This is a genomic window from Streptomyces sp. NPDC004134, assembly GCF_042874195.1.
Taxonomy (GTDB): Bacteria; Actinomycetota; Actinomycetes; order Streptomycetales; family Streptomycetaceae; genus Streptomyces.
On sequence record NZ_JBIAMS010000024.1, the window covers coordinates 1 to 57,671 of the forward strand.

The 57,671-nt window shown below is 74.4% G+C and carries 26 protein-coding genes and 2 pseudogenes (1 of these 28 running past the window's edge); 17 read left to right on the forward strand and 11 right to left on the reverse strand.

What is annotated here, in order from left to right; translation table 11 throughout:
• The coding region (locus tag ACFYVJ_RS26230) for an SDR family NAD(P)-dependent oxidoreductase (protein ID WP_388896072.1) at positions 1-15,508 on the forward strand (15,508 nt) is incomplete at its 5' end.
• Positions 15,509-15,624: 116 nt separating this feature from the next.
• Here ACFYVJ_RS26230 and ACFYVJ_RS26235 read toward each other — a convergent pair.
• Together ACFYVJ_RS26235 and ACFYVJ_RS26240 are read right to left on the reverse strand one after the other, a co-directional pair.
• Positions 15,625-16,479 carry an alpha/beta fold hydrolase gene (locus ACFYVJ_RS26235; protein ID WP_388896075.1) on the reverse strand — a complete coding sequence of 285 codons (855 nt, stop codon included), beginning with the start codon at positions 16,477-16,479 and terminating at the stop codon, positions 15,625-15,627.
• A 194-nt stretch (positions 16,480-16,673) separates the two neighbouring features.
• The gene (locus ACFYVJ_RS26240) at positions 16,674-18,095 is read right to left on the reverse strand and encodes an NAD(P)/FAD-dependent oxidoreductase (RefSeq protein ID WP_388896078.1); all 1,422 of its coding nucleotides are present in this window, start codon (positions 18,093-18,095) and stop codon (positions 16,674-16,676) included.
• Positions 18,096-18,283: 188 nt separating this feature from the next.
• On the opposite strand from ACFYVJ_RS26240, the gene ACFYVJ_RS26245 reads away from it, so the two are divergent.
• The 6 genes from ACFYVJ_RS26245 to ACFYVJ_RS26270 all read left to right on the forward strand — a co-directional run bounded on the left by ACFYVJ_RS26245 (position 18,284) and on the right by ACFYVJ_RS26270 (position 25,339).
• Complete coding sequence (locus ACFYVJ_RS26245; protein ID WP_388896080.1) at positions 18,284-18,526, forward strand: ferredoxin; 243 nt, start codon at positions 18,284-18,286, stop codon at positions 18,524-18,526.
• A 104-nt stretch (positions 18,527-18,630) separates the two neighbouring features.
• Positions 18,631-19,833: a cytochrome P450 gene (locus ACFYVJ_RS26250; protein ID WP_388896083.1), complete on the forward strand. Its 1,203-nt coding sequence runs from the start codon at positions 18,631-18,633 to the stop codon at positions 19,831-19,833.
• 4 nt (positions 19,834-19,837) lie between these two features.
• A complete protein-coding gene (locus ACFYVJ_RS26255; protein WP_388896086.1) occupies positions 19,838-20,878 on the forward strand; it encodes a 3-oxoacyl-ACP synthase III family protein in 1,041 nt (346 codons plus the stop codon).
• 299 nt (positions 20,879-21,177) lie between these two features.
• Positions 21,178-23,079: an HAD-IIIC family phosphatase gene (locus ACFYVJ_RS26260; RefSeq protein ID WP_388896090.1), complete on the forward strand. Its 1,902-nt coding sequence runs from the start codon at positions 21,178-21,180 to the stop codon at positions 23,077-23,079.
• Positions 23,076-24,113 (forward strand): alpha/beta fold hydrolase, encoded by a 1,038-nt coding sequence (locus tag ACFYVJ_RS26265; RefSeq protein ID WP_388896094.1) that lies wholly within the window; start codon positions 23,076-23,078, stop codon positions 24,111-24,113. The genes ACFYVJ_RS26260 and ACFYVJ_RS26265 overlap by 4 nt, the downstream gene beginning before the upstream one ends.
• Positions 24,114-24,568: 455 nt before the next feature.
• On the forward strand, positions 24,569-25,339 hold the full coding sequence (locus tag ACFYVJ_RS26270; protein ID WP_101426009.1) for an AfsR/SARP family transcriptional regulator: 771 nt from the start codon (positions 24,569-24,571) through the stop codon (positions 25,337-25,339).
• A 117-nt stretch (positions 25,340-25,456) separates the two neighbouring features.
• Here the strand turns inward: ACFYVJ_RS26270 and ACFYVJ_RS26275 are convergent, their stop codons facing one another.
• Both ACFYVJ_RS26275 and fabD read right to left on the reverse strand, forming a co-directional pair.
• The gene (locus ACFYVJ_RS26275; protein ID WP_388896098.1) at positions 25,457-29,962 is read right to left on the reverse strand and encodes a beta-ketoacyl synthase N-terminal-like domain-containing protein; all 4,506 of its coding nucleotides are present in this window, start codon (positions 29,960-29,962) and stop codon (positions 25,457-25,459) included.
• 30 nt (positions 29,963-29,992) lie between these two features.
• Positions 29,993-37,402 (reverse strand): ACP S-malonyltransferase, encoded by a 7,410-nt coding sequence (fabD, locus tag ACFYVJ_RS26280; RefSeq protein ID WP_388896102.1) that lies wholly within the window; start codon positions 37,400-37,402, stop codon positions 29,993-29,995.
• A gap of 259 nt (positions 37,403-37,661) precedes the next feature.
• On the opposite strand from fabD, the gene ACFYVJ_RS26285 reads away from it, so the two are divergent.
• A complete protein-coding gene (locus ACFYVJ_RS26285) occupies positions 37,662-39,416 on the forward strand; it encodes a fatty acyl-AMP ligase (protein WP_388896105.1) in 1,755 nt (584 codons plus the stop codon).
• 76 nt (positions 39,417-39,492) lie between these two features.
• On the opposite strand, the gene ACFYVJ_RS26290 is transcribed toward ACFYVJ_RS26285, so the two are convergent.
• Positions 39,493-40,191, reverse strand: coding sequence for a TetR family transcriptional regulator (locus ACFYVJ_RS26290; RefSeq protein WP_388896108.1), 699 nt, complete (start codon positions 40,189-40,191; stop codon positions 39,493-39,495).
• Positions 40,191-41,309 (reverse strand): hypothetical protein, encoded by a 1,119-nt coding sequence (locus ACFYVJ_RS26295; protein WP_388896111.1) that lies wholly within the window; start codon positions 41,307-41,309, stop codon positions 40,191-40,193. Before ACFYVJ_RS26295 ends, ACFYVJ_RS26290 begins: the two co-directional genes overlap by 1 nt.
• Before the next feature lie 259 nt (positions 41,310-41,568).
• Between ACFYVJ_RS26295 and ACFYVJ_RS26300 the strand changes: the two are divergent.
• The 4 genes and pseudogenes from ACFYVJ_RS26300 to ACFYVJ_RS26315 all read left to right on the forward strand — a co-directional run.
• Positions 41,569-42,417 (forward strand): annotated as a pseudogene (locus ACFYVJ_RS26300) (metallophosphoesterase family protein); the annotation flags it as partial.
• Between the two features lie 78 nt (positions 42,418-42,495).
• Positions 42,496-43,164, forward strand: a complete 669-nt coding sequence (locus tag ACFYVJ_RS26305; RefSeq protein ID WP_388896379.1) for a 4'-phosphopantetheinyl transferase — start codon at positions 42,496-42,498, stop codon at positions 43,162-43,164.
• Between the two features lie 66 nt (positions 43,165-43,230).
• Entirely contained in the window at positions 43,231-44,508 is a 1,278-nt protein-coding gene (locus ACFYVJ_RS26310; RefSeq protein WP_388896114.1) for an acetyl-CoA carboxylase biotin carboxylase subunit family protein, read from the forward strand.
• A 104-nt stretch (positions 44,509-44,612) separates the two neighbouring features.
• Positions 44,613-46,619: a hypothetical protein gene (locus tag ACFYVJ_RS26315; protein WP_388896117.1), complete on the forward strand. Its 2,007-nt coding sequence runs from the start codon at positions 44,613-44,615 to the stop codon at positions 46,617-46,619.
• Between the two features lie 93 nt (positions 46,620-46,712).
• Here ACFYVJ_RS26315 and ACFYVJ_RS26320 read toward each other — a convergent pair whose 3' ends face one another.
• Positions 46,713-46,835, reverse strand: a complete 123-nt coding sequence (locus tag ACFYVJ_RS26320) for a hypothetical protein (protein WP_388896120.1) — start codon at positions 46,833-46,835, stop codon at positions 46,713-46,715.
• A gap of 205 nt (positions 46,836-47,040) precedes the next feature.
• Positions 47,041-48,324: a ricin-type beta-trefoil lectin domain protein gene (locus ACFYVJ_RS26325; RefSeq protein ID WP_388896123.1), complete on the reverse strand. Its 1,284-nt coding sequence runs from the start codon at positions 48,322-48,324 to the stop codon at positions 47,041-47,043.
• A gap of 262 nt (positions 48,325-48,586) precedes the next feature.
• On the opposite strand from ACFYVJ_RS26325, the gene ACFYVJ_RS26330 reads away from it, so the two are divergent.
• The gene (locus ACFYVJ_RS26330) at positions 48,587-49,576 is read left to right on the forward strand and encodes a glycoside hydrolase family 64 protein (protein WP_388896126.1); all 990 of its coding nucleotides are present in this window, start codon (positions 48,587-48,589) and stop codon (positions 49,574-49,576) included.
• A gap of 36 nt (positions 49,577-49,612) precedes the next feature.
• Here the strand turns inward: ACFYVJ_RS26330 and ACFYVJ_RS26335 are convergent, their stop codons facing one another.
• Positions 49,613-50,467, reverse strand: a complete 855-nt coding sequence (locus ACFYVJ_RS26335; protein WP_388896129.1) for an alpha/beta fold hydrolase — start codon at positions 50,465-50,467, stop codon at positions 49,613-49,615.
• A gap of 193 nt (positions 50,468-50,660) precedes the next feature.
• Entirely contained in the window at positions 50,661-51,233 is a 573-nt protein-coding gene (locus tag ACFYVJ_RS26340; RefSeq protein WP_388896132.1) for a snapalysin family zinc-dependent metalloprotease, read from the reverse strand.
• Positions 51,234-51,594: 361 nt separating this feature from the next.
• Here ACFYVJ_RS26340 and ACFYVJ_RS26345 point away from each other — a divergent pair, with 361 nt between their 5' ends.
• The 3 genes and pseudogenes from ACFYVJ_RS26345 (at position 51,595) to ACFYVJ_RS26355 (ending at position 53,389) form a co-directional block, all read left to right on the forward strand.
• Positions 51,595-52,329, forward strand: a complete 735-nt coding sequence (locus tag ACFYVJ_RS26345; protein ID WP_388896135.1) for a response regulator — start codon at positions 51,595-51,597, stop codon at positions 52,327-52,329.
• A gap of 101 nt (positions 52,330-52,430) precedes the next feature.
• A pseudogene (locus ACFYVJ_RS26350) lies at positions 52,431-52,508 on the forward strand (dihydrofolate reductase); the annotation flags it as partial.
• A gap of 38 nt (positions 52,509-52,546) precedes the next feature.
• Positions 52,547-53,389 (forward strand): alpha/beta fold hydrolase, encoded by an 843-nt coding sequence (locus ACFYVJ_RS26355; RefSeq protein WP_388896138.1) that lies wholly within the window; start codon positions 52,547-52,549, stop codon positions 53,387-53,389.
• A gap of 24 nt (positions 53,390-53,413) precedes the next feature.
• On the opposite strand, the gene ACFYVJ_RS26360 is transcribed toward ACFYVJ_RS26355, so the two are convergent.
• Positions 53,414-56,626, reverse strand: coding sequence for a glycosyl hydrolase 115 family protein (locus ACFYVJ_RS26360; RefSeq protein ID WP_388896141.1), 3,213 nt, complete (start codon positions 56,624-56,626; stop codon positions 53,414-53,416).
• 144 nt (positions 56,627-56,770) lie between these two features.
• Here ACFYVJ_RS26360 and ACFYVJ_RS26365 point away from each other — a divergent pair, with 144 nt between their 5' ends.
• Positions 56,771-57,671 carry the 5' portion of a LacI family DNA-binding transcriptional regulator gene (locus ACFYVJ_RS26365; protein WP_388896143.1) on the forward strand. Its footprint extends 161 nt past the window's final position, so only the first 901 of its 1,062 coding nucleotides appear in the window; the start codon lies at positions 56,771-56,773; its stop codon lies beyond the right edge, outside the window.

The window sequence follows — 57,671 nt, forward strand, 5'->3', positions numbered from 1 at the left end:
CCAGCACCACGACCCCGCCTACTGGGCCCAGCACATCCGCCAACCCGTCCGCTTCCACCAAGGCACCACCCACCTCACCGACGCCGACGGCATCACTCTCTTCACCGAACTCGCACCCCACCCCACCCTCACCCCCCACCTCCCGTCCGGTACGAAGCGCACCCCCCACCTGCCCGACGAGACCCGCACCCACCTCGCGGCCCTCACCGCACTCCACACCCACCACCACCCCGCCGACCTCACCCCCCACCTCCCCGAGACCGCGGCCAAGCTCCCCGTCCTGCCCACCTATCCCTTCCAGCACCGCCCCTACTGGCTCGACGCCCCCGTCGCGCTCACCAGCGCGACCGACCTCGGCCAACTCGGCACCGCCCACGCCCTCCTGAGCGCAGCCGTGCAGCTCGCCGACACCACCGGGGGCCGCGCCGGCTCCGCCGGTACGACCGTCTTCACCGGCCGCCTCGGCCTCTCCACCCACCCGTGGCTCGCCGACCACGCCGTCGCCGGTACGGTCCTCCTCCCCGGCACCGCCCTCGTCGACCTCGCCCTGCACACCGGCGACCACACCGGCGCCACCCACCTGCAAGAGCTGACCCTGCACGCGCCCCTCGTCCTGGACGAGGCCGGCACCCACGACGTCCAGGTCACCACGACCCCCCTCGCCGGGGCCGAGGGCGAGGACGCCGGCCGGTGGCAGGTGACGATCCACTCGCGCCGCCACACCGCCGACGACGCCGAGCCGGAGCCCTGGACCTGCCACGCCACCGGCATCCTCAGCTCCGACGCCGACGCCGCCCACCCGGCCCCCGCGCTGACCCAGTGGCCGCCGCCCGGTGCCGAGCCCGTGGAGGTCGCCGGCCTCTACCCCCGCCTGCAGTCCGCGGGCTACGAGTACGGGCCCGCCTTCCAGGGCGTCACCGCCGCCTGGCGCGGCGCCGACGGCACCCTCCACACCGAGATCGCCCTCCCCGAGGACGCCGACGCCGCCGGCCACACCATCCACCCGGCCCTGCTCGACGCCGCCCTCCACCCCCTCGCGGCCGAGAACCTCGGCAAGGACGGCAAGGACAGCTCCGACGGCCGGCTCCGGCTGCCCTTCGCCTGGACCGGCGTCACCGTCCACGCCACCGGCGCCACCCACCTGCGCGCGACCCTCGTCCCGGCCGGCGAGCACGGCCACGACCTGACCCTGCACACCTGGGACCCCTCCGGCGCGCCCGTCGCCACCGTCTCCGCGCTCAACTCCCGCCCGGTCGACGCCTCGGCGCTCACCGGCGGCCCCCACGCCGACACGGCCACCCGCAACAGCCTCTTCCACCTCGCCTGGAACGCGACCGCCGCCGAGCGGCCCGCCCAGGTCGAGGGCGTGGCACCGGAGCTGGTTGACCTCTACGTCGCGGCTCCCGCCGAGGACGACGGCCCCACCGCCGCGCACGCCGCGGCGGAGGCGCTGCTGACCCACGTGCAGAGCTGGCTCGGCGACAACGACCGGACCGACCGCCGCCTCGTCGTCCTCACCCACCGCGCCGTCGCGACCGGCCCCGCGGACGACGTGCACCTCCCGCACGCGCCGCTGTGGGGCATGGTCCGCAGCGCCCAGAACGAGAACCCCGACCGCATCCACCTCGTCGACACCGACACCGCCGTCGAGGCCGTCACCGGCGGCGACCCCGCCGCCGTCCCCCACCTGCTCGACGCGCTGGCCACGGGCGAGCCGCAACTCGCCGTCCGCCACGAGCAGGTCCTCGTCCCCCGGCTGGCCCGCTCCGCCGGGGGGTCCGCCGAGGCGCTGGCGATTCCCACCGGCGAGGAGTCCTGGCGGCTGGACAAGACGGCCTCCGGCACGTTCGACAACCTCGCCTTCCTGCCGAACCCGAACCTCCCCGAGACGCTGGCTCCGCATCAGGTGCGGGTCGCGGTACGGGCCATCGGGCTCAACTTCCGCGACGCCCTGATCACCCTCGGCATGTACCCGGGCGAGGCGCTGCTGGCCAGCGAGGGCGCGGGTGTCGTGACCGAGGTCGGTGCCGACGTCACCAGCGTGGCCGTCGGCGACCGCGTCATGGGCATGTTCCCGAACGGCGTGGGCGCGCAGACGGTCACCGACCACCGCATGGTCACCGCCGTCCCCGAGGGGTGGTCGTTCACCGACGCGGCCGGGGTCCCGGTGGCGTACCTGACCGCGTACTACGGGCTCAGGGACCTCGGCGGCCTGGAGTCCGGCGAGTCGCTGCTGCTGCACGCCGCCACCGGCGGCGTCGGCTCCGCCGCGCTCCAGCTCGCGCGCCACTGGGGCGCCGACGTCTACGCGACGGCCAGCCCGGGCAAGCACCATCTGCTGTACGCACAGGGGCTGGACGAGCAGCACGTCGCGTCCAGCCGGTCCCTCGACTTCGAGGACCACTTCCGCGCCCACACCCCGCACCAGGGTGTCGACGTGGTTCTCAACGCGCTCGCCCACGAGTTCACCGACGCGTCGCTGCGCCTGCTGCGCCCCGGCGGCCGGTTCCTGGAGATGGGCAAGACCGACGTCCGCGACCCGCAGGCCGTCGAGGCCGACCACCGGGTCCGCTACCAGAACTTCGACCTCATCGAGGCCGGACCCGACCGCATCCAGGAGATGCTGGTCGACCTGGCCGCGCTGTTCGCCGCGGGCCACCTCACGGCGCCGCGGACCACCTGCTTCGACGTACGCCACGCCTCCCATGCGCTACGGCATCTCAGCCAGGCCCGGCACACGGGCAAGCTGATCCTCACGCTCCCCCGGCCGCTCGACCCGGACGGCACCGTGCTGATCACGGGGGGCACCGGCGGCCTCGCGAGGCTGACGGCCCGTCACCTCGTCGCCGAGCACGGCGTACGCCACCTCCTGCTGGCCTCGCGCAGCGGCCCGGACCACCGCGACGCCGACGCCCTGCGCGCCGAACTCACCGGACTCGGCGCCCAGGTCACCCTCGCGGCGTGCGACGTCACCGACGCCCACGCCGTCCACACCCTCATCGCCTCCGTCGACGAGCGGCACCCGCTGACCGCGGTCGTCCACACCCCGGGCGTGCTCAACGACACGATCCTGACCCAGCTCACCCCGGAGACGCTGCACCCGGTCCTCGCTCCCAAGGTCGACGCCGCGTACCACCTGCACCAGGCGACCCGGCACCTGGACCTGGCCCACTTCGTCCTCTACTCCTCCGCCGCCGGCACCCTGGGCAACCCCGGCCAGGCCAACTACGCCGCCGCCAACACCTACCTGGACGCCCTCGCCCACCACCGCAACCGGCAGGGTCTGCCCACCACCAGCCTCGCCTGGGGCTACTGGAAGCACACGACCGACCTCACCCGGCACCTCGGCGACAGCGAGGTGGCCCGGAGCGACGCGGCGCTCGGCACCGAGCACGGGCTGAAGCTCCTCGACGCCGCCCTCGCCACCCCGTCCCCGTACCACCTCTGCGTCCCGCTGAACCCGGCGACGCTCGGCACCGGTGACCGCGTCCCCGCCCTCCTGCGCGACCTCGCCCCGCGGGCGCGCCGCCGGGCGGCCGCGGCCGCCGCACCGAGCGAGGTGTCGGGGCTCGCGCAGCAGCTCGCCGGTCTGGCGGCCGCCGAGCAGCAGCGCCTGCTGCTCGACCTCGTGCGCACCAACGCCGCCGCCGTCCTGGGGCACAGCGACGCCGCCGCCGTGGACGCTCAGGCGCCGTTCAACGCCCTCGGGTTCGACTCCCTCACCGCGGTCGAGCTGCGCAACCGGCTCGACGCCGCCACCGGGCTGCGGCTGCCGGCGACCCTGATCTTCGACTACCCGACCGCCCAGGTCCTCGCCGACCACATCGGCTCCGAGGTGCTGGAGTCCGCGCCGCGCGCGGCGGCGCCGCAGCTCGTGAGCGCCGACGCCGCCGACGACCCCGTCGTCATCGTGTCGATGGCGTGCCGCTTCCCGGGTGACGTGCGCTCCGCGGGGGACCTGTGGAAGCTCGTCGCCGAGGGCCGCGAAGGTCTCTCCGGCTTCCCGACGAACCGCGGCTGGGACCTGGAGAACCTCTTCGACCCCGACCCGGCGGCGACGGGCAAGAGCTACACCAGCTACGGCACGTTCCTGCACGAGGCCGACGAGTTCGACGCCGACTTCTTCCGGATGAACCCGCGCGAGGCGCTGGCCACGGACCCGCAGCAGCGGCTGCTGCTGGAGACCTCGTGGGAGGCGTTCGAGCGGGCGGGCATCGATCCGGCCACGCTCAGGGGCAGCAGCACCGCGGTCTACGCCGGCGTGATCTACGGCGACTACGCCTCGCGGCTCATGCAGAACGCCCCGGAGGGCTTCGAGGGCTACCTCGGCAACGGCAGCGCGGCAAGCGTCGCCTCGGGCCGGGTCGCGTACACCTTCGGGCTGGAAGGCCCGGCGGTGACGATCGACACCGCGTGCTCGTCGTCGCTGGTCGCCCTGCACCTCGCGGCGCAGGCCCTGCGCAACGGCGAGTGCGACCTCGCCCTCGCGGGCGGCGCCACCGTCATGTCGAGCCCGGGTGCGTTCATCGAGTTCTCCCGGCAGCGCGTGCTGTCCGTGGACGGCCGGTGCAAGGCGTTCGCCGACGCGGCGGACGGTACGGGCTGGGGCGAGGGCGTCGGCCTGGTCCTGCTGGAGCGGCTGTCGGATGCCCGGCGGAACGGGCACGAGGTGCTGGCGGTGCTGAAGGGCTCCGCCATCAACCAGGACGGCGCGTCGAACGGCCTCACCGCGCCCAACGGCCCGTCGCAGCAGCGCGTCATCGAGCAGGCGCTCGCCGGCGCCGGGCTGACGCCCGGTCAGGTGGACGCCGTGGAGGCGCACGGCACGGGCACGGCGCTGGGCGACCCGATCGAGGCGCAGGCGCTGCTGGCGACGTACGGGCGCGAGCACTCGGCCGAACGGCCGCTGTGGCTGGGCTCCATCAAGTCCAACATCGGCCACACCCAGGCCGCGGCGGGCGTGGCGGGCGTCATGAAGATGGTCGAGGCCATGCGCCACGGCATGCTGCCCCCCACCCTCCACGTCAACGAGCCGTCCCAGCACGTCGACTGGAGCTCCGGCACCATCTCGCTGATCACGGAGTCGAGGCCGTGGCCCGAGAACGACGAGCCGTACCGGGCGGCGGTGTCCTCGTTCGGCATCAGCGGCACGAACGCGCACGTGGTGCTGGAAGCCGCGCCGGTGGAGACCGCCGCGGTGGACGCGCCGTCGGCGGAGCCGGCTCCGGCTGAGGAGGCGGTGGCGGCGCCGGTGCCGGTGGTGGTGTCCGCCCGTACGGCGGGCGCGCTGGCGCAGAGCGCCGAGCAGCTTGCGGCGTACGTGGAGCAGAACCCGCAGGTCGAGGTGGGTGCGCTGGCCGGACGGCTGTGGTCCGGGCGGGCGAAGATGGAGCACCGCGCGGGCATCGTCACAGCCGACCGCGACGAACTCCGCGAGGCACTGACCGCGCTGGCCACGGGTGCCGCGCACCCGGCGCTGGTGACCGGACCCGGATCGGTCAGCGCGGGGAAGACCGCGTTCGTCTTCCCGGGGCAGGGCTCGCAGTGGACCCGCATGGGCTATCAACTCGCCTCGGACGAGCCTGCTTTCGCCGCACATCTGGCCGCGTGCCGGGACGAGCTGGCGCGCTGGTGCGACTGGGACCTCCTGGAAGTCCTCGCCAGCGAGGACGAACACGCCCTCGACCCGGTGGATGTCGTGCAGCCCGCGCTGTTCGCCGTGATGACGGGCATCGCCGAGCTGCTACGCCATCACGGCGTGGAGCCCGACGCCGTGATCGGCCACTCGCAGGGCGAGATCGCCGCCGCGTACGTCGCCGGAGCACTGACCCTGCCCGACGCCATCGCAGTCGTCGCGCTGCGGGCACAAGCCATCACCCGCCTCGCAGGCACCGGCACCATGGCCTCGTTCCCACTCCCGCAGGACGAACTCCAGGACCTCCCCGACGGCGTCCACGTCGCCGCCGTCAACGGCCCGCACACCACCATCCTCGCCGGCGAGACCCAGCCCCTGACGGACCTGGTCAGCTCCTGTCAGGAGCGCGACATCCGCGCCCGCCTCATCCCCGTCGACTACGCCTCGCACACCCCCCACGTCGAGAACCTGCGCGAGACGATCATCACGGACCTCGCCGAACGCGCCGCCATCGAACCGATGGCACCCACCATCCCCTTCTACTCCACCCACACCGGCGGATTGCTCGCCTTCGACCAGGACCTGGATGCCGAGTACTGGTTCAACAACCTCCGCCACCCCGTCCACTTCCACACCACCCTCGAACAACTCCTCGACGACGGCCACCACACCCTCATCGAGTCCAGCCCCCACCCGGTCATGACCGCCGCGCTCGCCGACACCTTCGAGCAGCGGACCACCCCGGCCCGCCACCACGCCACCCTCGTCCGCAACGACGACAGCAAGGTCCGCTTCCTCACGGCCCTCACCGCCCTGCACACCCACCACCACCCCATCGACCTCACCCCCCACTTCCCGCGGCACGACCGGTCCACCGACCAGGTGCCCGAGCTGCCCACGTACCCGTTCCAGCGGGAGAGCTACTGGCTTCACGGCTCCGCCCAGCTCACCAGCGCGTCGGACCTCGGCCTGGGGACCACCACCCATCCGCTGCTGCACGCCGCCGTCCCGCTCGCCGACGAGGCGGGCACCGGCGCCACCGGCACGGTGGTGTTCACCGGCCGCGTCGGCCTCAGCAGCCACCCGTGGCTCGCCGACCACGCCGTCACCGGTACGGTCCTGCTGCCCGGTACCGCGCTGGTCGACCTCGCCCTGCACAGCGGCGACCACACCGGCGCCACCCACCTCGAAGAACTGACGCTCCAGGCACCGCTGGTGCTGGAGGAGACCGGCGCCCGCGACCTCCAGGTCACCGCCGCACCCCAGCCGGACGCTGACGGCTGGCAGGTGACGATCCACTCCAGGCCCCACGCCGACGACGAGGCCGAGCCCGAGCCATGGACCTGCCACGCCACCGGCACCCTCACCGCGGAACCGGCGACCCCAGTCGAGCCGCTGACCCAGTGGCCGCCGGCCGGCGCGCAGGCGCTCGACGTGGCGGAGATCTATCCCCGGCTGGCCGCGGGCGGCTACGCGTACGGGCCCGCCTTCCGCGGCGTCACGGCGGCGTGGGCGCAGCCCGACGGCACGCTGCACGCCGAGATCGCCCTGCCCGAGGACACCGACCCGGACGGGCACACGATCCACCCCGCCCTCCTCGACGCGGCCCTCCACCCGCTGGCGGCCCACGGCGGCGCCAGGACCGGCGGGGAGGCGGAGGCGCAACTGCGGCTGCCGTTCGCGTGGACCGGTGTGTCCGTCCACGCGACCGGCGCCACCCACCTCCGTGCGACGATCACCCCCACCGGCGACCAGGGCCACGACCTCGCGCTCCGCGCCTGGGACCCCACGGGCGCCCCCGTCGCCACCATCGGCGCCCTCAACACCAGGGCCGTCGACGCCTCGGCGCTGACCAGCGGTGCCGACACCGGCGCCGCGACCCGCAACAGCCTCTTCCACCTCTCCTGGAGCCCTGCAGGTACGGAGCAGGGCGAGCCCGCGGAGCTGGATCGGTACGACGTGTACGTCGCCGCGCCCGCGGGCGAGGACACCCCGGCCGCGGCGCACGTCGCGACCGAGGCGCTGCTCGGCCACGTACAGGACTGGCTGGCCGCCAACGACGAGACCGACCGCCTGCTGGCCGTCGTCACGCACCGGGCCGTCGCCACCCACCCGGCGGAGGACGTCCACCTGGCGCACGCCCCGCTCTGGGGCCTGCTCCGCAGCGCCCAGAACGAGAACCCCGACCGCATCCACCTCGTGGACACCGACGCCGCGGGCATCGACGCGCACGCCGGTGCCGCCGGCATCCCGCACCTCGCCGACGCCCTCGCCACCGGTGAGCCCCAGACCGCCGTCCGCGGCGGCCAGGTGCTGACCGCGCGCCTCGCCCGCGCGACGGGCGCGGAGAGCGGCGTGCTGGACGTGCCGGAAGGCACGTGGAAGCTGGCGAGCGACGGCGACGGCACGCTGGAAGCGCTCGCGTGCAAGCCCGCCCCCGAGTGGGACGCGCCGCTGACCGGCAGCCAGGTCCGTGTGCAACTGCACGCGGTCGGGCTGAACTTCCGCGACACGCTCATCGCCCTGGGCATGTACCCGGGTCAGGCGCCCCTCGGCAGCGAGGGCGCGGGCGTCGTGACCGAGGTCGGTGCCGACGTCACCAGCGTGGCCGTCGGCGACCGCGTCATGGGGCTCATGCCCGAGGGCGCCGGCAGCCGGGCGATCACGGACCACCGGCTGCTCACGCCCGTACCGGCGGCGTGGTCGTCCACCCAGGCGGCCGGGATTCCGGTGGCGTTCCTGACCGCGTACTTCGCGCTGAAGGACCTCGGCAGGCTGGAGTCCGGCGAGTCGCTGCTGCTGCACGCCGCCACCGGCGGCGTCGGCTCCGCCGCACTCCAGCTCGCGCGCCACTTCGGCGCCGACGTCTACGCCACCGCCAGCCCGGCCAAGCAGCACCTGCTGTACGCGCAGGGTCTGGACGACACGCACATCGCGTCCAGCCGCACGCTGGACTTCGAGGAGCACTTCCGCGCCCACGGCCCGGACCAGGGCGTGGACGTCGTCCTCAACGCGCTCGCGCACGAGTTCACCGACGCCTCGCTGCGGCTCGTACGGCCCGGCGGCCGGTTCATCGAGATGGGCAAGACCGACATCCGCGACCCGCGGGCGGTAGAGGCCGACCACGGCGCCGAGTACCGGAACTTCGACCTGATCGAGGCGGGCCCCGACCGCATCCAGCAGATCCTGGCGCACCTGACCGAGCTGTTCGCCGCGGGTGTGCTGACGCCGCTGCCCACCACCTCGTTCGACGTACGGCAGGCCCGCCAGGCCCTGCGCTACCTGAGCCAGGCCCGGCACACCGGCAAGCTGATCCTGACCCTGCCCCGTCCGCTCGACCCGAACGGCACCGTGCTGATCACCGGCGGCACCGGCGTCCTCGCGGGACTGACGGCACGCCACCTGATCACCCAGCACGGCGTACGCCACCTCCTGCTCGCCTCCCGCAGCGGCCCCGACCACCCCGACGCCGATGCCCTCCGCGCCGAGTTCACCGAACTCGGCGCCCACGTCACCATCGCGGCCTGCGACGTCACCGACGCCGACGCCGTACACACCCTCGTCGGCTCCATCGGCGACGACCACCCGCTCACCGCCGTCATCCACACCGCGGGCGCGCTGAACGACGCCGTCCTCACCCAGCTCACCCCGGACGACCTCCACCCGGTCCTGGCGCCGAAGGTCGACGCCACGTACCACCTGCACGAGGCGACCCGGCACGTGGACCTGGCGCACTTCGTCGTCTACTCCTCGGCCGCCGGCACCCTCGGCAACCCGGGGCAGTCGAACTACGCCGCCGCCAACACGTACGTGGACGCCCTGGCCCACCACCGCAACCGGCTCGGCCTGCCGACGACCAGCCTCGCCTGGGGCTACTGGAAGCAGGCCACCGGCCTCACCCAGCACCTCACCGCCGGCCAGCAGGGCCGCACCGGCAAGCCGCTCACCACGGAACACGGCCTGCGCCTCTTCGACGTCGCGCTCCGGGACCGGCCCGAGTCGACGCTGGTCTGCATGCCGATCGAGCCTGCCGCCCTGCGCCGCGCGCCCAAGGTGCCGGCGCTGCTCCGCGACCTCGTACCCGCCACCGCGCGCCGCGCGACCGCCGCGGGCGCGAGTGCCGTACGGCGCTCGGGGCTGGCCGAGGAGCTGGCCGGGCTCGGCGAGGCCGAGCAGGACCGGCTGGTGCTGGACCTGATCCGGAGCAACGTCGCGGCCGTCCTCGGCCACGCGCGCCCGGAGACCATCGACCCACAACGTCCGTTCAAGGAACTGGGCTTCGACTCCCTGACCGCCGTCGAGCTGCGCAACAGGCTCACCAACGCCACCGCGCTCCAGCTCCCGTCCACGCTGGTCTTCGACCACCCGACGCTCACCGAGCTGTCGGCGTTCCTGCGGGGCAAGCTGCTGGACGAGCAGCCGCGGGCGCGTGCGGCGAAGCAGGTCGCGGCCGTGGCCGACGACGACCCGATCGTGATCGTCTCGATGGCCTGCCGCTACCCCGGCGGGATGCGGCGGCCCGAGGACCTGTGGCGGCTGGTCTCCGAAGGCGTCGAGGCGATCGGCGACCTCCCGGACGACCGCGGCTGGGACCTCGACGACCTCTACGACCCGGACCCGGACGCGCCGGGCAAGATGTACACGCGCAAGGGCGCGTTCCTGTACGACGCCGGCCGGTTCGACGCGGACTTCTTCCACATGAACCCGCGCGAGGCGCTGGCCACCGACCCCCAGCAGCGGCTGCTGCTGGAGACCGCCTGGGAGGCGTTCGAGCGGGCGGGCATCGACCCCACCAGCCTCAAGGGCAGCAGCACCGGCGTGTTCGCGGGCGTCATCTCGCAGGACTACCTGATGCGCATGCACGACGCGCCGGACCACCTGGAGGGCTACTTCGCCACGGGCGGCTCCGCGAGCATCGCCTCGGGCCGGGTGGCGTACACCTTCGGGCTCGAGGGCCCGGCGATGACGGTGGACACGGCGTGCTCGTCGTCCCTGGTCGCCCTGCACCTCGCGGCGCAGGCGCTGCGCAACGGCGAGTGCGACCTCGCCCTCGCCGGCGGCGCGACCATCATGGCCACCCCCGGCACCTTCCAGGTCTTCTCCCGCCAGCGCGGCCTGGCAGCCGACGGCCGCTGCAAGCCCTTCGCCGACGCGGCGGACGGTACGGGCTGGGGCGAGGGCGTCGGCCTGGTGCTGGTCGAGCGGCTGTCGGACGCGCGGCAGAACGGGCACGAGGTGCTGGCGGTGCTTAAGGGCTCCGCCGTCAACCAGGACGGTGCGTCGAACGGCCTCACCGCGCCGAACGGCCCGTCGCAGCGCCGCGTCATCGAACAGGCGCTCGCCAACGCCGGGTTGAGCGGCGACCAGGTCCACGCCGTCGAGGCGCACGGCACGGGCACGACGCTGGGCGACCCGATCGAGGCGCAGGCGCTGCTGGAGACGTACGGCCAGGCGCACTCCGAAGAGAATCCGCTGTGGCTGGGCTCCATCAAGTCCAACATCGGCCACACTCAGGCGGCGGCAGGGGTCGCCGGCGTGATCAAGATGGTCGAGGCCATGCGGCACGGGGTGCTGCCCCCGACGCTCAACGTCGACATGCCCACGAGCCATGTCGACTGGGACGCGGGCCACATCGAACTGCTGACGGAGGCCCGCCCCTGGAGCGAGGAGAGCGGACCGCGGCGGGCGGCGGTGTCGTCGTTCGGCATGAGCGGAACGAACGCGCACCTGATCCTGGAGGCGGCTCCGGCCCCGGTCCTGAGCGAGGCCGAGCCGGAGGCGGTGGCGGCGCCTGTGCCGGTGGTGGTGTCCGCCCGTACGGCGGGCGCGCTGGCGCAGAGCGCCGAGCAGCTTGCGGCGTACGTGGAGCAGAACCCGCAGGTCGAGGTGGGTGCGCTGGCCGGACGGCTGTGGTCCGGACGGTCGAAGATGGAGCACCGCGCGGGCATCGTCACAGCCGACCGCGACGAACTCCGCGAGGCACTGACCGCGCTCGCCACTGGTGCCGCCCACCCGGCGCTGGTCACCGGACCCGGATCGGTCAGCGCGGGGAAGACCGCGTTCGTCTTCCCGGGGCAGGGCTCGCAGTGGACCCGCATGGGCTATCAACTCGCCTCGGACGAGCCTGCTTTCGCCGACCATCTGGCAGCGTGCCGGGACGAGCTGGCGCGCTGGTGCGACTGGGACCTCCTGGAAGTCCTCGCCAGCGAGGACGAACACGCCCTCGACCCGGTGGATGTCGTGCAGCCCGCGCTGTTCGCCGTCATGACGGGCATCGCGCAGCTTCTACGCCACCATGGCGTCGAGCCCGACGCGGTCATCGGTCACTCGCAGGGCGAGATCGCGGCCGCGTACGTCGCCGGAGCGCTGACCCTGCCCGACGCCATCGCGGTCGTCGCGCTGCGGGCACAAGCCATCACCCGCCTCGCAGGCACCGGCACCATGGCCTCGTTCCCACTCCCGCAGGACGAGCTCCAGGACCTGCCCGACGGCGTCCACGTCGCCGCCGTCAACGGCCCGCACACCACCATCCTCGCCGGCGAGACCCAGCCCCTGACGGACCTGGTCAGCTCCTGTCAGGAGCGCGACATCCGCGCCCGCCTCATCCCCGTCGACTACGCCTCGCACACCCCCCACGTCGAGAACCTGCGCGAGACGATCATCACGGACCTCGCCGAACGCGCCGCCATCGAACCGATGGCACCCACCATCCCCTTCTACTCCACCCACACCGGCACCCTGCTCTCCTTCGACCAGGACCTGGACGCGGAGTACTGGTTCAACAACCTCCGCCACCCCGTCCACTTCCACACCACCCTCGAACAACTCCTCGACGACGGCCACTACACGCTCATCGAGTCCAGCCCTCACCCGGTGATGGCCGCGGCCCTGGCGGACGCGTTCGAGCAGCACCCCACCACCGCCCACCACCACGCCACCCTCATCCGCAACAACGGCGGCAAGTCCCGCTTCCTCACGGCCCTCACCACCCTCCACGCACACCACCACTCCATCGACCTCACGCCGCACCTGCCGCAGGCGGCGAGCGCACTGCCGAGCCTTCCCACCTACCCGTTCCAGCACCAGCCCTACTGGCTGAACGCCCCGGCCCGGCTCGCGAGCGCCACCGACCTCGGCCTCGCCACGGCGACCCACCCGCTGCTGCACGCCGCGGTCCAGCTCGCCGACGGCGCAGAAGGCGGCGCGGGCACCACGGTGTTCACCGGCCGCGTCGGCCTGAGCAGCCACCCGTGGCTCGCCGACCACGCCGTCACCGGGACCGTGCTGCTGCCCGGTACCGGCCTGGTCGACCTGGCCCTGTACGCGGGTGACCACACCGGCGCCACCCACCTCGAAGAGCTGACGCTCCAGGCACCGCTGGTGCTGGAGGAGACCGGCGCCCGCGACCTCCAGGTCACCGCGGCTCCCCAAGGTGGATCGGACACCTCCGGTACGGGCCGGTGGCAGGTCACCGTCCATTCCCGCCCGCACACCGACGACGCCGAGCCCGAGCCGTGGACCTGCCACGCCACCGGCACCCTCACCGCCGAACCGGCGGCCCCGGCCGAGCTGCTGACCCAGTGGCCCCCCGCGGACGCGGAGCCCTTCGACGTCGGCGCGCTCTACCCGGAGCTGGCCGCGGCGGGCTACGAGTACGGCCCCGTCTTCCAGGGCGTGACCGCGGCCTGGAAGGGGACCGACGGGACCTTGCACGCCGAGATCGCGCTCCCGCAGGGCGCCGACGCCTCCGGTCACGCCGTCCACCCGGCGCTCCTCGACGCCGCCCTCCACCCCCTCGCGGCGCACAACGACGGCGCGGACGGCCGGCTCCGGCTGCCGTTCGCGTGGAGCGGTGTGTCGGTGCACGCCACCGGTGCCACCGGGCTACGCGCCACCCTCACCCCCACCGGCGAGCACGGCCACGACCTCGCCCTCCGGGCCTGGGACACGGCGGGGGCGCCGGTGGCCACCGTCACGGCGCTGAACACCCGGCCCATCGACGCCGCGGCGCTCGGCGCCCGTAGCAGCGAGGACACCCGCAACAGCCTGTTCCACCTCGCCTGGAGCCCCGCCGCCGACCAGTCGGCGGTGGTGGATACGGACCGGGTGGACGTGTACGTCGCCGGCCCGGCCGCCGAGGACACTCCGGCCGCTGCGCACGTCGCGACGGAGGCGCTTCTCACCCACCTGCGGAGCTGGCTGGCCGCCAACGACGAGACGGACCGGCAACTGGTCGTCCTCACCCACCGCGCGGTGGCCACCGACGCGGCCGAGGACGTCCACCTGGCGCACGCACCGCTGTGGGGCCTGGTCCGTACGGCCCAGAACGAGAACCCCGACCGCATCCGCCTCATCGACACCGACACCACCGGCATCGAGCGCGGTACGGGAGCGGCCGACGTCCCCCACCTCACCGACGCACTGGCTACGGGCGAACCCCAACTCGCCCTCCGGGACGAGACGGTCCTCATCCCCCGCCTGACCCGTTCCACGGGCGACGCCGCGACAGAAGAAGCCCGGCCGCTCGACCCGAACGGCACCGTGCTCCTCACCGGCGGCACCGGCGGTCTCGCAAGCCTGACGGCACGTCACCTCGTCACCGAGCACGGCGTACGCCACCTCCTGCTCGCCTCCCGCAGCGGCCCCGACCACCCCAACGCGACCGCACTCCGCGACGAACTCACCGACCTCGGCGCCCACGTCACCGTCGCGGCCTGCGACGTGACCGACGCCGACGCCGTACGCACCCTCGTCGGCTCCATCGGCGACGACCACCCCCTTACCGCCGTCATCCACACGGCCGGGGCGCTCAGCGACGCCACCCTCACCCAACTCACCGCGGAGACGCTGCACCCGGTCCTCGCCCCCAAGGTCGACGCCGCGTACCACCTCCACGAGGCGACCAAGGACCTGGACCTCGCCCACTTCGTCCTCTACTCCTCAGCGGCAGGCACCCTCGGCAACCCGGGACAAGCGAACTACGCCGCCGCCAACACCTACTTGGACGCCCTCGCCCACCACCGCAACCGGCTCGGCCTGCCCACCACCAGCCTCGCCTGGGGCTACTGGCAGCAGAGCACCGACCTCACCGGCCACCTCACCACCCACCAGCAGACCCGCACCGGCACACCCCTCACGACGGAGCACGGGCTGCGCCTCCTCGACGTCGCACTGACCACCTCCGCGTCCCACCACCTGTGCGTGCCGCTCAACCCGAGCACCCTGCGGACCGCACCCCACCTGCCCGCGCTCCTCCGCGACCTCGTACCGGCCCGCCGCCGCACCGCCGCGGCGCAGGCCGCCGGCGCGCCCGGCGGCACCGCGCTGGCCGAGCAGCTCGCGGCGCTGCCCGAGCAGGAGCAGCGGCACAAGGCGGTCCTCGATGTCGTACGGAGCAACATCGCCGCGGTCCTCGGCCACGGCACCGCCGAGACCATCGACCCCCACCGCCCCTTCAAGGAACTGGGCTTCGACTCCCTCACCGCCGTCCAACTCCGCAACCAGCTCACCACCACCACCGCACTCCGCCTCCCGGCGACCCTCATCTTCGACCACCCCACCCCCGACGCCCTGGCCGGCCGGATCCTGGCGGACCTGATGCCGGAGGCGGTCAGCGCGTCGCGCCGGGTGATCGCCGATCTGGACGCGCTGGAGCTGGAGCTGAAGCAGCTCGCGGCGGACGAGGCGGAACGCTCGCGGATCACGCTGCGGCTGCAGACGCTGCTGTCGAACTGGAACGACGCGCGCCCGGCCCCGGCCGAGGACGTGAGCAACAAGATCCAGGAGTCGTCCGCGGACGAGATCTTCGACTTCATCGACCGGCAGCTCGGCCGCACGGACGGCAGCGAGGCACCTTCGGCGCCCGGACAGTGAGCGGCCGGTGAAAGGAGAACCGCCCGCCGCGACCCGCGGCGGGCGGTTCTCTCACAACGGCTGAGACCGCGAAGTGAATTGGTCCTGGTAGGCCCCGCAGTCCTGGCTCGGACACATCATCGCAGGAAGTCGAGCAACAAGCGGGTCATCTCCTCCGGACGCTCCTCGAAGATCCAGTGGCCGCTGTCTGCGACCACCTCGTCCCTGACGTCGGTCGCGTACCGGCTCACCTGGTCGGATACGGCATGGCCGAGGCTGTTCTCGGCGCCGACGGCGAGCACCGGCACGGCCAGTGGCCGTTCGGCGAAGTCGCGGTTGTCGGCCACGTCCTGGTCCAGTGCCCTGAACCACTCGAAACTGGCCCGCAGATGGTCCGGGTCCGCGAGGTGCCGGGCATACTCGCGTACGGCGCCGGGGTCGACGGCCCGCTCACGGCGGACCGCCATCGCGCCGATGAACTTCTCCACCCACACCTGCTCCCGCCCCTGGATCATCGCTTCCGGCAGTCCGTTGGCCAGGCTGAAGAACCCGAAGTTCCACAGGCCAGGTCCGGCCGGGGTGAGCGAGGGGAACTGGTAGATGCCCGGGTCGGGGATCGGCGCCTCGCTCAACACCAGCGCGGCCACGCCGTCGCGGTACTGCGCCGCGTAGGCGTAGGCCACCATGCTGCCGATGTCATGACCGACCAGCCTGATTTCGTGCTGAAGGCCGAGGTCGGTGAGCAGGGCCCGCAGATCCTGAGCCATCGTCCTCTTGTCGTAGCCGCCCCCGGGTGCACTCGAACCTCCCGCGCCTCGCAACGACGGCACGATCACGGTGAAGTGTTCCGCGAGCCCGGGGATGACCTCCCGGTACTCGTACCAGGTCTGGGGGTAGCCGTGGAGCAGCACCAGCGTCGGTCCCTCGCCGGACCGCACGTACTCGACGACCTGTCCGTTCACATGCGCCTCGCGAGGCGAGAAGGGGGCCATAGGGCGAACGTACGCGGGCCCGCAGGCACCGCCGCGCCCGCCGGGCGCGTCGCTCGGCGGATTGGTCCGCTCGTGTGACCTGCGGATGTTCCGGCACCCGCCTTGCGGTTGCCGCCCGTCGGCAGGACCGCGAGCGTGGTGCCGTGCCCGTCGGTGATCAGGTGGTGCTTCGATGCTCTCGCCGCGGACCGCGGCTACTTCGCCGCCCGCAGCACCGCCGCCTCCGCGTCCTTCAGCGGCGCCGCCGTCAGCGGCGGCCGGCCCTGCTGCCGCATCGACGCCAGGAACTCGGGCGTCTCCAGGCTGCCGAGCGGTGCGGTGAGCGTGGTGACGGCCGTGAGGGCGTCGCAGACGCGCTCGTTGACCAGGGACGCGCTCGTGACCAGATCGGCGAACCCCTGCCGCTGCGCGGCCTGGGTGGTCAGACGGGGGTCGCTGACCGTGGCCTTGTTGTCGGGGTAGCACAGGTCCTGCGAGGCGGAGAGCAGCCACGGCGCGTCCGCGGCGGCGGCGATGGCCTGCTGCGCCGTACGGGCCAGGCCGGGCTTCAGCCCGCCGGCGCGGCTCAGGGAGGTCTCCAGGGCCCGGGCGGACTGGGCGGCGACGCTCATGCCGTGGCCGTGGATGGGGTTGACGGACACGACGCAGTCGCCGAGCGCGACGAGCCCTTCCGGGCGGTCGGCGAGGCGGTCGAGGTGCATGCGGCGGTTGAGGGTGCTGCGGGTCGTACGGACCGGCGTCAGCGGCTCCGCGGCGTCGATCAGGTCGGCGATGACCGGGTCGCGCAGACCGCGGGCGAACTCGGCGAAGCGGGCGTCGGCGGCGGTCGGTTCGCCGCCGCGGGTGCCGGAGAGGGTGATGATCCAGCGGCCGCCCTCGATGGGCAGGAGCAGGCCGTTGCGGCCGGGCTGCCCGGTGCGGTGGTCGGCGTAGACGCTGACGACGGGGAAGTCCGCGGGGGCGCCCGCGGGGGCGCGGAAGACGCGGGTGGCGTAGGTGAGTCCGGTGTCGACGCTCTCCTCGGCGGCGGGCGGCAGGCCGAGGTCGGTGAGCCAGTGCCGCAGCCGGGAGCCGCGGCCGGTGGCGTCGACGACGATGTCGGCGGGCAGTTCGCGGGTGCCGCCGTCCGAGGTGCGTACGCGGACGCCGGTGACGCGGGTGCGGTCGCCGAGCAGCCCGTGCGCCTCGGTCCTCGTCAGCACCTCGGTGTCCGGGTGGTCGAGGGCGGCCTCGCGGACGGTCTGGTCGAGGAGGGGGCGGCTGCAGGTGAGCGCGTAGTGGGAGCCGGGGAAGCGGTGCTGCCAGCCGTAGGCGCTGTAGAGGACCATGTCCTCCTTGACGCCGATGCGGTGGGCGCCGGCGGCGCGCAGCCGGTCCAGGGTGCCGGGGAGCAGCGCCTCGATCGCCTCGGCGCCCCCGGACCAGAGGATGTGCGCGTGGCGGCCCTGCGGGACGCCCTTGCGGGGCTCGGGCTCCTCCGGGTACGTGTCGCGTTCGATCACGGTGACGTGGTCGACGTGGTCCCGCAGTGCCCGGGCGGCCAGCACGCCGGCGAGACCGCCCCCGAGTACGACTCCGTGGACTCGGGTGTCCGGGCCCCCGGTTGCTTCCGCCATGTGCAGTTCCGCCCTTTCCGCATGGTCCGGTGCCGGGCGGTCGCCGTATGCCGCCCGGTTCACCATGCGGGCCGCGCCTTGGGGGTGACTTGCCGGTTTCTAAAGCCTTTTCCGGCTTCGAAGGCGGAGGTGAATGGCCGTACGCTACGGGCCGGTTCAAGGATCCGAGTTTCCGGAAGGATGCCCTCATGCGGGATTCCTCCATGCAGGTCGAGACCGAGGTCGAGCGGTGCGTCGCCTCCGGCATGTGCACGCTTCTGGCCCCGCGGGTCTTCGACCAGGATGAGGCGACAGGCGAGGTCGTGGTGCTGGAACAGCGCCCCGCCGAGGAGCAGTGGGAGGCGGTGGACGAAGCCGTGCGCTCCTGCCCGGGACAGGTCATCCGGTTCGAGGAGGCCGCCGAACCGGCCGAGCCTGCCGACGCGCCTTAAGCACGCCCAAGTCCGCCTTAAGGCCATAACCCGAGGCTGGGCGGAAAGGCGTGGACCGGCAGTGCCGGCCCCGCGGCTTCGCATGCGGAGGAAGGAAACGCGTCATGTCGGACACGCTGTCCACGCCGCCCCGGCGGTTGCCGACCGAGCGGCCGCGCCCGCTGGACCCGCCGGAAGAGCTGGGCCGGCTGCGTGCCGAGGAGCCGGTGAGCCCGCTGCTGTATCCGGACGGGCACGTGGGCTGGCTGGTGACGAGTCATACCGCGGCCCGCAAGGTCCTCAGCGACCAGCGGTTCAGCGCCCGGGGCGACATCAAGAAGGTGCCGTTCGAGCTGCCCTCCGGCGGCCGGCCCTGGGAGAAGGTGCCGCCCGGCTTCTTCATGCACATGGACCCGCCGGACCACACCCGCTACCGGCGGCTGCTCACCGGGCAGTTCACGGTGCGGCGGATGAAGGCGCTGGAGCCGCGGATCGAGCAGATCACCGAGGAGCACCTGGACGAGATGGAGCGGCAGGGGCCGCCCACGGACCTGGTGCCGTCGTTCGCGCTGCCGATTCCCTCGCTGGCGATCTGCGAGCTGCTGGGCGTTCCGTACGGCGAGCGCCAGCGCTTCCAGGATCACTCGACGACGGTGATGCGCATCGGCTCGTCCGGCGAGGAGGTGGCGGCGGCCTTCGCCGCGATCTACGGGCTGATCCACGAGCTGGTGCAGCTCAAGCACAAGGAGCCCGAGGACGACCTGCTGAGCGGGCTGATCGCGACCGGCGAGCTCGACGACGCGGAGCTGACCGGCATCGGGATGCTGCTGCTGATGGCGGGGCACGAGACGACCGCCAGCATGCTGTCGCTCGGCACGTACGCGCTGCTGCGCCACCCCGGCGAGATCAAGCGGCTGCGCGAGGACCCGAAGCTGTTCGGCAACGCCGTCGAGGAGCTGATGCGGTACCTGACGATCGCCCAGTTCGGCGTGCCGCGCACCGCGCTGGAGGACGTCGAGCTGGAGGGCAAGCTGATCAAGGCGGGCGACGGGGTCACCGTGTCCCTGTCGGCGGCCAACCGCGACCCCGGGCGCTTCGAGGACGCGGACGGCTTCGACGTCGGCCGCTCCACCTCCGGGCACATGGCGTTCAGCTACGGCATCCACCAGTGCCTGGGCCAGCAGTTGGCCCGGGTGGAGATGCGGATCGCGTACTCGGCGCTCTTCCGCCGGTTCCCCGACCTGCGTCTTGCGGTCGAGCCGGAAGAGGTGCCGCTGCGCGCGGAGGCGACGATGTACGCCGCGAGTTCGCTCCCGGTGGCCTGGTGATCACGTGCTCGTTCTGAACCGGGAGAACGACCTGCGGGTCGCCGGCCTCGGCACGGCGTCGCCGGGCCCGCCCATCGACAACGCGACCCTGGGCCGCCGCATGGGCCTCGGTCCGATGTGGGAGCAGTGGGCGGAGGCGTTCGTCGGCACCAAGTACCGCCATCTCGCGGTGGATCTGGAGACGGGCGAGCCGCGGTTCTCGCTCGCCGACCTCGGCGAGACGGCGGGCCGGCGGGCGCTGGCCGCGGCCGGTCTGGAGCCGTCGGACGTCGACGTGGTCGTGATGGGCACGGCGATGCCCGACATGCTGATGCCGACGACGGTGAACGTCGTCGCGGACCGGCTGGGCATCGACCAGGTGCCGACGTACCAACTCCAGTCCGGGTGCTCGGGCGCGGTGCAGGCGCTGTCGGTGGCGGCGGGGCTGCTGCTGTCCGGTGGCCACCGCACGGCGCTGGTGCTCGGCGGCGACGTCTCGGCGAAGCTCGTCGATCCGGACATGGACGCCGCGGCGCTGCCGCCCGCGCAGTTGGTGAACCTGATGCTGTTCGGGGACGGTGCCGGCGCGCTGGTGCTGACCGCGGAGCCGTCGCCGGGGCCCGCGCTGCGGGCGGTGTTCACCAAGCTGGTGGGGCTGGGCAAGCAGCCCGGGCAGACGCTCGACTGGTACGGCGCGAGCCGCCGGTTCGACGGCCCGCCGGTCAGCGAGGACTACAAGGCGATCGAGGCGGCGGTGCCGGAGATGGCCGCCGAGTCGGCAGAGGAACTGCTGGCCGGGCTGGACTGGAAGCCGGACGAGCTGGCCTACGTGCTGCCGCCCCAGCTCTCCGGGCGGATGACGGCCAAGATCCGGGAGCGGATGGGCGCGCCGGAGGCGCAGGAGGTCTCCTGCGTCGACGAGACCGGCAACAACGGCAACGCGCTGGTGTTCTTCCAGATGGAGCGGCTGCTGCCGAAGCTCGCCGCGGGCGACCGGGCCCTCGGCGTCGCCATCGAGTCGAGCAAGTGGATCAAGTCGGGCTTCGCGCTGGAGGCGACCGGCTGACGGAAGCGCCGAGGTACGCGACGGGCGCCGCGCGCCGCTGTGTTCACGCAGCGGGGCGCGGCGCCCGTGCCGTACCGGCTCCCGCTCCCGAGGGCGGGCAAGGGCGCCCGCGGAGTCCGGAGGCGCCCGCGGCGGCGGCCCGGCGCGCGCGCCGCCACCGCCGCCGCGTACGACCGCTTTAGACCCCTCCAAGGCCCCGTCAAGCCCCGCTGGCGAGCCTGGGGGCGGTCCGCCCGCGCCTCTCCCGTCGCGCCCGCCCGGCGGTCCGCCGCGCTGGTCCACCAGGAGGTGTGAGATCCGTGTCCGCTGCCCCCGCTCCCCCGCCATCCACTCCGGATCCCGTCGCGGAGCTGCACCGGTCCGGAAACCTGGTCGCGGAGTACCCGAGACTCCCCGCGCTGCTGCACGGCCTCGGCGAGGACGAACGGCAGCGCGCCGGCCGGCTGCTGTCCCGCCTGTCCCCCGACGAGGTGCGCGCCGTCCACCCCGGCATCCCCACGGTGTCCGTCGCGGTCACCGGGCACGGCACGGTCGCCGGCCTCGTGCCGCCGCTCACCATGGAGCTGGCCCGGCACGGCATGCTGCTGCGCTCCCACGTCGCGGACTACGACAGTTGGCTGTTCGACCTCGCCGACCCCGCGAGCGAGGTCTACGCCGCCGGCACCGACCTCGTCGTGTGTCTGCTGGCCGCCGGGATCGTCTTCGACGAGGTGCCGCGCCCGTGGCGGCCCGAGGACGTCGAGCGGGTGCTGACCGAGAAGGTGCACCTCCTCGGCAAGCTCGCCGCCACCCACGGCACCTCAGGCTCCGGCACCCTCGTCTACACCACGATGCCGCTCCCCCGGGAGTTCACCGCCCAGCTCGTGGACCACCGCTCCCGCGCCCGGCTCGGCGCCGTCTGGCGCGAGGGCAACGCCCGGCTGCTCGGGCTGATGGACGAGCACCCGGGCCTCGTCGTCCTCGACCTCGACCCGCTCCTCACCGGCCCCGCCGCCCTCGCCGAGGACCGGCTGGCGACCTACGTCGGCACGCCGTTCGCGGCGGAGCTGACCGCCGCCGCCGCGCGGGAGGTCGCGCACCTCGCCCGCGGCCGGTCCGGGCGGGCCAAGAAGGTGCTCGCGGTCGACCTGGACAACACGCTGTGGGGCGGCGTGCTCGGCGACGACGGCCCGGAGGGCATCGAGGTCGCCGACGGCCGCACGGGGCGCGCGTTCCAGCGCATGCAGCGGGTGGTCAAGCAACTCGCCTCGCGCGGGGTGCTGGTGGCCGCTGTCAGCAAGAACGACGTGGAGCCCGTACGCGGGGTGCTGCGCGACCACCCCGAGATGACCCTGCGCGAGGACGACTTCGTGCGGGTGGTCGCCAACTGGTCGCCCAAGCACGACAACCTGCGGGCGCTGGCCGAGGACCTCAACCTCGGCCTCGACTCGTTCGTCTTCGCCGACGACAGCCCCTACGAGTGCGGCCTGGTGGCCCGCGAGCTGCCCGAGGTCACCGTGCTCCACCTCGACGGCGACCCGGCGCTGCACGCCGGGCGGCTGCTCGCCGACGGCTGGTTCGACGTACGGGACCTCACCGACGACGACGTCCGCCGCCCCGAGCGCTACCGCGAGGAGCTGGTCCGCAAGGACTTCCTCGACTCCTTCTCCTCCCTGGACGACTACCTGCGCGAGCTGGACGTGCGGGTGGAGCTGACCGCCGCCGCCGAGGCCGACGTGCCGCGCGTCGCCCAGCTCACCCAGCGCACCAACCAGTTCAACCTGACCACCCGGCGGCTCCAGCAGGACGAGGTCGCCTCCCTCGCCGGCTCACCGGGGAACCTGGTCCTGGCCATCCGCTCCGGCGACCGCTTCGGCGACAACGGCCTGGTCGGTGCGGTGTTCGTACGGACCGACGGGCCCGTGTGGCACGTCGACAACTTCCTGCTGAGCTGCCGGGTGTTCGCACGCGGCATCGAGCAGGGCTGCCTCGCCGCACTGCTGGAGCACGCCAGGGCCGAGGGGGCCGAGGCGGTCGCGGCACGGTACGTGCCGTCGCCGAAGAACGGCAAGGTCAGGGACTTCTATTCACGGAACGGCTTCGACGCCCACGGGCACGCCGAGGACGGGACCGCCGACTTCCGGCACGAACTGCGGCAGATCGACGCGGTGCCGGGCCACCTCGCCCTGACCGTGCGCTGGGCGCGGGAGGGAACACGATGAACGACGTCACGGAGCTCAAGGAGTTCGCGCTCGTCCACGCCAAGGCGCTGCAACTGCCCCCCGGGCAGTACGAGAAGGTGCTCGACCGCATCACCAGTGACGAGGACGGCGCCCCCGGCTCGTGGACGGCGGAGTGGTCGGCGGCGGCCGCGGAACTCGACGACGCCGGACAGTTGCTGCCCGCGTTCCTCTGCTACACCATGGCCCGCTTCCCCGTCGTCGACGGCCCGGCGCGGCAGGAGGCGTACGAGAAGTGCCGGTCGGCGTTCGACCGCTGGCGCGCCGGCCAGCAGGGCATCGAGCGGGTCACCGCGCCGCTGGCCGACGGCGAGGTGGTGGCCTGGGCCGGCGGGCTCTCGGCGGCGGAGCCGAAGCCGGTGCTGCTGGTGACCGGCGGCATCGTCAGCCTCAAGGAGCAGTGGGCGCCGGTGACGCTCCAGGCGGCTGCGCTGGGCATGGCCATCGTCGTCACCGAACTGCCGGGCGTGGGCGAGAACACCCTCCCGTACGACCGGGAGAGCTGGCGGATGCTGCCCGCCCTGCTCGACGCGATCGCGGACCGGGCCGACGTGGCCGACACGTACGCCCTGGCGAACAGCTTCGGCGGGCACCTGGCGCTGCGCTGGGCCGGGCACGACGCCCGGCTGCGGGGCATCGTGACGTCGGGGGCGCCGGTGAGCGAGTTCTTCGGCGACGCCGACTGGCTGCGCGGCGTACCGGGCATCACCCGGCACACGCTGGCCCGGCTGACGGGCACCGCCGGGGGCGACGACGGCGCGCTGCACAAGACGCTCGCCGGCTGGGCGCTGACGCCCGGGGAACTGGCCGCGCTGGAGATCCCCGTCTGCTACTCCGCCAGCCTGCGCGACGAGATCATCCCGGCCGGTGACCCGGCGTTCGTGCGGCAGCACGTGAAGCAGGTCAGCATGAACGAGTTCGACGACGTGCACGGCGCGCCGGCGCACGTGCAGCAGACCGTGGACTGGACGTTCGGCTCGCTGCTGGCGATGCGCCAGGGCCACGCCCCGCGCTGACGCCGCTCAGCCAGCCCCTCCCGGCCCCCGGCCCCCCGCCGGAGTCCCGCGACGGCCGCATGGCCCCCTGGTGCGCCAGGGGGCCATGCGGCCGTTGCCGTACGGAACGGGGCACATTCCCGCGGCCGCGCACTCGGATATCGGGCAGCGGATACGCCGCGGTGAATACCGGGCATTTGCGAGAACGGCGGATGATCACGACGCATTGGCCGGGGGGCGTGAATGCGTCACACACGCCGCTGCGCGCCCTGCGCAATACCCCTGACAACACGTAGGGGGGACTTAGGGGTGGGTAGGGGTTTCGGCACCCCCTACCCCCTCCATAGCCTGCAAAGACCTGTACAGCATCGCCGCGTCACACACAAGCTCCCCTGCCTGTAGCGGCGAGAGAATTGAACAACAGTGCCATGGAAACTGAGCACTTCGGCCTAGAGAAATTCATCGGGGGTTGAAAAGTGCAGTACGAAATACTCGGACCCGTCCGGGTGGTGGACAGTCGCGGCAGCAGATTCGTGAGCGCCAAGAAGATGCAGGTGCTCCTCGTCCTGTTACTGATCCGTGCCCGGCAGGTGGTCTCGATCGACGAGGCCATCGCCGAGATCTGGGGGCAGAACCCGCCGCGCCGCGCGACCGCGGGCATCCACGTCTACATCTCGCAGCTCCGCAAGTTCCTCGGCGAGCCCGGCAGCCGGAACAACCCGATCCTCACCCGCCCGCCCGGCTACCTGCTCCACCTGGAGGACGACGAGTTCGACGTGGACCGCTTCCAGGAGCTGCTGCACCGGGGGCGTCTGCACCTCAAGGAGGGCCGGCCCGAGCAGGCCGTCACCGCCTTCGAGGACGGGCTCTCCCTGTGGCGCGGCCCGGTCCTCGGGGATCTGTGCGACGGGCCGATCATCGCGGGCTTCGCCACCTGGCTCGAGGAGACCCGCCTGGAGTACCTGGAGTGGCTGATCGAGGCGCAGTTGAGCCTCGGGCTGCACCGGGAGCTGATCGGCAGGCTGTCCGCGCTGACGGCGGAGTACCCGCTGCGGGAGACGTTCTACCGGCAGTTGATGCTCGCGCTGTGCCGCTCGGAGCGGCAGGCGGACGCGCTGCGTACCTACCAGCAGGCCAGGACCCGCCTCAACGAGGAACTCGGCCTGGAGCCCTGCCGGGCGCTGCGCAACCTGCAGCAGGCCATCCTCGTCGCCGACGAGCGGCTGGAGCTGCCCGCGGCGGTCTGACGAGGCCGCCCGGGCCGGTACGGCGAGGGGCGGGCGAAGCCACCGGCTTCGTCCGCCCCTTCGGCTTGCCCGTCCCGCGCGCGGGCCGTGGGTCGCCACGGGCCCGCGGCGGTGGCGTCAGGCCCGTACCGGCTGCCGCAGCCGCGCGGCCATCTCCGCCAGGACCCGCGCGCCGCTCTGGTCGCCGTGGACGAAGAAGTGGTCACCCGGTACGACGAGCAGCTCGTACCCGGCGTCCGTCAACGGCCGCCACCCGTCGGCGTCCTGCTCCGCGACCACCGGGTCGCCGGCGCCGTGGAACGCGGTCACCGGCACATGCAGCGGCGCCTCCGCCGGGTCGTGCCGGTAGCTCTGCACCACCCGCAGGTCCGAGTAGCCCGCGCCGTCCATGGCCACGTCCGCCTTGCCCGCCAGGTGCTCTCCCAGCTCCGCGCGCAGCGCCGTGTCGTAGAGCCGCGGCTGCGACCTCCGCACCCGTGCCAGTTCCTCGTGCTCCGGCATCTGCTCGTAGCCGAGCCGCTGGGTCACCGCGCGCAGCCGGGCGCCGAGCGGGTTCTCGCCGCCGGTCGGGGCGCTGAACGCGCCGACGAAGAGGTGCCGCAGCAGCTCCCCGTACTCCGCGCCCAGCCGGTGGGCCAGGCGGTACGCGAGGAGGGCGCCCATGCTGTGGCCGTAGAAGGCGAACGGCCGGTCCAGATAGGGCTTGAGCGCCTGCGCGACGGCGTCGACGGCCTCGTCGGCGTCGACCAGGCAGCGCTCGTCGGCGCGCTCCTCCCGGCCGGGCAACTGCACGGGCACCACCTCGACACCGCCGTCCGCGCCGCCCGGCCAGTCCCGGTAGAGGGACGCGCCGCGGCCGCCGTACGGGAGGCAGAACAGCCGCACGGCGGCGTCGTCCTGCGGCGTCACGGGCAGCCAGAGCCTGCCGTCCACGTCGTACGGGCGGGGCGCGGCCGGCTCGTCGCCCGCGACCGACCCGCAGAGCCGCTCCACCACCTCGTCCAGTGAAGGACCGGCGATGAGCAGGTCGACCGGGAGGTCGACGCCGGTCTCGGCCCGTACCCGCTGGCGCAGCTCCAGCGCGGCGAGGGAGTCCAGACCGGTCTCGGCGAGCGGCCGGCTGCCCGGGACCTCGGCGGGCGGCAGTTGCAGCAGTTCTGCGACCATGCCGGTGAGCAGGTCCCGCAGCGCGGCGGCGCCGTCCGGGCCGTGGAAGCGCTGCCGGGCCGCGTCGTCGCGTACGTCGTCGGCGGGCGGCTCGTACGCGCCGGTGCTCGGGCTGATGACGCTGATCTCGGTGCCGCGGCCCCAGCCGACCGCCGCGCCGTCCTCCGCGCACAGCAGGTGCTCGCCGACCAGCAGTTCGCCGACCGGCGCGGTCAGCCGGACGTGGCACCACAGGGCGCCCTCGGCGGGCGCGCCGAAGCCGACCTCGCCGAGGCGGGCGGTCATGAACAGGTCCTGCTCGGCCAGTTGGGGGCCGGCGGCGAGCGCGTAGAGCTGCACGCAGGCGTCCAGCATCCCGGCGGGCACGGGAAGAGCGCGCTCCGGGCGGCCGGCGGCGCCGGTCTCGGCGGACGTCGGCAGGCGGAAGCGCGCCAGCACCTCGCCCTCGCCGAGCCACGCCTCGTCGACCCACTCGACGGACGGGCCGAGGGGGACGCCGCGTTCGGCCATCTGCCGGTAGAACTCGGCGCCTTCGAAGCGTACGGGGCAGCGCTCGCGGATCTCCGCCCGCGCCGCCTCCGGCAGCGGACCCGGCTCCGCTCCCCCGCCGCCGGGGCGCAGCCGGCCGGCGGCGTGCCGGTGCCAGCCCTCGTCGCCGGAGGTCTCCCGCGGGGTGTCGCCGGCCTCCCGGCTGTGGACGGAGAACTCCGCCCAGCCGTCGCCGTCCGCCGGGCCGACCGCCAGGTGCACGGTGCGCTCCTGGCCGCGGGCGAGCGTCAGGGCCCGCTCGAACCGCAGGTCGTCCAGGCGCAGCCCGGGTCCCGTACGGGCCGCGGCGGCGAGCAGTTCCTGGTAGTAGCCGACGTGCAGGACCCCGGCGGTGTCGGCGACTTCGGGCAGCGCGGCGCGGCTGACGGCGGTCGTGTACTGGCGCGGCGCGAGCGGCGAGGCGACCTGCCGCAGCCCGAGCGCCCCCATGGGCGCACCGGCCCCGGACGCCGCGGGAGCGGCATCGAATGCCGCGGCGTCCGGGCGGTGCGTACGGCGTCGGAACGTCTGTCCAGGCAGGTCCAGCCGGGTCCGCTCGTAGCCGTCGTCGCAGGCGGACCAGTCGACGTCCTGTCCTGCGACATGCCGGTCCGCCAGCCAGTCGAGGAGTTCGCGCCAGATGTCGTCACCCGGCAGCGCGCGGACCTCGCCGGGGGCGGGCCGCGCCGCGGGGCCGCCGAGGTGGACGAGGGTGTCGTAGCCGTGCGCGGCGAGCGCCGCGGCGGCAGCCTCGGGGCGGACTCCGGGCCCCGGGCGCAGCCAGAACCCGGGGTCGGCGGCCTGGTCCGCGCCCGCCTCGGCGGCGTCCGGCCCGTGCAGCAGCCGCAGCGCGCGCGGGCGTTGCGGCAGCGCGGCCGGCGGGGCGGCGGCGCCGTGCCGGGCGGCGAGCAGGGCGCCGGCGGCCGGGGCGTCGAGGGCGCCGCTGAGGACGGCGGCGGCGAGGTCACCGGGCGCGGCACCGCCGGCGACGGCGCCGGCGGCGATGCCCCAGTCGGCGAGCGTGCGCACCAGCGCGATCTGGCAGGCCACGGTCCGTACGTCGGCGGCGAGCGCGGCGGGCGCGCCGTCCGGCTCCGCCGCGGGAACGCGCAGTTCCGCGGTGCACCGGTCGACGTGCGCGCGGAAGCCCGGGTGGGTGGCATACAGCGTGTCGGTGATGCGCTCCGCGGCGGGTGCGGTGGCGTCCAGGAGGAAGGCGACCGGCGGGGCCGGGGCCCGGTCGCGGGCGCCGACCGCCTCGGCCGCCGCGGTCTGCCGCGGCACCGCGGCCGGTTCGGGGCCTTCGCCGGCGGCGAGCGCGGCGAGCCGGCGCGCGAGGTCGTCGCGCGAGCCGGTGACGAACGCGGCGCGGTGGGCGAAGTGGGCGCGGCGCGCGGTGGCGGTGTGGCAGAAGTCGGCGAGCGTCGCGTCGGGGTGCGTCGCGAGCCACTGGCCGTGCCGGGCGGCGGCCTCCCGCAGGCCCTCGGGGTCGCGGGCGGAGAGCGCGAAGACGTGCGCGGGGCGCTCGGGGCCCGCGGTGCGCGGCGGTTGGGCGTCCGGTTCCGTGAGCACGACGTGCACGTTGGTGCCGGAGAAGCCGAAGGAGCTGACGCCCGCGGTACGGGCCCGGCCGTCGCCGTGGCGCGGCCACGTCGCCGTACGGTCGCACAGCGCCACCGGCAGCCGTTCGACGCCGAGGCGGGGGTTGGGCTTGTTCAGGTGCAGCCCGCCGGGGAGTTCGCCGTGGCGCAGCGCGAGCACGGTCTTGATCAGGCCCGCCACCCCGGCGGCGGCCTCCAGGTGCCCGATGTTGGACTTGACCGCGCCGATGCGCAGCGGCGCCTCGGGGTCGCGGTCGGCGCAGAGCACGTCGGCGGCGGCGCGTACCTCGATGGGGTCGCCCAGCGCGGTGCCGGTGCCGTGCGCCTCCAGGTAGTCCACGGCCCGCGGCTCGACCCCGGCCGCGGCCACGGCGCCGGCGATCAGCTCGCGCTGCGCGCGGCCGTTGGGGACGGTCAGGCCGCTGGTGCGGCCGTCGTGGTTGACGGCGGAGCCGCGGATGAGGGCGAGGACGGGGGCGCGTACGGCCGCGGCGTCCGAGGCGCGCATGAGGGCGACCATGCCGCTGCCCTCGGAGCGTACGTAGCCGTCGGCGGCGGCGTCGAAGACCTTGCACTTGCCGTCCTCGGCCAGCGCCTCCATCCGGCACAGCGCGACCATCACGGCGGGCGACATCATGGCGCTGACCCCGCCGGCCAGGGCGGCGGTGCACTCGCCGCGGCGCAGGCTCTCGACCGCGAGGTGCACCGCGAGCAGCGACGACGAGCACGCCGTGTCCACGGCGAGGGCCGGGCCGCGCAGCCCGAAGGTATGCGCGATGCGGCCCGCGGCGACGCTGATCGCGGAGCCGGTCGCGGTGTACGGGCCCGCCGCCCGCGGCGACCGGGGCAGCAGGGTGTTCTCCGAGCCGGAGACGCCGACGAAGACGCCGACGCGCCGCTCGGCCGCGGTCCCCGACAGCAGCCCGGCGCTCTCCAGCGCCTGCCAGCTCGTCTCCAGCAGCAGCCGGTGCTGCGGGTCCATGTCGCGGGCCTCGGCGTCGGTGATGCCGAAGAACCCGGCGTCGAACGCGTGGGCGCCCTCGGCGAGGAAGCCGCCGCGCCGGGTGTACGAGGTCCCCGGCTCGCTCCGGTCGGAGGAGTACCAGCCCTCGACGGGCCACCGGTCGCCGGGCACGTCCACGACGCCGTCGCGGCCCTCGCGCAGCAGCTCCCAGAACCGCTCGGGGCCGTCCGCGCCGCCGGGGAAGCGGCAGCCGAGGCCGACGACGGCGATGGGCTCCTCGGCCCGTGCGCGCAACTCGTCGACCTGCTCGCGCAGGGTGCGCACGGCCTCCAGGGAACGCCTCAGCAGTGCCTTGTCCGTCATCGCCGTTTCCTCTCCCCCGCGGGCCGTGGGCTAGAGCCCCAGCTCGGTCAGGACGCCCTTCAGCTCTATCTCGACCGTCGAATCGCCCTTCGCGGCGGCCGGCTTGCCGCCGGCCTTGGTGGCTGCCGCGGGTTCAGGTGCCGCGGGCCCGGCGGCCGGCGGCTCGATGCGCAGCACGCGCTGCAGCTTGTCGCGTTCTGCGTGCACGACGCCGAACTCCGGCGCGGCGTGCCGCAGCGCCGCATCGAACGCCTCCACCCCGACCGCGTTCTCCAGCGGCGTCAGGCCCAGGCGGCGGCGTACGAAGCCCTCCGTCGACTCGTCGACGCGCATGCCGCCGTCGCGCCAGAACGGCCAGACGAGCGCGATGCTCGCGCCGGACCGCTCGCCGGCGGCGCGCAGCTCCTCGCGGCGGCGGCTGAAGGCGTTCAGGAAGCGGCTCGCGTAGGCGTAGTCGACCTGGCCGGGGTTGCCCGCGAGCGCGGCGAGGGACGAGAAGACCATGAAGAAGTCGAGGTCGTCCGCGGCCGTCTCGGCGTCGAAGTGGACGGCGCCGTCGACCTTGCCGGCGAGGACCAGGTCGATCTCGTCGGCGGTCTTGTTGGGCAGCAGCCCGTCGCGCAGCACGCCCGCGGAGTGGATGACGCCGTGCACGCTGCCCCAGCGGTTGCGGGCGGCGGCCAGGATCCACTCGACGTCGCCGCGGTCGGCGACGTCGGCGCGCTCGTAGCGGACGTCGGCGCCGAGGGCGCGGATGCGCTCCAGCGCCTCCTGGCGCTCTCCGGTGAGCGGCGAGCGGCCGACGAGCAGCAGGTTCACCCGGGCCTGGCGGGCGAGGTGTTCGGCGAAGAGCAGGCCGAGGCCGCCTCCGCCGCCGGTGATGACGTACGTGCCGCCCGGCCGGACCGCGACGCCTCCCTGCGCGTCGGGGCGCGCCGCGGGCAGCTCGCGGAGCCTGCGCACCCGGCGGCCGTCCGCGTCGTGGCGGACCTCGGCGTCGGCGCGGGCGTCCGCGGCGAGTTCGGCCTCGCAGGCGCGCAGCAGCGCGGCGGCCGGGTCCTCGCCCGCGGCGGTGCGTACGGCGACGGCCTGCTGGACGAGCCGCGGGTTCTCGTGGTCGACGCTGCGGGCGAAGCCGCCGAACGCCTCCGCGAGCGGGTCGGGCCCGCCGTCGGCGTGGGCGGCGACGCGCAGCAGCCGCACGGGGGCGCGCAGGCCCTGCCGCAGGAGGGCCTGGCTGAGGTGGAAGACGGAGGTGAGGCTGGTGCGCGGGTCGCTCCACGCGTGCAGCACGGTGACCGGCGGGGCGTCGAGCCCCGCAAGCAGCGCGGCGTGGTCCTGGGCGGATCCGGCTCGTACGGTACGGCCGTCGCCGGCCACCTCGTACGCCTCGCCGGGCCGGACGCCGACGACGGGCGCGGCGCCGGAGTGGCGCTCGCGTACCCGCTCGGTGAGGGCTCCGTCGTCGTCGAAGACGAGCACGGGTCCGGTGAGCCAGGAGGCGGGGCCCTCGGGGGCGGCGGCCGGCTCCCAGCCGGCGGTGTAGTGCACGACCTGAAGGGCGCCGTCGGGCGCCGACTCCGGTGCCTGCACGGCGGGTTCCGGTGCCGCCGGGGCGGGCGCGTCGTCGAGGCTCAGCTCGTCCAGCAGGTAGGTGGCCAGCTCGTCGATGGACGGGTAGTCGAAGACGACCCCGGCGTACAGGACCAGGCCCAGTGCCTCTTCGAGCACGTTGCCGAGGCGGACGGCCATCACCGAGTCCATGCCCAGCTCGAAGAAGCCGCGCTGCCGGTCCGGCGGGCTGCCGGGCGGGAACTCCAGCAGCTCGCCGAGCGTCTGCTGCATCCGCGTGGCCAGCGCGGTGTGGCGCTCGCTCGCGGGCGCGGCGGCCAGCGACGCGAGCAGGTCCGTCGCGTCGGCCGCCGCCCGCGCCGCGGGGGGCGCCGCGGCGGCCGTCGCCTCCGGGGCGGTCCGCGGCGCGGGGACGGGGATCGGCACGGCCGGTGCGGTCGGCCGTACCGAGTTCGTGGCGCTCGGCTCCAGCCAGTAGCGCTCCTGCGAGAAGGGGTACGTCGGCAGCGACACCCGGCGCCCGCCGGTGGGCCGGGCCGCCCAGTCCGCGTCGCCGCCCGCCGCCCACAGCGCGGCGGCCTGCTCCGGTGCGGCGTCGGCGGGGACCGCGGGCGCGGCGCCCGAACGGCCGGGGCGGCGGCCGGTGCTGACGCTCGCGTCACCGTCGTCGCCTGCGGCGACGCGCGCGAAGCCCTCGGCGGCCTCGGCGAGGGTGCGGGCCGCGAACGCGGCGCGGTACTCCATCGGCTCTCTGCCGTGCTGGAGCGTGTACGCGACGTCGGCGGCCCGCGGCGCCTCCGGGTCGCCGGCGCCGGGCTCCGCGGGCAGCGCTCGCAGGAACGCCGCCATGCGGGCCGCGTACGCGCGCAGGTTCTCCGGCGTACGGGCCGACAGCGGGAACACCAGCGGCCGGCCGGCGCCCGCGGCGGCCGGGGCGGGGCGGGCCGGGGCCTCCTCCAGGATCAGGTGGACGTTGACGCCGCCCGCGCCGAAGGAGCTGACGCCCGCGCGGCGCGGCCCGGCGGCCGACCCGCCGGGGCCGGGCAGCACCGGCGGCTCCCAGGGGGCGGTCTCGCGCTGCACGGCGAACGGCGTGCTGTCGAGGTCGAGGTTCGGGTTGAGCTCGGGGGTGTGCAGCAGGGAGGGCACGAGCGTGCCGTGCCGCAACTGCAGCACCACCTTGGTGACCTGGGCGATGCCGGCCGCCGCCTCGGCGTGGCCCATGGTGGCCTTAACCGAGCCGATGGCGCAGGCCGGGCGGCCGTCGCGGCGGTGCGGGGCGGCTGCGTCCGCGTACGCCTCGGTCAGGCCGCGGACCTCGATGGGGTCGCCGAGGCTGGTGCCGGTGCCGTGGGCCTCGACGTAGCCGATGGAGCCGGCGTCGACGCCGGCGTCGGCGAGCGCGGCGCGGACCAGCTCGGCCTGCGCGACGGGGTTGGGGACGCCGTAACCGTACGTGCGGCCGTCGCTGTTGACCGCGGAGCCCTTGATGACGGCGTGGATCCGGTCGCCGTCGGCCAGCGCCCGGTCCAGCGGCTTGAGGAGCACCGCGCCGACCGCCTCGGCCGGTACGTAGCCGGTGCCGCCCTCGGCGAAGGCGCGGCACCGGCCGTCTTCGGCGAGGAACCCGGCCTCGGCGAGCATCACGTACTTGCTCGGGTGCAGCGACAGGTTCACCCCGCCGGCCAGCGCCATGGCGCACTCGCCGCGGCGGATCGCGGCGACGGCCAGGTGGATGGCGTAGAGGGAGGAGGAGCAGGCGGTGTCCAGGGTCAGGCTGGGGCCGCCGAGGTTGAGCAGGTGGGAGATGCGGTTGGCGACGGAGAAGGTCTGCGAGCCGACGATCCGCCAGACGCCCTCGTCCAGGTCGCCGCCCGCGAACATCTGGTAGTTGTTGTACGTCACCCCGGCGAAGACGCCCACCGAGCCGCGCTCGTCGCCGAGTTCGGGGTCGGCCAGCGAGGCGGGGGTGTAGCCGGCGTCCTCCAGCGTCTCCCACGCGGTGGTGAGGAAGAGCCGCTCCTGCGGGTCGAGCAGCCGGGCGTCGCGCGGCGAGATGTGGAAGAACTGCGGGTCGAAGGCGTCGACGTCGTCCAGGAAGCCACCCCAGCGCGGCCACTGGTCGCCGAACTTCTCGCGCGCCAGCTCCGCGTAGCGGCGGTAGCCGGGGCGGTCGAGGGGGATCTCGTCCACGCAGTCGTCGCCGGCCAGCAGCCGGTCCCAGAAGTCGGCCAGGGTGGGGGCCTTGGGGTAGCGGCCGCTGATGCCGACGATGGCGATGTCCGCGGTGCCGGCGTCCGCGGCCGCGGGCTGCACGGCGGCGGGCCGGACGGCGGCGGGCTGCACGGCAGCCGGTGCGGGCGCCGCGGCGGGCAGGGTGCGTACGCGCCCCGCCATGTGGCGCGCGAGCGCGTCGAGGTTCTTGTACGTGAAGAGCGTGGCGCTGTCGACCGGCCCGTAGTGCTCCTCGAGCCGCCTGCGCAGCTTCTCCACCAGCAGGGAGCTGAGGCCCAGGTCGTCGAAGCCGGCCCGCGGGTCGATCTCCTCCGGCCGCCACTTCAGCTCCTCGGCGAAGAGCCCCACGAGATGGCCCAGCACGGCCTCCTGCGCGGCGCCCGCGCCGCTCGGCAGCGCGGCGGGCGCGGGGGCGGCGGCAAGGGCCGGGGGCGCGGGCGCGGCGGCAAGGGCAGGCTGCGCCCGGCCGGGAGTCAGCAGGACGTGCGGCACGAGGTCCTGCGGGCGGATCGGGCGGCGCTCGAAGGGGTAGGTCGGCAGCGGCGTGCGGCGTACGGTCCTGCCGCCGCGCAGCAGTGCCCAGTCGAAGTCCGCACCGGCCGCCCAGAGCCGGGCGAGGGCCGCGGTCTTGCCCGCGGTGGCGAGCGCGTCGAGGTACGTGTTGCCCTCGGGCCCGGCGAGCAGCGCGCGCGAGAGGTCCGCGGCGCCGGTGGCCTGCCCGCTCCACCAGGTGTCGCCCTGGTCCTCGCCGCGCAGGAAGTGCACCAGCGCGTCGTACAGTTCGTCGGCGTCCTCCGCGACCACCGCGAGGCGGGCCGCCATCGGCTCCCGGCCGAGCTGCAGGGTGTCGGCGAGCGCGGTGAGGGCGAAGTCGGCGGTGCCCTCGGCGGGCGCGTGCAGGTCGAGGTGGCGGACCAGCTCGCGGGCGTAGTCGCGCAGCGCGTCGGGCGTACGGGCCGACAGCGGGATCAGCAGCGGGGCGCTCGGCGCCTCCTCGGCGGCGGGCTCGCGCTCGTACTCCTCCAGCACGACGTGCGCGTTGCTGCCGCCGAAGCCGAAGGAGCTGACGCCGCAGCGGCGCGGGGTGGCGGGCCTTTCGGGAGCGGCGTGCCGCGGCCAGTCGCCGGCGCGGTCGCCGATGCAGAAGGGGCTGCCGTCCAGGCGGATGTACGGGTTCAGCTTCTCGAAGTGGCGCAGGGCGGGCAGCTTCCCGTACCGCAGCGCCTGCACCATCGTGACCAGGCCGGCCAGACCGGCCGCCGCCTCCAGGTGGCCGATGGCGGTCTTGACCGAGCCGAGGGTGATGTGCGGCCCGGCGGGGGCGTCGTGGCCCCAGGCGGCGTAGAGGCGGGCGAACGCCTGCTTCAGGCCCTCGATCTCGATGGGGTCGCCGAGGCTGGTGCCGGTGCCGTGGGTCTCCACGTGGGTGGCGGTCGCCGGGTCGAGGCCCGCGGCGCGCCAGGCGTCGACGATGACGTCGGCCTGCGCCTCGGGGCTGGGCGCGGTGAGCGAGGCGGCGCGGCCGGAGTGGCCGACGGCGCTGCCGCGGATCACGGCGTGGATGTGGTCGCCGTCGGCCTCGGCGGCGGCCAGCGGCTTGAGCACGACGGCGACGACGCCCTCGCCGCGTACGTACCCGTCGGCGGACTGGTCGAAGGTCTTGCAGCGGCCGTCCGGGGCGAGCATCCCCGCCAGCTCGAAGCACTCGAACGGGGTGGGGCTGAGCATGAGGTTCACGCCGCCGGCGATGGCGAGCCCGCACTCGCCGGTACGCAGGCTGCGGACCGCGCGGTGGACCGCGACGAGCGACGACGAGCAGGCGGTGTCGATCGCCTCGCTGGGGCCGCGCAGATCGAGCTGGTACGACACCCGGTTGGGCAGCACGGCGTGGGAGAGCCCGGTGGCGGTGTGCGCCTGGGGCCCGGCGGCGCTGTGGCCCAGCACCTCCGCGTAGTCCATGGAGCTGAGCCCGACGAACAGGCCGGTGCGGCTGCCCGCGAGGGCGTCGGGGCGGCGGCCGGAGTCCTCGACGGCCTTCCACACGGTCTGCAGGAAGAGCCGCTGGTGCGGGTCCATCAGCTCGGCCTCGTGCGGCGAGATGCCGAAGAACGAGCAGTCGAAGGAGTCGACTTCGTCGAGGAACGCGCCGTGCGCGCGGGCCGCGCGCTCCGCGCCCGCCCAGTCGCGCCAGCGGCCCTCGGGGACCGGGGTGACGAGTTCGTCGCCGGCCAGCAGGCGCTGCCAGAAGCCCTCCAGGTCCGCCGCGCCGGGCAGTACGGCGCTGAGGCCGACGACGGCGACGGGGTACGGGTCCGGTAGCGGGCCGTCGTCCTGGGCGCGTCCCGCGCCGCGGGGGCCGGTGCGGGGGGTGTCGTCGCCGGCGTCGGGGTAGCGGGCGGAGACGAGGTCGTGGTGCTCGGTGAGCAGGTGGCGCGCGAACGCCTCCAGGGTGAAGTGCTCGAAGAACACCGAGGGCGTGAGGTCGACGCCGAGGTCGCGGCGGAGCAGGTCGGCGAACTCGATCAGCCGGATCGAGTCGAAGCCCAGCTCGCTCAGCTCCGTCTCGCTGCGCACGACGGCGGGTTCGACCTTCAGCACCTGTGCGACGGTGGTGCGCAGGTCCTTCAGGAGCGCCTGGTGCAGTTGGACGGCGGGGGTGCCCTCGGGGCTCGTACGGTCGCGCTCGGGGCGGCGCAGGCGCAGTTCGCCGCCGGAGGCGGGCGCCGTGGCGGTCTGTGCGGCTTCCTCCGCCGCTTCCCGCGCTTCCCGCTCCTCCTGGGCGCGGCGCTCCTCGTCGCGCCGCGTGGCCTTGATCAGCCCGCGCATGGCGCGGCCGGGGCCCACGGGCTTGATGTCGGACACGCCCTGCGCGATGAGGTAGCGGACGGTGTCGGTCCACCGCACCGGGTGGTCGAGTTGCCGTACCAGCGCGGCGGCGACGTCGTCCTCGTACGGCAGGGCGGTCACGTTCGAGATGACGGGCACGGCGGGCGGCGCGAGCGTGAATCCGTTCAGGAACTCGGCGAACTCGCCCTGGATCGCCGACATGTACGGGGAATGGAATGCGCCGCTGACGCGCAGCACGGTGAACAGGCCGGCGCCGGCCTCCTCGAAGACGGCGCGGGCGCCCGCCACGTCCTCGCGCGGTCCCGCGACGACGATCTGCGTCGGGTTGTTGTAGTTGGCGATCGACAGGTTCTCCAGGCCCGGCCGGCCCAGGAGTTCCGCGACCTGTTCCGCGCTCAGCCCGACGACGGCGGCCATGCCGCCGTCCGCGACCCGCGACATCAGTTCGCCGCGCTTGGCGACCAGCCGCAGCCCGGTGGCGAAATCGAACGCGCCCGCGGCGTGCAGGGCGTTGTACTCGCCGAGGCTGTGCCCCGCGAAATAGGCGGGCTCGGCGCCGCCTTCGGCGCGGTGGGCCAGGTGGCTCAGCGCGTTGACGACGAAGAGCGCGGGCTGCGTGTACTCGGTGTTCTGCAGCCGGCCTTCGACGTCGTCGCGGCACAGCTCCTCGATGGAATAGCCGAGTATCTCGTCCGCGCGGGCGACTTCCTCCGGGAACCTGCCGAAGAGCTGCGCACCCATCCCTTTGTGCTGCGAACCCTGGCCTGGGAATGCGAGCGCAAACATGTCCAGTCGTTCCTTCAGTATGCGTCTGTGAAATCCCGGTACGGGACCGCGGGGACTTTACGGCTACGCGTCCTGGCCGCGCAGCACTATTCTGGCGAGTCCATCGTGGCCTTGCCGACTAAGGACCGCCTAGCGGCCCGCTAAAGCCGCGACCTGGAATTACCCGACTTGACGCCGCCGTTGCCCGCCGCCCATCATGACCTTACCTCAGCCAACCCATTTCATGCCGCGACCGCGGCAGTCAATTCGGGGGTATGGAATGACAATTGCCGTTTCGACCGAGGAAATCCACGCCGACCGCGCGGGATTTCAGCCGGAGACGGATCCGGGTCCGGTCGCGATGACGACGGCCGCCACGATAGGCGCGGCGCTGCTCGACCTCGCGGACAGCGACCCCGACCGTCCGCTGGCGTACGTCGAGGGCTCCGGCGATCCCGTACGGCTGACCGCGGCGGAGCTGGCCGAGCGCGCGGGTGCCGCCGCGACGACCCTCGCGGAGCACGGCGTACGGCGCGGTGACCGCGTCGGCGTCTGCATGGACACCAGCGCCGACGCGTACGCCACGCTGCACGGCTGCTTCCTGCTGGGCGCCATCCCGTTCGTCAGCGAGCCGCCGCTGGCGACGATGCGCCGGCAGCGCTGGGCCGACCGGCTGCGGCTGCTGATCAGCCGCGCCGAGCCGCGCGCCGTGGTCGTCGCGCCGGAGTTCCTGGACGCGGTGACGGAGCCGTGCAAGGAGGCCGGCGTCGCGATCGTCGAGCCGCCGTTCGAAGGCGGCCTCGACCTGGCCGCCGCCCAGGCCAAGCCCGACGACATCGCGCTGCTGCAGTTCACCTCCGGCACCACCGGCGACAGCCGGGGCGTGACCCTGACCCACGAGTCGATCTTCGCGAACGCCGCGGCCATCGGCGAGCACGCCTACCGCGCCGGCGACCTGATCGTGAGCTGGCTGCCCATGCACCACGACATGGGCCTGATCGGGCTGAACCTCGCGCCGCTGCTGCACGGACTGCCGGTGGCGAGCATGCCGCCGCTGTCGTTCGCGGTGCGGCCCGAGCGGTGGCTGTGGGCCATGCACCGCTACCGGGGCACGTTCACCTCGGCGCCCAACTTCGCGTACCGCATGTGCGCCTCGAACATCCCGGACGCCAAGCTGGCGGGCCTCGACCTGAGCGCCTGGCGGGTCGCGGGCAACGGCGCGGAGGTCGTCCAGGCGAACACGCTGCGGCTGTTCGCCGAGCGCATGGCCCCGTACGGCTATGGCGAGCGTTCGATGATGCCCTGCTACGGCATGGCGGAGATCACCCTCGCCGCGACCATGTGCGTGCCCGGCGAGCCGCTGACCACCCTCACCGTCAGCCGGGACCGGCTGGCCGCCGACGGCGAGGTCGTGGAGGCCGAGCCGGGCGCCGCCGACGCGCAGGAGCTGGTCTCCTCCGGCACCCCGCTGACGGGCATGGAGCTGCGCGTCGTGGACGACGCGGGCGCCGACCTGCCGGACCGCAAGCAGGGCACCATCCTGCTGCGTACCGCCTCGATGATGTCCGGCTACTACCGCCAGCCCGAGGAGACCGCGAAGGTCCTGGGCGAGGACGGCTGGCTGAACACCGGCGACCAGGGCTTCACCGACGCCGGGCAGACCTACGTCACCGGCCGCATCAAGGACGTCGTCATCATCGCCGGCTCCAACTACCACCCGTACGCCTTCGAGTCGGCCGCCGCCGCGGTGGAGGGGCTGCGGGCGAACTCCATCGCCGCCGTGGGCTGCCCCGACGAGGAGCGCAGCACGGAGGCGCTGGTGCTGGTGGTGGAGTCGAAGAGCCACGCGGACGCCGAGGCCGTCGCCCAGATCCGCGAGGGCGTCATCCAGGCGGTCTCCGCCGAGACGGGGCTGCGCCCCGACCGGGTGGAGGTGGTGCCGCGGGGCACGCTGCCGAAGACCCCGAGCGGCAAGCTCCAGCGGCGTCACGTGGTGGACGCGCTCGTCAGCGGCACGCTGCCGACGAGCCACTGACGAGACGCCGCCCCGGCCGGACCACCCCCTCAACGACGCGCCTGACCCCGCGGAGCCTCCGACGTGCTCCGCGGGGTCAGGCGTCGGGCCGGCCGGGCGGCGGGGAGCCGCCGAGCCGGCCGAGCAGCATGTCGTCGGCGTACGGGCCGTAGAGCCCGACGACGGTGTCCAGCTCCATCCCGGCCAGCGGTTCGATCGGCACCACGTAGCGCCCGGTGACCAGCCCGACGAGCAGCGAGGCGACCAGCGCCGCGCGCAGTTCGGGGTCGGGCGCGGGGATGCGGCGGGCGATGGGCAGCAGCAGTTCGCCGCCGGCGACCTCGCGGAAGAGCTGCGACGCCTCGGGGTGCTCCATCGCGGAGCGGAAGACCACGAGGAGCGAGGGGCGGGTGGCGGCGTCCTCCCAGCGGGTGAGGAAGCCGCGCAGCAGCCGGCTGCCCGGCCCGCCGGGGCACTTGCCGTCCACGGCGGGGTCGTCGGTGCTGTCGGTGTCGGCGACCTCGTCGAGCAGCCGGGGCAGTTCCGGCAGCAGTTCCCCGGCCCGCATCGTCTCCCGGATCACCGTGGAGAAGACGTTCTCCTTGCTGCCGAAGTGGTACATCACCAGCGCCGGGTCGACCCCGGCGCGTTCGGCGATGGCGCGCACTGTGGTGCCGCGGTAGCCGTGCCGCGCGAACAGCTCGACCGCCGCGAGCCGGATCAGCTCGCGGCGGTCCTGCCCGGCTTCCGGCGGCTCGTCCGCCGGCCGGCCGCCGGGCTCGTGGGGCCGCGCCATCAGGCCGTCCGCGCCGCGGCGGTACGGGCCGGGCCCGCGGCGGCGGCGGGCACGATGACCATCAGCGGGCGGAAGGGACGGATCCGCTCCATCGCCACCGTGACGAGCCAGGCGCCGGCCGCCCACAGCGCCAGCGTGAGCAGCGGTCCTGCGGCCGCGTTGCCGTCGAAGTACAGCACGCGGCGCAGCAGCGAGACGGTGCTGCCCATGGGCAGGTACTCCGAGACGGCACCGTAGAAGGCGGGCTGGAAGTGCGGGTCGACGACGCCGCCGGAGGAGGCGAGGCCGAGGGGGAGGACGAGCAGCGCGCCGACGGCGATGCCCAGCGCGCCCAGCAGCGCCTGGCACGCGGCGACGACGCCGACGACGGTCAGCGACAGCAGCGTGGCGACGCCCAGCAGTTCGAGGAAGTGGCCGTCCAGGGTGCCGGTGACGGGCCCGGCGAAGAGCGCCCCGGCCGCGCCGGCGACGACCGCGTAGCAGAGGCAGGACAGCCAGCGCCTGGGTGCCCCGACGTGGGCGGCGGCCAGGCTCAGCACGAGCTGGAAGATCAGCGCGCCGATGGTGAGGGCGACGCACAGCAGCACGGCGCTGACGCCGCGGGAGTCCTTCTCCGGCAGCGGGGCGACGTCGTCGACCTTCTGCGGGGTGCCGAGCTGCGCGGTCAGTTGCTCGTACGCGGTGGTGGCGGCGGTCGTCGGGGCGTCGCCCGCGGCACTGGCGACGAGCAGGCCGGGCGGCTGCTTCGGCGACGGGCCGACGACGATGGCGCCGAGCACGTCCTGATCGCGCAGGGCGGTGCGGGCCTCGGCCTCGTCCGCGTACCGCTTGACCTCGAACGCGCCGGGGGCGGCCGCATCGAGCTGTGCCTCGACCTGCGCGACGGCGGGTCCCGGGCCCGCCAGGCCGAGCGGCATGTCGCTGGGGGCGGGGTTGCGCAGCCCGGGGATCATCAGCCCGGCGAAGGCGAGGACGAGGAAGACCCCGACGACGACGGGGCCGAACAGCACGCCGTAGTTGCCGCCGGAGCCGCCGGCGTCCGGCGCTTCCGGGGACGCTTGCGTCGGCACCTGGGCCGGCGCCGCGCCGTGGGGGGACCCTGCGGCCGGTGTGGTCACGATCTGCTCCCTGTCATTCGCAAACAGAACACTTCTGTTCAACGGACGTTGAGGATCCAGTCTGGCGCGGCGCCCGCCGCGCCCGCAACTCCCCCGCCGCGGCGCGCCTTTGCCGCTGCGAAAGCGCCGGTCAGCCGCCTTTTGGCGGGAATTTAGGTACGGGCACCAACCTGTCGGCACGCGCCCGGCGTGCGGCTGCCGTACGGAAGCCGCCGTCGCGCCCTTGACACCACCCGATCCGCCGCCGCCGAATGATCGAATGGCCCTGATGCACGGAAGACTGCTGGCCGTCAGCGACCTGCACGTCGCCTACCAAGAGAACCGCGACATCACCGCCGGGCTGCGCCCCACCGCGCCCGGCGACTGGCTGATCGTCGCCGGCGACGTCGGCGAGCGCGTGTCGGACATCGAATGGACCCTCGGGCTGCTCGCCGAGCGGTTCGCCAAGGTCGTCTGGGTGCCGGGCAACCACGAGCTGTGGACCCACCCCGACGACCCGGTCACCCTGCGCGGCGAGGAGCGCTACCGGCACCTGGTCGAGCTGTGCCGCGGCCTCGGCGTCGTGACGCCCGAGGACCCGTACCCCGTGTGGCACGGCGAGGGCGGCCCGGTGACGATCGCGCCGCTGTTCGTGCTCTACGACTACTCCTTCCGCGTCCCCGGCGCGGCGACCAAGGAGGAGTCGCTGCGCCTGGCCCACGAGGCCGGCGTGGTCTGCACCGACGAGTACTTCCTGCACCCCGACCCGCACGCCTCCCGGGACGCCTGGTGCCGGGAGCGGGTGGCCCTGACCGAGCGGCGGCTCGCGGCCGCCGACCCGGCGCACCGCACGGTGCTGGTCAACCACTGGCCGCTGGTGCGCCAGCCGACCGACATCCTGCGCTACCCGGAGTTCGCGCAGTGGTGCGGCACGACGCTCACCGCCGACTGGCACCGCCGCTTCCGCGCCGCCGCCGTCGTCTACGGCCACCTCCACATCCCCCGCGTCACCTGGTACGACGGGGTCAAGTTCACCGAGGTCTCGCTCGGCTACCCGCGGGAGTGGAAGCGCCGGCCGCCGCGCGAACTGCTGCGCACGGTCCTGCCGCCGTCGTCGGCGGCTCCCGCTCCGGCGGGGCGGCGGCCCAAGGAGCTCGCGACGGCCCCCGAACGGGCCCGGCTGCTCCAGGAGTTACTGCCCGGCGAGGTGACCGCGGCCGAGGCGTTCACCGACCCGCCCGAGCCGCCCGCGGAGCGGCTGTACCCCGAGGAGGCGCAGGCAGTCGCCCGGGCCGTACCGCACCGGCAGGCGGAGTTCGCCACCGTACGGCAGTGCGCGCGCCGCGCCCTGGGCACGCTCGGCGTCGAGCCCGCCCCCCTGCTCCCGGGCCGCCGCGGCGCGCCGCAGTGGCCCGCCGGGATCGTCGGCTCCATGACGCACTGCGCCGGGTACCGAGCCGCCGCCGTCGCCCGCCGCGGCGACGTACTCGGCATCGGCATCGACGCCGAGCCCAACGAGCCGCTGAAAGACGGCCTCCTGGAGGCCATCGGGCTGCCGGAGGAGCAGGAGCAGGTACGCGCCCGGATGCGCGGCACGTCCGGGATCTGCTGGGACCGGCTGCTGTTCAGCGCCAAGGAGTCGGTCTTCAAGGTCTGGTACCCGCTGACCGCGAGGGAGCTGGACTTCGACGAGGCCCGTATCGACGTCGACCCCGCGAAGGGGACCTTCACCGCCCGGATCCTGGTCCCCGCACCCACCGTCGACGGCATCTCGCTGGCGCACATGAACGGGCGCTGGCTGTGCCGCAGCGGCCTGCTCGTCACCGCCGTCGCGCCGGCCGCGAGGGCCGGCGGGCGCGCCGGGGACGGCGGGTAGGTGCGGGTGGCGCGGGGCGGGACGGGCCCGGTGCCCCAGTCCGTCCCGTATCCGCCAGGAGACGGCGTGGGCACGGTGGGCGGGGAGCGGACGGTGGGCGTCCTGTACGACGCGGGCTCGGCCGGTGCCGCGGAGGTCGCGGCCGCCGCCCGCTTCTGCGGGGCGGAGCTGTTCCTCGTCGTGGACCGGGCCTCCGAGCACGTACGGGAGCTGCTGCCGGTGCTGACGCGGCGGTTCGCGCTGTGCGACATCACCGGGCTCGACGCGCAGGACGCGGCGCGGGCGGTCGCCGTGTTCGTACCCGACGGGCTGCTGACGTTCAGCGAGCACCGGATGGAGCTCACCTCCGCGATCGCGGCGGCGCTCGGCATCCCGTACTGGCACACCCCGGCGGTCACCGGCCGGCTCGTGGACAAGCTCCAGCAGCGCCGCACGTTCGCCGAAGCGGGCCTGGACGACCTGCCGTTCGCGCCGGTGGCCGACGCCGCCGACCTCGACGCCGCGCTGGACACGGTGGGGCTGCCCGCGGTGCTGAAGCCGCGGCGCGGCGCGGGCGGCCGGCTCGTCCACCGGCTCGACAGCGTCTCCGGCGCCCGCGCCGCCGTCGCGGCCTGCGCGGACGCGGCACCCGGCGCGGACCTGCTGGTCGAGGCGCTGCTCCCGGGCGACCCCGGGGTGGCCGGGGCGCAGTGGGGCGACTACGTCTCCGTGGAGACGGCCGTGCACCGCAAGGAGTGCCAACCGCTCTGTGTGACGGGGAAGTTCCCCCTGGTGGAGCCGTTCCGGGAGCGCGGCTCCTTCGTCCCGCACACCCTGGACGCACCGCTGGCGGAGTGCGCGGAGGACCTGGCCGAGGCGGCGATCGGCGCGCTGGACATCAGCGACGGGATCGTGCACACGGAGCTGAAGCTCACCGCGGACGGGCCCCGGCTGATCGAGGTCAACGGCCGCCTCGGCGGCCTCGTCGGCGACGTCGTACGGCGCGGCTCCGGCTTCGACCTGGTGGCGGCGGCGATGCGGCTCGCGCTGGGGCTGCCGGTGCCGGATGCGCCGCGGTTCGAGGGGGTCACGTACCAGTACACGCTGCTGCCCCCCGCCCGCGGGACCGGGCAGAGACCCGCGGCCGGCCCGGAGGACCTGTCCGCGCGGCTGGACGGCCTGCGCCACCTGCCGGGCGTCGACCTCGCCGACCTGACCACCGCCGCCGCGCCCCCGCCCGACCCCCGGGACGGTGCGGGCGCACGCCTCGGGCACCTGCACGGCCGTACGGCCGACCACGCCGAACTCGCCCGGCTGGCAACGGCGATCGCCGAGCTGTGCCGCCCGGTCCCCGGCACGGTGTGAGGCGGCGGCGCGAGCCGGAAGCCGGCGGGGCGCGGATCGCTCCGTGACTCGTCCGGGGGTCGTTCGTTTGGCGGTACGAGCCCCGCCCGCACGAACCCCCGTGGATGGTCCCCATGCCGACGAGCAGCCGCCCGCACCTCCGCGACGGTGACCGCCCCAGCGACCGGGCAGCCGACGCCGCCCCGGGGGCACCGCCGCTGGCGTACTACGCGCCGCTCGCCCGGCTCGCCTACCTCACGCTCCCGCCGGCCCTCGGCAGGCACCGGCGGGTCCTCACCGCCCACGCCGCCGTGCAACGCGCCCTCGCGGCCGGGCGGTCGCGGCGCCTGGCGCGCGTCCCGGCGCAGCGCGCACCCGCGCCGCGCGAGCCGGAGACCGACGCCCGCCTCGACGAACTGCGGGTGCGGGTGCTGCGGTACGCGCTGCGCCGGGACGCCGCGGTACGCCGCCGGCCGGGGTGGCCGCGGGCGGGACATGGGCTGCCCCTGGTGCTGGGGCTGCGGCTGGCCACGGCGGCCGGGGGCGCGGACGAACTGGGGCTCGAACGGTCGCTGGCGCGGCTGGCGGCGCCCGAGCGCGCCGCCTTCGCGCTGCTGACGGAGGCCGGTCTGGGCACCGCCCGCGCACGGGACCTGCTGCGCCGGGCGGGCGTACGGGATCCGGGGGCCGCGCTGCGTACGGCGGAGAGCGTCGCCACCGCCGTACCGGAGTCGGAAGCGCTGCTGCGCTCCGGCGAGTTCGACCCCACGGCGGTGCAGTTGCGGCCGACGGACCTGGTACGCCGACGCCGCCGGCGGCGCTTCGCGGCGGCGCTGGTGGCCGCGGTCGCCGTCGGCGCGGTCGGGGCGGGGCTCGCGGTGCTGCCCGGCGACGACGGCGGCGAGCGTACCGCCGGCAGCGCCCGGGAGGCCGCCGCCGTACCGGCCGCGCTGCTCGACCCCGGCCGGCTGGCGCAGGCACCGCCGGAGGCGTGGGCGGACACCGCACGCGTGGACTTCACCGCCTGGCCCGCCCGCGGCCCGCTGACCGGCGACGACGAACTGCTGGCCCGGGCGCTGTCCGCCTGGGCCGCGCCGCCGCCGGACACCCGGGTGACCGCGACCCCGGGCACGTCCGCCGCACCCCCCGCCACGCCGCCCCGGCTGCTGTACGCGGGCGAGGTCTCCGGCGCCGGGGTCGTCATGCTCTACGAGGGGCAACGCGTCGTGCGCTACGCCGAGTCCGCGGACGGCGCCGACGCGCCTCCCGCCCTCGACGTCGCCCGGGTCGACGACGCCGACGTGACGACCGCCGCGGCGGTGGCCGTCAGCCGCGGCGGCGACGGCGTCCGCTACCTCCTCGCCCCCTGGGTCGCGGAGACCGCCACCCGCGACCTGCTCCGCCCCGACGACCCCGCCCGCGACCTGGCCGTCACGGACGACGGGGTCACGGACCCGGTGCCGTCGAGCCCCGTCGAGGGCTGCGACACCTGGCCGGCGCTCCAGCTCCGGTCCTCGGCGCGGATCGTGGAGGACCACTCGTTCCTCGTCACCGATCTCGGCGACCTCACCCCCGTCCATCTGACGTACACCCCGCCGCCCGGCGGCGACGCCCCGGCCCGGAAGCCGCGCGAGGCGACCGGTGGTACCGCGCTCACCGGCTGGGCCAGGTCCGCCTGCCGGCTCGACGGCTGGCGCGGCGAGGGCGTACGGGCCGTGAACAACTGGGTGTTCGCGCAGCAGAAGCTGCCCGAGGACGCGGGCCGGGCCGACTGGGTGTGCAGCAGGGCCGCCACCTGGCGGGGGCCGGGGCAGGTCGTCGTCCAGTTGCAGCCGCCCGCCCACTCCGCCGCGACGCCGGGCCGCGTGGTCGCCGCGCAGAGCAGCGGGGAGGACTCCGCCGCGTGCAGCCGCTTCGGGCAGCACGTGCTCGCGTCGACCGACTGGCGCGCCCCTTCGGGCGACTGGTACCTGCTGGCGGCGGGCAGCCGGGACGTACGCGACCTGGAGGCCACCGGGGACGTGACGGCCACCGCCGAAGGGCCGACGCTGGCCGAACGGGCGGAGAAGGGCGTACGAGCCCGGGTGACCGGCCGCGTCGAGGGCGGCGGCAGCCTGGCGACCGGGCGCTGAGGGCACGCCCCGCGCCGGGGCCGTCGGGAACGCGGCCGGCTCCGGGCGAGGGGCGCGGTGGCGTGGGAGGGGCCGCCACCGCGCCCCGGTACGTCAGCCCTGGTACCGGGCGAGGATCGAGGTGAACTCCCACGGCTCCTGCGGGATTCCCCCGCAGGTGTCGGCACCGCCGCCGTTGCCGCCGAAGTTGAACGGCATGATCGTCCAGACGTCCACGTCGAGCCCGGGCCGCCGGATCCGGGCACGCGTGTGCTCGGACTCCGGGACGGCGGGCTGCTGCGGCCGGGGCGCGGCGGTGAAGTCGAGTGGGGGGTCCGGCTATTTCACGTGTTGAAGTTAAGGGGGCGCCGGGAAGCGGTGTCAAGACTCGGGTCCGTAGCCGCGAGAGCGCTTTCCCGGCGCCCCTGCGGGGCCGGTGGCGCTAGGAGTTGAGCGTCCACTTCTGGTTCGCGGCGCCGGTGCAGGTCCAGAGCTGCGTCGGTGTCCCGTTGGCCGTCGAGCCGCCCGTCGCGTCCAGGCACTTGTCCGCGGCCAGGTTGACGATGTCGCGGGTGGCCGAGTTGTACGACCAGCGCTGGGCGCCTGTGCCGTTGCAGTCGTAGAGCTGCACCCGGGTGCCGTTGGCGGTGCCGGCGGCGGCCGCGTCGAGGCACTTGCCGAGGGCGCGGATGGTGCCGTCGGTGCCCACGGTCCAGCGCTGCGCGGAGGTGCCGTTGCAGTCGTAGAGCTGGATCGCGGTGCCGTTGGCGGGGCTCGCGCCGGCCACGTCGAGGCACTTGCCGCCCGCGCCCGTGAACGTACCGGAGTTACCGCCGCCGCCGTCGGAGGTGCTGACCCGGACGTAGTCGACGACGAGCTGCTGCGGGAAGGTGGTGCTGCCGTCGGGGTCGCCGGGCCAGTAGCCGCCGACCGCGAGGTTGAGGATCAGGAAGAACGGCTTGTTGAACACCCACTGCCGGCCGCCGAGGTCGGCGGGCGTGCGCCGCTGGTAGACGTTGCCGTCGACGGACCAGGTGATCTCGTTCGGCGACCAGTCGACGGCGAAGGTGTGGAAGCCGTTCGCGAACTGCTGCCCGCCGGGCAGCGTGTACCCGCCGCCGATGCCGCCGGAGCCGGAGTAACCGGGGCCGTGCAGGGTGCCGTGGACGGTGCCCGGCTCGAAGCCGACGTTCTCCATCACGTCGATCTCGCCGCTGGCGGGCCAGCCGACCTGGCCGATGTCGTTGCCGAGCATCCAGAACGCGGGCCACATGCCCTGGCCGCGCGGGAGCTTCATCCGGGTCTCGACGTGGCCGTACGTGGTGGTGAAGCGTCCGGACGTGTTGAGCCGGGCGGACGTGTACTCGCACCGGCCGTACCAGCACTGGTAGTTGCCCGGGTTCTCGCGCCGGGCGGTGATGACCAGGTTGCCCTGGCCGTCGAGCGCGGCGTTGGCGTTGCCCGCGGTGTAGTACTGCCGCTCGTGGTTGTTGACGTTGTCGCCGGTCTCGATCAGCCACTTGCCGCCGTTGACGGCCGAGCCCGCCGGGCCGTCGAAGTTGTCCTCGAACGTGACGGCGTAGGGCGCGGCCTCGGCCTTGCCGCCGGATCCCGGCGCCGGCGCCGAGCCCGCGGCGCCGGGCAGCGGCACGGCCAGCACGGCGGCGAGTGCCGTGGCGACGAGCACGGCCTTGCGGAGCGGATGTCTGCGTCGTCGTACGAACATGGAAGCTCACCTCGATGCGTCGTGGGGTCGAGCGTGGAGCATGGTCCATACCTTTGCGCGAGGTGAGTGAACTCCCTTCATGTCATGCAGTCAATGGGTCCGGCGGGCCCGCCCGGTGTTCAACTCCCGGAGGTCGTACGACCGCGCCCCTTGACAACGCACCCGCACCTCACGACGCTCTGAGAGCGCTCTCTGTACGCCCGGCCCGCCGGGCAGCTCCCGCCCCGGGCCGAGTACGCCCCCACAGCGAAGGAGCCCCCGCATGTCCCCCGCGCACCCGACGTGGCCCAGACGCCACCGCGGCCTGCTGACGGCCGCCGTCGCCCTGCTGTTACTCGCCTGCTTCGCGATGGCCGACCGCACCGGCACGGCCGCCCACGCCGCAGTACCTCCCGCACCCGGCCCCGCCCCCGCTGCGGGCGACCCGCCGCCGGCCTCCTTCTGGGGCGACACGGGCGCCATCCCGCCCGCGCGGAACGTGCTGACGGTGCAGATCCTCAACAGGACCAACGGCCAGTACCCCGACGACCAGGTCTTCTGGTCCTTCGGCGGGCAGACCCGCTCGATCGCGCAGCAGCGGTACGTGGACATGCCCGCCAACTCCGCCGGCCGGATGTACTTCCACCTCGGCTCCCCCGACAGCCGGTACTCCGACTTCATCGAGTTCACCGTCGGCCCCGACGCCTTCCACGGCAACACCACCCGCGTCGACGCCTTCGCGCTCAAGCTCGCCATGCGGGTGCACGGCCACGACGGCACGGACCGGCAGGTCGGCGAGGACTACGCGACGTTCCAGGAGTCGCGCGAGGCCACCTGGCAGAAGTTCGCGGCCGCCATGCCGCCGGAGTTCGCCTCGCTGAGCCAGGTGCAGGCCCCGTACCGCATCCCCTCCCCCGGCAACGTGCCGGACTTCCAGCCGGGCGGGAAGCACGCCGGCTACATGACCGACTACGCCCGGTCGGTCGGCAGGAACGTCTCGACCCAGGAGGTCTTCGGCTGCTCCGGCCCGCTCGCGGGCGACGCCCCCGGCTGCGCCGCGCTCAACCGGCACGTCGCCGAACTGCCGCAGAACCAGTGGGGCGACCCGAGCCGCTTCTACCGGCAGGGTCCCGCCAACTACTACGCCCAGTTCTGGCACCAGCACGCGATCGGCGGTCTGGCGTACGGCTTCCCGTACGACGACGTCGCCGAGCAGTCGTCGTTCGTCTCGGTCCAGAACCCGCAGTGGATGGTGGTCGCCGTCGGCTGGTGACAGCCGGGCGCCGCGCCCCCGGCCGCCCCCGTCCGGTCAGCCGGCCGCGAGCCCGGCGAGGACGTCGGCGGCCGGTTCCGGGTGCACCAGCCAGCGCAGGTGGCCGCCCGGCACGGTGTGTACGTCGAACGGGTTGCCGGGGGTGAGGGCGTCCGCTTCGCGGATCAGCCGGTCCTGCATGGCGGGCGGCATGCTGACGTCGTCCGCCAGCCGCACGTAACTGCGCGGGATCCGGCCCCAGGTGGCGGCCTGCGCGCGGTCCGCGGACGAGCCGGCGTCCAGGTTCTCGTCGGGCTGGAAGGTGTTGAGGAAGGTCCGGAACTCGTCGTCGGTGAGGTCGGCGGCGAACGCCTGCCGGAAGGCGGCGAGCGCCTCGGGGTCCGCGGTACGGAAGTTGGTGCGGATCAGGCCGAGCGCGGCCGGGTCGCCGGCGAGGGCCCGGGCGAGCCCGGCCGCGTCGACGCCGGCCATCTCGGGCTCGGCGTAGTAGTCGTTCACGTCGAGGTCGACGGGGCACCAGGCGGAGACGTAGACGAGGCGGTCGATCAGGTCGGGGCGGGCGTTGCCGGCGGCGGTGGCGGTGATGCCGCCGCGGCTGTGGGCCACGACGATCGCCGGGCCGTTCCGCTTCACCCGCTCCAGGACGCCGACGAGATGGGCCGCGTTCTCGGCGAGCGTCACGCCCTTGATGCCGCCGGGAGTGGTGGCGAGCGCGTCGAGATCCTGCGGGGCCTGATAGGCGGCGGGGAACGTGGCGGCGAATCCGTGGCCCGGCAGGTCGATCGCGAGGGAGCGGTGTCCGCGCAGCGCGAGTTCCGCCTGGAGCGGCGCGAAGGAGAAGGAGTTCGCGAACGCCCCGTGGACGAGGACGAAGGTCGGCGTGTTCGGCATGGGTGCCACCCTCACACACGACGATCAGCCGGTACGCGGACGGGGGTGATTCCGGGCGCGGGCGGTCTGTGGTATCCCGGGGTGAATTCCCCTGGCATTCCGGACGGGAATGCGCGCGTACGGGCCGGCCGTGGCCCGTGGCCGGGGAGTCGCCGCCCCGGCCACGGGAGGTGTCGTACGTGCGGTCCGACGGTCAGGGCGCGTCGACGACGATGCGTCCGTCCATCGGCACGAGGCTCGCGAAGCCGCCGCCGTAGTTGGCTTCGACCTGCGCCCGCTCGGTCGCGTTCGGGACCGGGTTGGTGCAGCCCACGCCGGCGGTGGAGCCGGACATCAGCGACGAGCACGGACCGGGCTTCCGGTCGGGCAGCCCGAGGCTGTGGCCCAGTTCGTGCGCGGCGATGCGGGTCGTGTTGTACCCCTCGTTGACCGCCTGGCGGCCGAACCAGACCGTGGCGCGCCCGCCGGGGCGGACCGGGCCGAGGGTGGCCCGCGGCCAGCCGTTGTCGGCGATGACCGTGATCTCGGCGCGGGTGCCCGCCGGGGCCTTCGCCAGCTTGACGTTCTGCACCGTGGAATTCCACTGTTCCGCGCCCGCGGCGACGGCGCCCTTGAATTCACCGGCCTGGCTGTCGTCGTAGTACAGCGTGGTGGCGACGGCCGTACGCTCCGGTGCGGGAGCGGGGGCGGCGGTGGCCCCGGGGGCCGAGGACAGAGAGACGATTGCGGCAGCGGCCATAACGCCGATACCCAACTTTCGCAGCATGCGGGGAGCCCTCCTCTTGGTGTGAGAATCGAGCACTACTGCGTGACCCCGATAAGGGTCGGCCCGAGTGTAGAAGCGGCGCTCCGCGGCCCACAAGAGGCGGCAATGGCAGCAGATTTCACCTTCTTACGCCATCTCGGCGCCGCCCTCCGTATTCCCTGAGCGGCGCACACGGCCGATTTCGTACGGGCGGAATCCGGTCGCGCGCCGCGGGTCATTCTTCCGGAGTAGTCGGGAAGTCGAGACGGATTGCGCCTCAGGGCCGATCCGCCGCGCCGGACGTCTTGGCAGACTGCACCGGTACGCTGACCGCGGGCGGGCGAGGGCCCGCGATCCCCGCGAGGACGGCCGTGGAGGGGACGTGGGCACGCAGGCAGAGCCCGGCGGGGCGGACCGGGCGCCGCGGGTGGTGATCGCCGACGACCAGGCGCTCGTCCGCACCGGCTTCCGGATGATCCTCGCCGCGGACGGCATCGACGTCGTCGGCGAGGCGACCGACGGCGAGGAGGCGGTGGCCGCCGTCCGCCGCAGCCTGCCCGACGTGGTGCTGATGGACATCCGCATGCCGGGCATGGACGGCCTGGAGGCCACCCGCCGGCTCCTGGGCGCGGACGGCGGGACGGCGGCACCGGGGCCGGGCGCGCCACGGGTCATCATCCTCACCACGTACGACCTCGATCAGTACGTGTACGCGGCGCTGGCCGCCGGCGCCAGCGGCTTCCTGCTCAAGGACGTCACCCCCGAGCATCTGGCCGCCGCCGTCCGCCTCGTCCGCTCCGGCGACGCGCTCCTCGCGCCGTCCATCACCCGCCGCCTGGTGGAGCGCTTCGCCACCCGCGACGACCGCGCGGTGGCGCTGCACCGCGACCTGTCCGCGCTGACCCGGCGGGAGCTGGAGGTGCTGGAGTCCCTGGCGCGCGGCCACAGCAACGCGGAACTGGCCGCCAGGTTCCGCCTCAGCGAGGCGACGGTGAAGACGCACGTGGCCCGCATCCTCGCCAAGCTCCAGCTCCGCGACCGCGCCCAGGCGGTCATCGCCGCCTACGAGACGGGCCTGATCACCCCCGGCTCCCCGCAGTCCCCGCCCGCGCCGTGACCGGGCACCGGCGGCCTCGCCCACCGTGCCCCCGAGGTCGCATCCGGCACGCGCCCGTCCGCGAGCGATGAGTTCTGCCGGCGGATCCGGTCTGCCCTCACATGACACGCATCATCGCTGACATCTCGGTCCCACCCGACGGCTTCGTCGCCGGGCCGGCGCCCGGCCCGGACGTCGGCCGCCGCGCGCCCGGCCCGCCGCGTCTGCAGGTGGTCTGGTGAGCACTCTCGACGTCGACGGGATCTCCTTGGGCATCGAGTCGTTCGGTGCCGAGGACGCGCCGCTCGTCCTGCTCGTGGGCGGGACGACCATGCTGTCCTGGCCCGACGCGCTCTGCGAGCGACTGGCCGCCGGCGGGCGCCGCGTGGTGCGCTACGACCTGCGTGACAGCGGCGAGTCGACGACGGCGGACCCGCAGACGCCCGCCTACACCCTGCGCGACCTCGCCGCCGACGCGGCGGCGCTGGCGGGTGCGCTGGGCGGCCGGCCGGCGCACCTGGCCGGGATCGGCGTCGGCGGGATGGTCGCCCAGGTGGCCGTGCTCGACCACCCGGGCGCGTTCTCGGCGCTCACCGTGGCCGGCACCCGCGCGGTCGCCCCCGGCCCGCCCGACGACGACCTCCCCGACCACGATCAGTCGGTGATGGGCCGGCTGTTCTCGCACGCCATGCCCGACTGGGCCGACCGCGGGGCGGTGGCGGAGTTCGCCGCCGCGGGCGCGGAGATCCTCGGCGACGACCCCGGCACCGCGCGCGCGACCGCCGCGCGCGTCTGGGACCGCACGCCCGGCACCGACCCCGAGGTCCAGATGGCCAACCAACTGGGCATGGTCTTCTCCCGGCTCGACTGCGCCCCCCGCTGGCGCGAGCGCCTGCCGGAGATCCGGGTCCCCACGCTCGTCGTCCACGGCCGGCGCGACCCGTTCTTCCCCGTCGGAAACGGCGAGGCGATCGCGCGCGAGATCCCCGGAGCCCGGCTGCTCGTCCTCGACGAGGCCGCCACGGCGATCCCGGACGCGGCGGCCGGCGAGGTCGCGGAGGCGATGCTCATGCTCGGATGAGCCGCCCTCGTCACGCTCGCGGGCTCACCGCTGCACGAACCTGCTGGGCGGTGGGCCGAGGTAGCTGTGGCGTACGCCGCCGGTGTCGACCACCAGCTTCTGCACCACCACCGTCGGGTCCACCATCCACAGCTTCAGCACGTGCACGCCCGGCCGGCTCACCCGGTGCTCCGTCACCGTGACGGTGGCGTTGTCCGAGGTGTTGCGCTCCCACTGGCGGTTCATCCGGCCGTCGTCGGCGCCCGTGACCCGGGTGACGTTCACCGTCTGCGGGGCGTCGTCGTCGAAGGCGACGGCGTAGCGCAGCCCGTCCGGGGTCAGGACGCTGTTGCGCGGTGAGAGGTACGCGACCACGCGCAGGGTGCCGGTGGTGAACAGCGTCATCGTGTACTCCAGCCGCGGCCCCTCGCCGGCCGGCCGCGGGGCGGCCGTCACCGGGAACGGCGCCATCCCGCTGCCGGTGCGCCCGATGTCGGGGATGCGGCGCCAGGCGACCCCGGCGGCGGGGACGGCGCGGGTGTGGCGGTCGGCCTCCACCGAGACGCAGCCGCCCGCCTCGACGGAGCCGGCGAGCGCGGAGTGGCGCACGGACGGGCGGTGCACCCGGGCGTGCACCTCCACGGTGCGGCCGACGCCGCTGACGACGACGGGAACGGTGGTCGTGCCCCGCGGGGCACGGGCGAAGTCGACCCGCAGCCGGGCGCGGATCTGGGTGGTGACGCGCCCGCGCGGGCGGTCGACGCGCAGCCACGGCACGGCAGGCTCGATCGCGTAACCGAAGGGGCTGCGGCCCCGGTTGAAGACCTCGATGTACGGAGCCGGGCCGCTGTCGTACTGGCTGACCACCGGCAGCACCGCGGGCCCGGCGGCGTCCGGCCACCACTGCTCGGAGCCCTCCACCGCCACGCCGAGCACCGCGCCTGCGACGGGGTCGATGCGCCTGACCGCGGGGAAGACCTCGTCGGGCAGCGCCTCGTTGTCCTTCTCCGGCTGCTGCCAGGGTGCGTTGGGGCCGTAGCGCTCGACGTCGCCGTAGCCGATCTTCGGCTGGGTCTGGAAGCCCTGCCACTTCCCGCCGGAGAGCGTGTGGTTGTAGTAGTCGGCGAGCGCCTGGTCCTCGGCGAACAGGGCGTCGGTCTCGGCGGCGAGCTGGTTGGCGGCGGCACGGCCCTGCTCGGCGTAGAGGAGGTTGGTGAACTCGGCGTGGCGCAGCGCGTAGACGACGGCGGTGCCGCGTACGGCGTAGCGGACGAGCTGGAAGTAGGCCGCCCGGTCGGCGCGGTCGAGGCGCGCCTCGACGCGGTCCGCCCTGCGGGCCAGCTCCTGCCATTCGTCGGTGACCCGGTCCAGCTCGCCGTAGTTGACGCGGCTGAAGGGGGTGGCCCGGTCGTCGTAGACGACGGCGGCCGGGTCGGTGGCCGGGTCCCTGGCCGGGTCGAGGGTGATGCGGCGGTTGAGCAGCTCGGGCTTGCGCCGAGCCTGGAGGCGGCCGTACTCGTGCAGGACCTCGGCGATCTCTGCGGCGTGCCGCGGGCCGAAGTTCTCGGCCGCGTAGCGGCGTTCCCACTCGGGCAGGCCGTCGGCCTGCCAGCGGTCGGGGTTCCAGGCGTAGTCCAGGAAGAACTGGGTCGGCAGCTCGTTGGACTTCAGGTCGCCGACGTTGGCGACCCACAGGTTGCGGATGCCGTACGCGTACGTCTGGTGCAACTGCTCCCAGGTGCTCGCGAGGTTCGCGGTGTCGACCCACTTGTAGTTGCGGCCGCCGCCGACGTAGTCGAAGTGGTAGTACAGCCCGTAGCCGCCGGACCTGGGCGGCAGCGAGGGGTCCGGTACGCGGCGCAGGTTGCCCCAGTTGTCGTCGGTGAAGACGACGGTGACGTCGTCGGGCGCCTGCATGCCGCTGTCCCAGTAGTGCTGGACCTCCTTGTACATGGTCCACACCTGCGGCACCGCGGCCGCGTCGCCCAGTTCCTCGGCGAGGATGCCGCGCTCGGTGGCGATGATGCGCCGCATCAGCTCGATGCCGTCGCCGTCCGGCAGCGAGGTGTCGCCGTTGCCGCGCATCCCGAGGGTCACCACGCCCTCGAAGCCCTCGGCCGCCATCCGGCGGATGCCGTCGCGCCAGTACGCCCGGATGGCGGCCTCGTTGCGTACGAAGCTCCACTCCCCCGTGCCGCCGTACGGGTCGTGGCCCTCGGTGACGATGTTCCCGTCCGCGTCGCGCACGGCGGGGACGGCGTGCCGGTTCCACTCCTCGATGCCCCGCATCATGGGCGCCTCGTGCGAGGTGCCCATGACGATGCCGTACTCGGTGGCGGTGGCGTGGTTGGCGGGGTCGTCCTCGGCGAAGGCGCGGCCCCAGACGGCCGGCCACAGGTAGTTGGCCTTGAGCCGCAGCATGGCCTCGAAGACCTTGGCGAAGAAGGCGCTGTTGAAGCCGCCGGGGTGGCCCTCGGCGTGGCCGGGGCCGAAGAAGCCGGGCGCCCAGCGGCCGAGGGCGGGGTTCTCGTCGTTGAGGAAGATGCCGCGGTACTTGACCGCGGGGGTGCCCTGCGAGTAGCGGCCGGGCAGCACGTAGAGCGCGTCGTGGCGGCGTGCCGGGACGTCGGCCCAGAAGTGCCAGGGGGAGACGCCGATGCCGCGGGAGACGTCGTAGATGCCGAAGATCGTGCCGCGCTGATCACTGCCCGCGATGACGAAGGCGCTGTCCAGACCGGGCAGCGGGTCGGCGACGACCTGGTGCAGCGAGGTCTCCCACCGGCCCTCGACACCGGTCACGTCGAGCTTGCCCGCGGCGATCAGGCCGTCGATGAGCGGGCTGCGGCCGATGGTGCCGACGAGCACCGCGGTACGCCCGGAAGGCGCCCGGCCGCGGGTGAGCGCGGGGCGTACGCCCGTGACCCGCTCCAGGTCCCCCCGCAGGTCGCCCAGCGCGCGCAGGACGCCGGGGAAGTCGCCGGCGTCGGCCACCAGCGGCGCGGCCCGTCCCCCGGCGACGAGCGGGAACCGGCCGGTGCCCGGGGCGTGGGCGATGTACGCGCCGGGGTCGGTCGGCCGCGGCGGGTCCTGCGGCGGCGCGGCGGCGGCCGGGCCCGGCAGCGCGAGGACCCCGCCGGCGGTCGCGGAGAGCGCGCCGAGGCCCAGACCGGCGCCGAGGACGTGGCGCCTGCTGACGCCGTCGCCGGGCGGGGAGTCGGACGCGGGAGACGGGTCGTGCCGGGAGTCGCTGCTGTCCATGCAGGGCCTTCCTTCGCCGAGCTTTTCAGGAGCAGGGCGGCAATGTTTCGTAAAGCATCGCGAATATTTCTGGGAAACCTAGGGTGAGGCCATGGGAAGGTCAAGACATCGCGCAGCGGCGGGCGGCGGGGCTACCATCCCGGCATGAGTGGTGCTGGAGTCCAGTTCGACGGAGAGGCCCCCGCGGCCGGCGAGGAGCCGCAGGCCACCGCGACGCTGGCGGCGATCGCGGAGGCCGCGGGCGTGTCGGCGTCGACAGTTTCGAAGGTCCTCAACGGCCGCTCCGACGTCTCCCCCGGCACCCGCGCCCGGGTCCAGGACCTGCTGCGCGAGCACGGCTACCGGCGCCGCGGCGGCGGCTCCCGCCAGGCTCCGCTGCTCGACCTGGTCTTCCACGAGCTGGAGAGCGCGTGGGCGATGGAGGTCATCAGGGGCGTGGAGAACGTGGCCAGGGCGGAGCGGCTCGGCGTGGTGCTCTCGGAGAGCGCCGGGCGGCTGACGCCCGGGCAGACGTGGGTGGAGGACGTGCTCGCGCGCCGGCCCGCGGGGGTCATCCTCGTGCTGTCGGACCTCTCCGCCGACCAGCGCGCGCAGTTCACCGGCCGCGGCATCCCGTTCGCGGTGCTGGACCCGGCCGGCGACCTGGCCGAGGACGTGCCCTCCATCGGGGCCACCAACTGGCAGGGCGGGCTGGCCGCCACCCGCCACCTGGTGGGCCTGGGCCACCGCAGGATCGGCGTCGTCGGCGGGCCGCCGGCGATGATGTGCAGCCGGGCCCGTATCGACGGCTATCGCGCGGCGCTGGGCGTCGCCGGGCTGCCGGTGGATCCCGAGCTGATCCGGGAGGGCGACTTCCACCACGAGGCGGGCTACGCCGCCGGGCGCGAGTTGCTCGCCCTGCGCGACCGCCCCACCGCGATCTTCACCGGCAACGACCTCCAGGCCCTCGGCCTGTACGAGGCTGCCCGCGAGCTGGGCCTGCGCATCCCCGACGACCTCAGCGTCGTCGGCTTCGACGACCTGCCGGTGGCCCGCTGGATCGGCC

What these genes read in the sequence shown, in the direction of transcription:
- ACFYVJ_RS26330 (WP_388896126.1), top strand. Translation starts at nt 48,587, where the DNA reads ATGTCCCCCGCGCACCCGACGTGGCCCAGACGCCACCGCGGCCTGCTG.
- ACFYVJ_RS26250 (WP_388896083.1), top strand. Translation starts at nt 18,631, where the DNA reads ATGTCGGACACGCTGTCCACGCCGCCCCGGCGGTTGCCGACCGAGCGG.
- ACFYVJ_RS26275 (WP_388896098.1), bottom strand. Translation starts at nt 29,962, where the DNA reads ATGACGGACAAGGCACTGCTGAGGCGTTCCCTGGAGGCCGTGCGCACC.
- ACFYVJ_RS26235 (WP_388896075.1), bottom strand. Translation starts at nt 16,479, where the DNA reads ATGGCCCCCTTCTCGCCTCGCGAGGCGCATGTGAACGGACAGGTCGTC.
- ACFYVJ_RS26325 (WP_388896123.1), bottom strand. Translation starts at nt 48,324, where the DNA reads ATGTTCGTACGACGACGCAGACATCCGCTCCGCAAGGCCGTGCTCGTC.
- ACFYVJ_RS26240 (WP_388896078.1), bottom strand. Translation starts at nt 18,095, where the DNA reads ATGGCGGAAGCAACCGGGGGCCCGGACACCCGAGTCCACGGAGTCGTA.
- ACFYVJ_RS26265 (WP_388896094.1), top strand. Translation starts at nt 23,076, where the DNA reads ATGAACGACGTCACGGAGCTCAAGGAGTTCGCGCTCGTCCACGCCAAG.
- ACFYVJ_RS26315 (WP_388896117.1), top strand. Translation starts at nt 44,613, where the DNA reads ATGGTCCCCATGCCGACGAGCAGCCGCCCGCACCTCCGCGACGGTGAC.
- ACFYVJ_RS26245 (WP_388896080.1), top strand. Translation starts at nt 18,284, where the DNA reads ATGCGGGATTCCTCCATGCAGGTCGAGACCGAGGTCGAGCGGTGCGTC.
- ACFYVJ_RS26360 (WP_388896141.1), bottom strand. Translation starts at nt 56,626, where the DNA reads ATGGACAGCAGCGACTCCCGGCACGACCCGTCTCCCGCGTCCGACTCC.
- ACFYVJ_RS26285 (WP_388896105.1), top strand. Translation starts at nt 37,662, where the DNA reads ATGACAATTGCCGTTTCGACCGAGGAAATCCACGCCGACCGCGCGGGA.
- ACFYVJ_RS26335 (WP_388896129.1), bottom strand. Translation starts at nt 50,467, where the DNA reads ATGCCGAACACGCCGACCTTCGTCCTCGTCCACGGGGCGTTCGCGAAC.
- ACFYVJ_RS26340 (WP_388896132.1), bottom strand. Translation starts at nt 51,233, where the DNA reads ATGCTGCGAAAGTTGGGTATCGGCGTTATGGCCGCTGCCGCAATCGTC.
- ACFYVJ_RS26290 (WP_388896108.1), bottom strand. Translation starts at nt 40,191, where the DNA reads ATGGCGCGGCCCCACGAGCCCGGCGGCCGGCCGGCGGACGAGCCGCCG.
- fabD (WP_388896102.1), bottom strand. Translation starts at nt 37,402, where the DNA reads ATGTTTGCGCTCGCATTCCCAGGCCAGGGTTCGCAGCACAAAGGGATG.